The sequence below is a fragment of the Chromohalobacter canadensis genome, from assembly GCF_029544075.1.
Lineage (GTDB): Bacteria > Pseudomonadota > Gammaproteobacteria > Pseudomonadales > Halomonadaceae > Chromohalobacter > Chromohalobacter canadensis_A.
In genome coordinates, this window is the sequence record NZ_JAJQJH010000005.1 from 1 (window position 1) to 57671 (window position 57671).

50 protein-coding genes (1 of these 50 running past the window's edge) are annotated in these 57671 nt (G+C 60.5%); 12 read left to right on the forward strand and 38 right to left on the reverse strand.

All coding sequences use genetic code 11. The annotated features are described in order from the left end of the window. Positions 1 to 139: 139 nt before the first annotated feature. Complete coding sequence (locus LUN51_RS08535) at positions 140 to 1495, reverse strand: exopolysaccharide biosynthesis polyprenyl glycosylphosphotransferase (protein WP_277810924.1); 1356 nt, start codon at positions 1493 to 1495, stop codon at positions 140 to 142. A 406-nt stretch (positions 1496 to 1901) separates the two neighbouring features. On the opposite strand from LUN51_RS08535, the gene LUN51_RS08540 reads away from it, so the two are divergent. Then, positions 1902 to 4031, forward strand: a complete 2130-nt coding sequence (locus tag LUN51_RS08540; RefSeq protein ID WP_277810925.1) for a hypothetical protein — start codon at positions 1902 to 1904, stop codon at positions 4029 to 4031. Positions 4032 to 4134: 103 nt separating this feature from the next. Here LUN51_RS08540 and LUN51_RS08545 read toward each other — a convergent pair whose 3' ends face one another. Together LUN51_RS08545 and LUN51_RS08550 are read right to left on the reverse strand one after the other, a co-directional pair. Next, entirely contained in the window at positions 4135 to 4575 is a 441-nt protein-coding gene (locus LUN51_RS08545) for a low molecular weight protein-tyrosine-phosphatase (protein ID WP_277810926.1), read from the reverse strand. Positions 4576 to 4774: 199 nt separating this feature from the next. Next, positions 4775 to 5749 (reverse strand): glycine betaine ABC transporter substrate-binding protein, encoded by a 975-nt coding sequence (locus tag LUN51_RS08550; RefSeq protein ID WP_277810927.1) that lies wholly within the window; start codon positions 5747 to 5749, stop codon positions 4775 to 4777. Positions 5750 to 6098: 349 nt separating this feature from the next. On the opposite strand from LUN51_RS08550, the gene LUN51_RS08555 reads away from it, so the two are divergent. Further along, positions 6099 to 7028: a glycosyltransferase family 2 protein gene (locus LUN51_RS08555; protein ID WP_277810928.1), complete on the forward strand. Its 930-nt coding sequence runs from the start codon at positions 6099 to 6101 to the stop codon at positions 7026 to 7028. Between the two features lie 100 nt (positions 7029 to 7128). Here LUN51_RS08555 and LUN51_RS08560 read toward each other — a convergent pair whose 3' ends face one another. From LUN51_RS08560 to LUN51_RS08605, 10 genes are all read right to left on the reverse strand, one after another. Then, on the reverse strand, positions 7129 to 8202 hold the full coding sequence (locus LUN51_RS08560) for a glycosyltransferase (RefSeq protein ID WP_277810929.1): 1074 nt from the start codon (positions 8200 to 8202) through the stop codon (positions 7129 to 7131). After that, the gene (locus LUN51_RS08565; protein WP_277810930.1) at positions 8192 to 9331 is read right to left on the reverse strand and encodes a glycosyltransferase family 2 protein; all 1140 of its coding nucleotides are present in this window, start codon (positions 9329 to 9331) and stop codon (positions 8192 to 8194) included. The genes LUN51_RS08560 and LUN51_RS08565 overlap by 11 nt, the downstream gene beginning before the upstream one ends. Before the next feature lie 135 nt (positions 9332 to 9466). Beyond that, on the reverse strand, positions 9467 to 10570 hold the full coding sequence (locus LUN51_RS08570) for a glycosyltransferase family 92 protein (protein WP_277810931.1): 1104 nt from the start codon (positions 10568 to 10570) through the stop codon (positions 9467 to 9469). Positions 10571 to 10618: 48 nt separating this feature from the next. Next, complete coding sequence (locus tag LUN51_RS08575) at positions 10619 to 11476, reverse strand: hypothetical protein (protein WP_277810932.1); 858 nt, start codon at positions 11474 to 11476, stop codon at positions 10619 to 10621. 202 nt (positions 11477 to 11678) lie between these two features. Continuing rightward, complete coding sequence (locus tag LUN51_RS08580; protein ID WP_277810933.1) at positions 11679 to 12830, reverse strand: glycosyltransferase; 1152 nt, start codon at positions 12828 to 12830, stop codon at positions 11679 to 11681. Continuing rightward, entirely contained in the window at positions 12830 to 14188 is a 1359-nt protein-coding gene (locus LUN51_RS08585) for an O-antigen ligase family protein (protein WP_277810934.1), read from the reverse strand. The genes LUN51_RS08580 and LUN51_RS08585 overlap by 1 nt, the downstream gene beginning before the upstream one ends. 155 nt (positions 14189 to 14343) lie before the next feature. Beyond that, positions 14344 to 14586, reverse strand: coding sequence for a sugar transferase (locus LUN51_RS08590; RefSeq protein ID WP_343311318.1), 243 nt, complete (start codon positions 14584 to 14586; stop codon positions 14344 to 14346). Positions 14587 to 14698: 112 nt separating this feature from the next. Next, positions 14699 to 15535, reverse strand: a complete 837-nt coding sequence (gene cysQ, locus LUN51_RS08595; protein ID WP_040243585.1) for a 3'(2'),5'-bisphosphate nucleotidase CysQ — start codon at positions 15533 to 15535, stop codon at positions 14699 to 14701. Positions 15536 to 15606: 71 nt separating this feature from the next. Continuing rightward, complete coding sequence (locus LUN51_RS08600) at positions 15607 to 15894, reverse strand: type II toxin-antitoxin system RelE family toxin (RefSeq protein WP_277810935.1); 288 nt, start codon at positions 15892 to 15894, stop codon at positions 15607 to 15609. Then, positions 15891 to 16187, reverse strand: coding sequence for a Phd-YefM (locus LUN51_RS08605; protein WP_040243589.1), 297 nt, complete (start codon positions 16185 to 16187; stop codon positions 15891 to 15893). The genes LUN51_RS08600 and LUN51_RS08605 overlap by 4 nt, the downstream gene beginning before the upstream one ends. Before the next feature lie 204 nt (positions 16188 to 16391). Here LUN51_RS08605 and LUN51_RS08610 point away from each other — a divergent pair, with 204 nt between their 5' ends. After that, positions 16392 to 17420 carry a CNNM domain-containing protein gene (locus tag LUN51_RS08610; RefSeq protein ID WP_277810936.1) on the forward strand — a complete coding sequence of 343 codons (1029 nt, stop codon included), beginning with the start codon at positions 16392 to 16394 and terminating at the stop codon, positions 17418 to 17420. Here LUN51_RS08610 and LUN51_RS08615 read toward each other — a convergent pair. Continuing rightward, positions 17392 to 18516, reverse strand: a complete 1125-nt coding sequence (locus tag LUN51_RS08615; protein ID WP_277810937.1) for a putative sulfate/molybdate transporter — start codon at positions 18514 to 18516, stop codon at positions 17392 to 17394. The genes LUN51_RS08610 and LUN51_RS08615 overlap by 29 nt on opposite strands. Positions 18517 to 18946: 430 nt before the next feature. Between LUN51_RS08615 and LUN51_RS08620 the strand changes: the two genes are divergently transcribed. After that, positions 18947 to 19612 (forward strand): hypothetical protein, encoded by a 666-nt coding sequence (locus LUN51_RS08620; protein ID WP_277810938.1) that lies wholly within the window; start codon positions 18947 to 18949, stop codon positions 19610 to 19612. Between the two features lie 157 nt (positions 19613 to 19769). On the opposite strand, the gene LUN51_RS08625 is transcribed toward LUN51_RS08620, so the two are convergent. From LUN51_RS08625 to LUN51_RS08695, 15 genes are all read right to left on the reverse strand, one after another. Then, positions 19770 to 19973 carry a cold-shock protein gene (locus tag LUN51_RS08625; protein ID WP_040243594.1) on the reverse strand — a complete coding sequence of 68 codons (204 nt, stop codon included), beginning with the start codon at positions 19971 to 19973 and terminating at the stop codon, positions 19770 to 19772. Between the two features lie 226 nt (positions 19974 to 20199). After that, positions 20200 to 20466: a hypothetical protein gene (locus LUN51_RS08630; RefSeq protein ID WP_245798134.1), complete on the reverse strand. Its 267-nt coding sequence runs from the start codon at positions 20464 to 20466 to the stop codon at positions 20200 to 20202. A gap of 249 nt (positions 20467 to 20715) precedes the next feature. Continuing rightward, positions 20716 to 23220 carry a putative bifunctional diguanylate cyclase/phosphodiesterase gene (locus LUN51_RS08635; protein ID WP_277810939.1) on the reverse strand — a complete coding sequence of 835 codons (2505 nt, stop codon included), beginning with the start codon at positions 23218 to 23220 and terminating at the stop codon, positions 20716 to 20718. Positions 23221 to 23329: 109 nt separating this feature from the next. Continuing rightward, on the reverse strand, positions 23330 to 23842 hold the full coding sequence (locus LUN51_RS08640; RefSeq protein ID WP_277810940.1) for a TadE/TadG family type IV pilus assembly protein: 513 nt from the start codon (positions 23840 to 23842) through the stop codon (positions 23330 to 23332). Continuing rightward, positions 23835 to 25610: a TadG family pilus assembly protein gene (locus LUN51_RS08645; RefSeq protein WP_277810941.1), complete on the reverse strand. Its 1776-nt coding sequence runs from the start codon at positions 25608 to 25610 to the stop codon at positions 23835 to 23837. The genes LUN51_RS08640 and LUN51_RS08645 overlap by 8 nt, the downstream gene beginning before the upstream one ends. Positions 25611 to 25612: 2 nt before the next feature. Further along, a complete protein-coding gene (locus LUN51_RS08650; RefSeq protein WP_277810942.1) occupies positions 25613 to 25975 on the reverse strand; it encodes a DUF3613 domain-containing protein in 363 nt (120 codons plus the stop codon). 38 nt (positions 25976 to 26013) lie between these two features. Next, the gene (locus LUN51_RS08655; RefSeq protein WP_277810943.1) at positions 26014 to 26907 is read right to left on the reverse strand and encodes a tetratricopeptide repeat protein; all 894 of its coding nucleotides are present in this window, start codon (positions 26905 to 26907) and stop codon (positions 26014 to 26016) included. A gap of 2 nt (positions 26908 to 26909) precedes the next feature. Beyond that, on the reverse strand, positions 26910 to 27800 hold the full coding sequence (locus LUN51_RS08660; RefSeq protein ID WP_277810944.1) for a type II secretion system F family protein: 891 nt from the start codon (positions 27798 to 27800) through the stop codon (positions 26910 to 26912). A 13-nt stretch (positions 27801 to 27813) separates the two neighbouring features. Beyond that, positions 27814 to 28707, reverse strand: coding sequence for a type II secretion system F family protein (locus LUN51_RS08665; RefSeq protein WP_277810945.1), 894 nt, complete (start codon positions 28705 to 28707; stop codon positions 27814 to 27816). After that, the gene (locus LUN51_RS08670; protein WP_277810946.1) at positions 28704 to 29930 is read right to left on the reverse strand and encodes a CpaF family protein; all 1227 of its coding nucleotides are present in this window, start codon (positions 29928 to 29930) and stop codon (positions 28704 to 28706) included. Before LUN51_RS08670 ends, LUN51_RS08665 begins: the two co-directional genes overlap by 4 nt. 13 nt (positions 29931 to 29943) lie before the next feature. Next, positions 29944 to 31305 carry a type II and III secretion system protein family protein gene (locus tag LUN51_RS08675; protein WP_277810947.1) on the reverse strand — a complete coding sequence of 454 codons (1362 nt, stop codon included), beginning with the start codon at positions 31303 to 31305 and terminating at the stop codon, positions 29944 to 29946. Between the two features lie 133 nt (positions 31306 to 31438). Then, entirely contained in the window at positions 31439 to 32434 is a 996-nt protein-coding gene (gene cpaB, locus LUN51_RS08680; RefSeq protein WP_277810948.1) for a Flp pilus assembly protein CpaB, read from the reverse strand. Between the two features lie 4 nt (positions 32435 to 32438). Further along, on the reverse strand, positions 32439 to 32708 hold the full coding sequence (locus tag LUN51_RS08685; RefSeq protein WP_277810949.1) for a Flp family type IVb pilin: 270 nt from the start codon (positions 32706 to 32708) through the stop codon (positions 32439 to 32441). Between the two features lie 68 nt (positions 32709 to 32776). Then, the gene (locus LUN51_RS08690; RefSeq protein ID WP_277810950.1) at positions 32777 to 34540 is read right to left on the reverse strand and encodes a ShlB/FhaC/HecB family hemolysin secretion/activation protein; all 1764 of its coding nucleotides are present in this window, start codon (positions 34538 to 34540) and stop codon (positions 32777 to 32779) included. A gap of 120 nt (positions 34541 to 34660) precedes the next feature. After that, positions 34661 to 36028 (reverse strand): collagen-like triple helix repeat-containing protein, encoded by a 1368-nt coding sequence (locus LUN51_RS08695; RefSeq protein ID WP_277810951.1) that lies wholly within the window; start codon positions 36026 to 36028, stop codon positions 34661 to 34663. 515 nt (positions 36029 to 36543) lie between these two features. On the opposite strand from LUN51_RS08695, the gene LUN51_RS08700 reads away from it, so the two are divergent. Beyond that, positions 36544 to 37398 carry an AraC family transcriptional regulator gene (locus tag LUN51_RS08700; protein ID WP_277810952.1) on the forward strand — a complete coding sequence of 285 codons (855 nt, stop codon included), beginning with the start codon at positions 36544 to 36546 and terminating at the stop codon, positions 37396 to 37398. 114 nt (positions 37399 to 37512) lie between these two features. Here the strand turns inward: LUN51_RS08700 and LUN51_RS08705 are convergent, their stop codons facing one another. The 3 genes from LUN51_RS08705 to LUN51_RS08715 all read right to left on the reverse strand — a co-directional run bounded on the left by LUN51_RS08705 (position 37513) and on the right by LUN51_RS08715 (position 40056). After that, on the reverse strand, positions 37513 to 37890 hold the full coding sequence (locus tag LUN51_RS08705) for a histone-like nucleoid-structuring protein, MvaT/MvaU family (protein ID WP_277810953.1): 378 nt from the start codon (positions 37888 to 37890) through the stop codon (positions 37513 to 37515). 179 nt (positions 37891 to 38069) lie between these two features. Then, positions 38070 to 39416: a Na+/H+ antiporter family protein gene (locus LUN51_RS08710; protein WP_277810954.1), complete on the reverse strand. Its 1347-nt coding sequence runs from the start codon at positions 39414 to 39416 to the stop codon at positions 38070 to 38072. 421 nt (positions 39417 to 39837) lie between these two features. Further along, on the reverse strand, positions 39838 to 40056 hold the full coding sequence (locus LUN51_RS08715) for a hypothetical protein (RefSeq protein WP_082021351.1): 219 nt from the start codon (positions 40054 to 40056) through the stop codon (positions 39838 to 39840). A 438-nt stretch (positions 40057 to 40494) separates the two neighbouring features. Here LUN51_RS08715 and LUN51_RS08720 point away from each other — a divergent pair, with 438 nt between their 5' ends. The 5 genes from LUN51_RS08720 to LUN51_RS08740 all read left to right on the forward strand — a co-directional run bounded on the left by LUN51_RS08720 (position 40495) and on the right by LUN51_RS08740 (position 45677). Beyond that, positions 40495 to 41874 carry a hypothetical protein gene (locus tag LUN51_RS08720; protein WP_277810955.1) on the forward strand — a complete coding sequence of 460 codons (1380 nt, stop codon included), beginning with the start codon at positions 40495 to 40497 and terminating at the stop codon, positions 41872 to 41874. A gap of 339 nt (positions 41875 to 42213) precedes the next feature. Continuing rightward, positions 42214 to 43137: a GGDEF domain-containing protein gene (locus tag LUN51_RS08725; RefSeq protein ID WP_277810956.1), complete on the forward strand. Its 924-nt coding sequence runs from the start codon at positions 42214 to 42216 to the stop codon at positions 43135 to 43137. A gap of 221 nt (positions 43138 to 43358) precedes the next feature. After that, positions 43359 to 44009: a hypothetical protein gene (locus tag LUN51_RS08730; RefSeq protein WP_277810957.1), complete on the forward strand. Its 651-nt coding sequence runs from the start codon at positions 43359 to 43361 to the stop codon at positions 44007 to 44009. Then, the gene (locus tag LUN51_RS08735) at positions 44006 to 44746 is read left to right on the forward strand and encodes a DUF3307 domain-containing protein (RefSeq protein ID WP_277810958.1); all 741 of its coding nucleotides are present in this window, start codon (positions 44006 to 44008) and stop codon (positions 44744 to 44746) included. The genes LUN51_RS08730 and LUN51_RS08735 overlap by 4 nt, the downstream gene beginning before the upstream one ends. A gap of 22 nt (positions 44747 to 44768) precedes the next feature. Then, positions 44769 to 45677 carry an N-acetylmuramoyl-L-alanine amidase gene (locus LUN51_RS08740; protein ID WP_277810959.1) on the forward strand — a complete coding sequence of 303 codons (909 nt, stop codon included), beginning with the start codon at positions 44769 to 44771 and terminating at the stop codon, positions 45675 to 45677. On the opposite strand, the gene LUN51_RS08745 is transcribed toward LUN51_RS08740, so the two are convergent. Beyond that, the gene (locus LUN51_RS08745) at positions 45655 to 46212 is read right to left on the reverse strand and encodes a helix-turn-helix domain-containing protein (RefSeq protein WP_246921070.1); all 558 of its coding nucleotides are present in this window, start codon (positions 46210 to 46212) and stop codon (positions 45655 to 45657) included. The genes LUN51_RS08740 and LUN51_RS08745 overlap by 23 nt on opposite strands. Positions 46213 to 46360: 148 nt before the next feature. On the opposite strand from LUN51_RS08745, the gene LUN51_RS08750 reads away from it, so the two are divergent. Then, positions 46361 to 47539, forward strand: a complete 1179-nt coding sequence (locus LUN51_RS08750; protein ID WP_277810960.1) for a benzoate/H(+) symporter BenE family transporter — start codon at positions 46361 to 46363, stop codon at positions 47537 to 47539. Here LUN51_RS08750 and ppc read toward each other — a convergent pair. From ppc to cysM, 5 genes are all read right to left on the reverse strand, one after another. Further along, positions 47536 to 50187, reverse strand: a complete 2652-nt coding sequence (gene ppc, locus LUN51_RS08755) for a phosphoenolpyruvate carboxylase (protein ID WP_277810961.1) — start codon at positions 50185 to 50187, stop codon at positions 47536 to 47538. The genes LUN51_RS08750 and ppc overlap by 4 nt on opposite strands. A 107-nt stretch (positions 50188 to 50294) precedes the next feature. After that, on the reverse strand, positions 50295 to 51137 hold the full coding sequence (gene mazG, locus LUN51_RS08760) for a nucleoside triphosphate pyrophosphohydrolase (protein WP_247620015.1): 843 nt from the start codon (positions 51135 to 51137) through the stop codon (positions 50295 to 50297). Next, positions 51134 to 53386, reverse strand: coding sequence for a GTP diphosphokinase (relA, locus tag LUN51_RS08765; protein ID WP_277810962.1), 2253 nt, complete (start codon positions 53384 to 53386; stop codon positions 51134 to 51136). Before relA ends, mazG begins: the two co-directional genes overlap by 4 nt. Next, positions 53370 to 54797 carry a 23S rRNA (uracil(1939)-C(5))-methyltransferase RlmD gene (gene rlmD, locus LUN51_RS08770; protein ID WP_277810963.1) on the reverse strand — a complete coding sequence of 476 codons (1428 nt, stop codon included), beginning with the start codon at positions 54795 to 54797 and terminating at the stop codon, positions 53370 to 53372. Before rlmD ends, relA begins: the two co-directional genes overlap by 17 nt. 1 nt (position 54798) lies before the next feature. Beyond that, on the reverse strand, positions 54799 to 55695 hold the full coding sequence (gene cysM / locus LUN51_RS08775; RefSeq protein ID WP_277810964.1) for a cysteine synthase CysM: 897 nt from the start codon (positions 55693 to 55695) through the stop codon (positions 54799 to 54801). A gap of 147 nt (positions 55696 to 55842) precedes the next feature. Between cysM and LUN51_RS08780 the strand changes: the two genes are divergently transcribed. After that, a protein-coding gene (locus LUN51_RS08780; RefSeq protein ID WP_277810965.1) for an ATP-binding protein crosses the window boundary here: on the forward strand, positions 55843 to 57671 show its 5' portion. 928 nt of this gene lie beyond the right edge of the window; only the first 1829 of its 2757 coding nucleotides appear in the window; it begins with the start codon at positions 55843 to 55845; the stop codon falls past the right edge of the window.

Consider the following 57671-nt stretch of genomic DNA (forward strand, 5'->3'; position numbering starts at 1 on the left):
CGGCACAGGTGTTTCTGGGGGAATACTCCGGCGCCCTGGATACCGCAGGTGCTGCGCTTATTGGTTGAATTCAGGAATAAAACACCCCCGTACTCAGACAGGGGCGACACACAATGACTCAATTCAACGAGAGCACGCCTCAGCGCGCCCCAAACCCAGTCGTGACCGTCTTCAGGGTGCGCAGTAGAATCAGCACGTCGAGCCACAGCGAGAAATGCTTGATGTAATAGAAGTCGTACTGCAGTTTGACGGTCATGCCATCGACTTCCGCCGCGTAGCCCTGCTCGACCTGAGCCCAGCCTGAAATTCCCGGCTTGACGACATGGCGGTAACTGAAAAACGGCACATCCTTCTCGTACCACTGCGAGAGATTCATGGACTCCGGGCGCGGGCCAATGAAGCTCATGTCCCCTTTGAGCACATTGAGTAGCTGCGGCAGCTCATCCAGGCGGTACTTGCGAATGACCTTGCCCACGGGCGTGATACGTGGATCGTCCTCGCCGGACGTAAACCCCTTTCCCTCGCCTTCGCTATACATACTGCGGAACTTGTAGATACGAAACGGCATCCCGCGATGGCCCATGCGCCATTGCACGAACATCGCCGGGCCGGGACTGTCATGGCGAATGGCCCAGGCCGTGGCCAGCATGATGGGCGCCAGCAGCGGCAACAGCAGCAAGGCACCGCACAAATCCAGGCCGCGCTTGCAAGTGCTATAAAGCGGCGACGGCAACAACGAAGTCAGCTCCGTATCCGCCAGGTGCTCGAGCCTGACGCGTCCGGTACGCGACTCGTCGATCTGCCTGATCTGATACACCGGAATGCCGTTCAGCGTGCACTTGGCCAGAAAGCGCACCCACTCTTGGTTGAATGCGTCGCTACGCAGATCCGCGACGATACCGTCGATACGCTGCGCCCCCAGGCGCGGCACTTCGAGTCGATACAACCCGCTCCCCTCGGTCTCGACCAGGTGACGCGCCTCGCCCAACGGCACCACAGCAAACCGCGGACGCCTAAACCGCTGCACCCACGCGTAGCCGAGGAAAAACCACAGTAGGCTTGCGGCGTAACCGCCCCACAACACGCCCTCATCAAAACGCTCGGCGCCGAGTAACAGTGCCCAAGTCGCCGCGAACACCACACTGACCAGCGGCACGACATACATCGACGCCTGCGTACCGGGAAAACGTGTCATGCGGTGCAAAACGAACAGCGTCACTAGAAACGCCGCACCCACCGCCCATAACGTGATGGCAAGTTCCGGGGCCATGTCACGCCAGAAGCCTCCGCCGTGCATCATCAGTAGCGGCACCATCAAGACCGCCGGCAGCCCCACGACGAAGTGGAACGGCATGCCCATCAGGCACTGCTCGTACCAACGTGAGTGGCGACGCTCATAACGCGTATCGAATGCCTTGCCGCTCGGCACTACCGACTCACTCCCTCCCCACGCCGAACGCTCCAGTTGCTCGAACACTTTATGCTTATTGAACATGATTGACGCCACCTTTCCAGTGTCCCGTATCGCCCGTTCAAAGGCGCATAAAAACCGGGTTTTCGCCAAACAAGTTACGAATTGTTCTTCTATGCAGCTAGACGGTTTTAGTGATTAAGGAACCCTATATTATTCATGCGCAGAAGCGCCAAAATCGTACGTCAAAACCCAGTCGCACTTTACACTTACACCGCCATAGCAAATCGACACCAAAAGGATCCATACAATAAGATTAACGCTACTCATTGCGCACTCTACTTGCGCTCACCATGAACATTGGAAGGTAATTAAAATGATAAAAATACACCTCCAGTAAGGAAAACTCTCACCTCATCACCCAACAAAATTCAAGCTATGCTAGGCAATTATTTCGGAGGGGAAAATGAATACTTCGAGAAGACGACTCTTGGCTCGACTACTCCAGGGTGGCGCTGTACTGACCGCCTCCGGTCTATTGCCGACTCACACGGCCGGCATGGAAAAACACGCGGCAGATATGGAAAAAAGAGACAAAGAGGGAAAAACAACGCAGGAGGGAGCAGAGACGCTGCATGTCGACTCCATCGCCGATATGCAGGCACTGGACGTTGCCCGCCTTCAAGATGGGCAACGTATTCAGGTTGTCGGTTACCATGCGGGGGAAACACTCGGTGGAGGGAGCTTCGTCTGGTACGTCCATGAGCGACGCGAGGCCGACGGCGGCACCTGTTTTCGTGCCCATGACCAAGCCGACGGACGCTTTCTAAGACGCCTCGACGACACGCTCACGCCCGGCATGTTCGGCGCGCGCGGGGATGGCAGCGACCAGTATCTCGCCTTAAGGCAACTTGCCAAATCCGCCAACGCCCAGCAGCGCGATGTCGTCTTTCCCGAGGGTGATTTCGCCTCTTCGGGTACAGGGTTACGCTTCAAGGGCATCCGCGTGAACGGGGCAGGCATCAATCGAACAACCATTCGTTATACCAGCGACACTTACGGTGCACTGGTTGAGGTTGATGATGGCACCACTCTCTCTGGCATGACCCTGGATGGTAATGTCAGCGACGATCCCGAGCGCTGGAGCGTCTCCAACTACGACGCCTTTACCGGCTGTCTACCCCTGGACCTCATTGGCCAAGACGTCACCGTCCACGACGTCATCTGCCGCCGTTCCCCTCTCGCCTGTATCCGCGTTGGAGCACGAAATTTCGTGCTTCGCGATGTCGTTGCTGAGCATGCACGCGGTAACTCTGGGGACGGTTTCTTCATCGCCGACTCCCGCGATGGCCTCGTCGAACGCTGCCAAGCACGTGATTTCACGCGCATCGGCTTCGTCTCCGACACCTATGGCAGTAGCCCGGCGTACATGCTCAGCGAGCGCATCGACTTCATCGACTGCCTCGCCGAAAACGGCCATCACGCTAGCGTCGATTACGGTAACGCCGAATTCAACACCGGTTACTGGGCCGAACATAGCGACGAGGTACGCTTCATCAATTGTCGCTCACGCGATACGACGCATTCTGGCTTCGTCGCCACCACCGGACGCGTCCCGTCGCTGGGTATTGGGCATTTTACGGTGCGTGGCTGCATCGCCGAGACCACCAACATCGGCTTTTACCTCAAAGACCTAAATGTCACACCCGTGCGTCATATTGTCGACGACTGCTTGTCACGCGATGTCGACAGGGGGCTTTGTATCGAAATGGATCTCGCAGCCAGCCATCTCACTGGCCAGCGCTTCACCACGGTGCTACGCGGTGCCCAACGCAGTAGCAGCTCCCTATTGCTCAGAGGCGATGGACATATCGATATCCGCGATATCGACGAAACCTGGCAAACTTTCCATCCGCGCCGCTATGAGAGCATCAGGGCCAGCTACGCGTCGGTCGTTGCCGCAGGTAACTTCAAAGGCGAGCTGCATCTCGCCAACTTCCAGAGTCGATATGGCGACACCGACGAGCCCGCCGCCGTAGGCTTCAAGCTCATCGGCCAATCACACCTGCGCAACTTCACGCTGAGCGCTACGCGGGCACGGCTCTTTCATGTGCCGGCCGAGCACATCAGCCTGCACGACTGCGAGATCCCCTCTGGCTGGGTCAAAGCCTTCAACGCGCTCGACGTAGACGCCTGCCGGCTCGGCGACGGTGTGCCACGCTTCGATATCTTCGACACCACGCAGCATCACCGTTACCGCCACTGCCAGTTCGACTTCACTCCCGGCGGCGGGCATCTCTACCTGCACAACAGCGACAAACGCAATTCACGGCATGTAGTGCGCTTCGAGCGGTGCCGTTTCAAGAAAGACCTCGCCCAGCACGGCTACATGATCACCCTCGATGCCGCGCCCGGGGTCTTCATGGCCAATGAGAGCAACTACCTGACCTTCCGCGACTGCACCTTCGAAAACACCGGCCAGGCCACCGATACCCCTGCGATACGCACCCTCCAGCGTCCACCGCAAGCCTCGCTGACCGGGTACGGCAACCGCAAAAACGACGCCATTGGCACCCTTACCGCCTTCGAACTCGACGACGACCTCATGGCCGACGGCTAACGCAGCGACAAGCTTGCCTCACAAACGCAAACGGCCCCAAAAGGGGCCGTCAGCATTTACGCGTCACTGCACTGTTCAATACGTATAATTTCTCAATACCAACCTACAACTTCCCCGCCCACGCCTCGGCCGCGTTGACCAATTGCCGATGCACGTGCGTGAACGCTTCATCGCTCTTGCCGTAGGGGTCGGAAATCTCAGGGTTGGCCAGCCAACGCCCGAACAGCATGGTCTTGCCGAACGCCGAGGGTAACAGCTCCCCCACCGCGCGGCGTTGGCGTTCCGTCATTACCAAGACCAAGTCCGCTTCGCGCAGCATCGTTTCATCGATCTGGCGTGCCTTATGCGCCTTGAGCGCATTGGCGAGCTCCGGCTTTTCGACCTCCGCCAATGCGCGGGAATGCGTCTCGACGCCCTCTCCCACGCGCGCGCCAAGGCCCGCCGTAGCGATCATCCGATCAGGGTACTGCCGCTGTAACAGCGCCGCCGCCACCGGGCTACGACAGATATTGCCCGTACACACCACCAGAATACGTTTAAACATCAATGCCGAGCCCCATTTCGCTTTGCACAACGCCCTATCGTGACGCCAAAGCGCACCAACCGGAAGATGAAAAGCCTCGCCATCCCAGCATGGGCGCGCTCATGCCCCGGCCACAAACAACAACGGCCCCGAAAGGGGCCGTTCACGTTCAGCGTTTCCATCATGCAAGCTTCAGGAAGCAAACTCCAAGAAGCAAACTTCAGGGAGCGGGCTTCGCCAGATCGCTGATCTTTTCGAGATCGTAGCGCTGCGCGGTCTCGGCGGTGACCACGAAGCCGTTCTTATCTTCCGCAGGCGCTGGCTCGAAGCCCACCAGGTCGCGTTCGGGCAGCAATGCCGACAGGGGTTGTCCGCTCGTGTCGGCGAGCGTGTTCAGCCAACCACCCAAGCTGCCGGTGTATTCCGGGAACAGGTCGATCTCGCCACTTTCGAGCAGGGGCAGATAGGTGGCGCGGTTGCCGATTTCCTGGCGATGCCGGGTGGGGTATCCCGCCTGGTCGAGCGCCTGGCGATACATTTCCGCCAGGATGATGCTCTCGGCGAAGTTACCGGAGCCGACCACGATGGTGGGGCCCTCTTTTTTCGGCGCACTCTCCGAAGGCGCGGACGCTCCATGTTCCTTAAGCCACTCCCGGGCGATGGTTTCCGCCTCCACCCCGTCGAGCGCGAAGCGTCGATTCATCTCGGTAAGTTCCGGGGTCGTCAGGGCGGCGCTGAGCGGATTGAGCACCTCACCGAGCTCGGGGTAGGCGTCGCCGATGGACTGATGGGCCACCGGAATGACGTTTTCCGCCGGCTGGGCGTTACGATCGTCCTCCAGCAGGACGAAGCGGTCAGTGGCAAGATACCCATTGGTGGTGAAGAGCACGCCGATCTGGATGTCTCCGTTCAAGAGCGCCTCTCGCGTGCGCGGCCCACCGGGGTCGGTGACCACGAAGTCGGCGAAGTGCAAGCCGTACTCTTCCTCGAGCGCGGGCAGGCAGTATGGCTCATGAGGACACTCCTCGCCGGAGCCGAACACGAACTGGTTGGCGATGGTTTCCGGCCCGCTCTTGTTGGTCGACTCTTCCTGCTCGGCCTCACTGGCCGACAAGGAAGGCGCTGCCAGAAACAAAGCGGCCAGTGCCGTGCTGAACATCAGGGAGCTGCGCCCGGTCAGTAGCTGGTTGCTCAATTCGATCACCCCATAATATTGAAGTTGTGTGTCAGATTGTCAGGCGTTGTCGAGGCGCCGAGCCCCATCGCCGGCATCGACGTTCGACACGCAATGAACACACACCCTATATAGCTATCGCTGTCGTTACAAAATTCTGGGGGCGTACATCGCCGATGATTCGGGGCTGAGAGGCCCGTCGTAGAGATAAGGCGTCGTGGCGATGAGGCTGGCGGTGCTTGTCCGGAGGCGCTGGCCGGGCCGGCGGAAAAATGGCAGGCGTCATACAAACCGGAGAAGCCGCCATGCTACCATCCGGCTTCACACCGACATCACCGACCCGCTTTCCCTATGACCCCCGCCCTCTACTATGACCGATGTGCCGCTTGTCTCCGTTATCATTCCCATGCATGGGCGCTCCCATTTCATCGAGGCGGCACTGCGCAGCGTCATCGCTCAGACGCATCCCCGGGTCGAGACGATACTGGTCGACGACAACGGCGAAGGCTCCGCAAACCAGTTGGCGACGCACGAGCAGGTCGCCCCCTTTCTGGGGCCCAACGTGCGCTACTCGGCGAACCCCGCCAATGTCGGCGTCTCCGCGACGCGCAACCGGGGCGTCGAGCTGGCCCGGGGCGAGTACGTCACCTTTCTGGACGATGATGATCTGTATTACGAGCACAAGGTCGCTCATCAGTTGCAGCACATGCTGGACCACAAGCTGAACATCAGCATCTGCTCCTTCGACCGGTTCGACACGGACGGCGAGACGCAACCGGCGAGTGCCATCCAGCCACCCCTGACATGCGCCCAGGATGTGCTCTTCGGCGATCCCTCCCCGCATGCGCCCACCATCATGATCGAGCGGGCATTCTTCCAGCGCATAGGCGGCTTCAACGAATCGCTGGCCTACCGCGAAGATCTCATGCTGGTGACACGAGCGCTCAGTCACGGCGCCGCCATCGGCTCGATACCGCAGCCCCTCTTCAATTATCGGGTACACCCTGGCTTCCGGCTCTCCAAGAAGCGGTTCGCATGCGACGAGATCGACCGCATCTACGCGATCATCGACGAAGAAGAAGCCGAACTTCGTCGCCAGTTGCCCCCTGCGGAACGGGAACGGTTGCTGTCGGTGCGTCGCTACAAGCAGCTCGAGGTCCTGTTCAAGAACGGCTGCCGCATCCCCTTCGCGCTGCTCGCCGACACCGTGAAGTACGCCTTCAAGACCGGGGACCACAAGCAGTTGTTGCGTGGCATCTCGAAATACGTGCGCGCAGCCCTAGGGCGCAACAAGCATTAGACGCCGTAAAATCAAAAAAGCCCCGGTTCGGGGCTTTTTCGATCATGACCTACTGGGACTCATGGCGACGCATCGCGCCTCATCGCGCGTTATAAGAAACTCATGGCAGCGCCTCGTAGCGTTCGGCGATGGCGCTAGGTGAGAAGCCCCGGTAATGGCTCGGGTCGATACGTGGCGGTGCCGCGACGGCGCTGGCGATCTTCTCGGCCAGGGCGGCTTCGTCGTCGCAGGCCACCAGATAATTCGCCAGCTCCCCCGTCAGGATATCCCGCGGCCCCGAGGGGCAATCGGTACTCACCACCGGCGTGCCGCAGATCAGCGACTCCGCGATCACACGGCCGAAGCCCTCGTAGTCGGAGGCCAGTACCAGCAGGTCGGCGTGGCGAATGTAGGGATAAGGATTGGCCTTCTGGCCGAGGAACATCACGCGCGACTCGAGCCCCAGCTCACGGACCAGCGCCTGGGCGTTTTCCAATTCCCCCTCGCCGACGAAGACCAGCTTCTGGGCGATGCCGCTCGCCTTGTAGGCGCGCAGCAGGCGGTCGTAGCGCTTCTGCCGCAGCCCCAGGCGCCCCACGCTAACGATATAGTCGCTCACCTCGACGTCCTGGTACATGCGACGCTCGATGTCATCCGCGTCGATGATGTTGTGAATCACCTCGCCATGAGCCGGCGTCGCTCCGTGGGCATCCAGCGATGCCAGGATACCGTGGGAAATGGCGATGACCCGCCGGCCGCCGTAGAGCTTGCGGATCTTGCGTACCGCCTTGGCCCGTGAGCCACGCTTGCCCAGTAAGGCCTCCGTGGGGTCGGTGCGAATGCACAGCCACGCCCGCGCCGCCAGCGAGGACTCGGTGACGACCCGGTGCGCGTAATACAGGTTCGCGATGATGACGTCGTAGCTTCTCGCCTCGTCACGCAACCAGGCATCGAGTTTCTCGGCGTGCAAGCGAAAGCGCCGCAGCTTTTGCCAGGCGTTCGCATACTGGAAGGGAAGCGTCTTGACCGTCACGCCTTCGGGTATGTCATGCCATACCTTGTCGCTGAGCACGGCGATGGTGACGTCATGGCCGCGCCCTGCCAGCGCCCTGGCCAGGTTCAGGATCGAGATCGGCGCACCGCCACCACCCAGGTGGTCGGATACGAATAGAAACGACGTGTGGTCACCGCTCACCGGCCAGCCCCTTCGCCATGGCTTCCGTTCCTTCATGCTTCGGCCCCGGCATCATAGGGATATGACTTTCGTCTTGCACCAGCCCCTCCGTGCCCACTTCTTCGAGCTTGTTCAAACGTGGCTGCCAATTCGTGGTGATACCCAAGAAATGCAAAAAATACGAGGATGGACTGACGCAAGTATCTGGCTTGTTGCGCCTCATCCGGCCGCCCAGAAAAATGGAAGATCGCTTCCATGTGGCGTGCTGCGAGATGACATCCACCTTGTCTTCCTTGCAAACGAACTTTCTCGCCGTCGTCTTGAGCTCCGGAAAGCGGTACACAAAATCCTTGTGGGTATAATTCTCACTTGCCGGCTTCACGAACGGCACATTATAGCTATTGAAATAGACCACCCCTTTGCCAGCCAGTTCAGACGCAAGCTTCTCTTTATTGGATATCAAGAGCTCGTCGATATCGAAATTATAAAGAATCCCACGTCTTGCATAGCGAGTCAGGCAGTGATTCAACGCTCCAGCCTGAGCGAATTTATTATGGGTCTTCCCCGGCGGTCCGTACGGGAAATCCCAATCCACGACGTGCGCTCGCCCTTTCAAGGCCTCTTTCAACTCGCCTCGATTGCGACTGCCGTTGTCATAGACGAACACATCATCGATATCAAAATTCTCTCTGTAATGATCCACCCACTCAGAGACCCATGACACCTTGTTGTCCTTGGATATCGCGGCTAAGACCTTCCTGCCTTGCGCTCCACGCTCCCCAACATCCACCGTCACCGAGAACTCGTTAAATTGCAATTCGACAGCCATGGCGCCATGCCAAGAATGACGCACAGGCAGCCTTGCCTTCAAAACCGACTGCTTGAGTTCCGAGTGGTCACGCCATTTATACGGGACCTTTTTACCATCGACAACCAGCCTCATCCCATCAAGGCGAGACGCAAGGTTAAGGAGTGGTGGCCCAAGGCCGACCAAGACATCTTCTTTGGCTGGATCCGTGAAGAGGTCATAAAAAACGGTTTTCTTATCAAAAAACCGTAATTCCTCTTCGGAAACACGATCTTTACCGTTTGGGGCTCTTTCTATATCAACCCTATTAGGTATAACAACCGGCTGAATCATCACGCTCATCAAGAAATCCCAGCATTCCTATAAAATCAAACAATTCTAATGCATGACATAATATATTGCGCCTTCAATCCGAGCAATGCCACGGATACATCCTCGACGCCGGGTCTGCTTTCGGGTACACAAGAGAGTAACGCTTCATGCTGTTGTCTTGTTTCTGCTTCCCACGCGCGCCGTCTGCGGCGTCATGACATGCGCGTCATCATACACGAGGCCTTCCACCGACTCTTCCTTGAACCGCTGAATCCCGGGCTCCTGCTTGTTGCTGATGCCCATGAAGTGCAGGAAGTACCCACCCTCCAACAGTAGTTTCTCCGGCTTGTTGCGACGCAGCTTGTTCACGAGCGGGACCCGCCACCACGACCAGGTGTTGTGGTAGGAAATCACATCGACGGCATCCGCCCGGCACACGAACTTGCGCGCGGTCTCCTTCACCTTCGGCGAGCGGTAAAGGAAGTCCGCGTGCGTGAATCGCGCCTTGCCGGGGTCCCGGTACGGCACGAGAAAGCTGTTGAAATAGACGAGGCCTTTCTTCCGCAAACGCACATCGATAGCCGCACGATCCGCGGTCAGCAACTCGTCGATATCGAAATTGAACAGCACGCCATGTTTGGCGAAACGGTGCAGGCAGTGATTGAGCGCCCCGACCTGGGCGAACATGTTCACCGTCTTGCCAGATGGGCCGAAGGGAAAGTTCCAGCGAATGACATGGGCCTTGCCCGCCAGGGACTGCTCCAGCTCGACGACGTTGTCGCTGCCGTTGTCGTAAAGGTAGACATCCTCGACGCCGTAGCGGCTTTTGTAGAAGTCGACCCAATACGTTATCCACCCGATATCGTTGTTCTTCGAGATGGCAGCCAGCACACGCTTACGCTCTGGTAGATCGAGGGCCGTCAACTTGAACGTCTGTGTGAAATCCGGAAACGCGAACGCGACATCGTACTCGTCGCCCTCGGGAATGGACGCCTTCAGGATCGACAGCTTGTACTCGCCATACTCGTGAAGTTGAAACCGGGTGGCGGTGCCATTGACGCGAAGCACGAGCCGCTGCAGGTAGCTTTCCAGGTTCAGCGCCGGTGGTCCCACGGCCACCAGGCAACCGGCCTGCTTATCGACGAACACGTCGTAAAAGACCGTCTTGGCATCGAAAAAGGGCTTCTCGTCCTCTTCCAGGCTACTGCGGAGGCTCGAGAGTCTTTCCAAGGCCATGCTCTCAGGGAGGGTTATCGTATTGATCTGCATGTTTCGACTCGATATTCAGTAACCGGCAGTGTTAATCGACTCATATCGCTAGGAAACCGTTGTTTCAGGGGTACAGTTGGCAAGGCTCTCCTTCACTAGCTCCAAGGCATGCTTGCCGCGGGCGCCCTGGGTCACGCGCTGCCACCACTCTCGATGCACGGCCTTGACGAGTACCGGCACGGAAGGCAAGCCGATATGCTGCGCCATGGCCAAGCGATGCAGGCCCCGGTTGATCTTGAGAAGCCGCCCTTCACGTGTGACAGCCACGCCCAGCATGTCTTTCCCACGTGTGGAGTCGAAGCCTCGCACGGCCATGTCGTCCATAAAACTCAGGTAGACGCGCAGGAAGGTCAGTATGCGGGCCTCGCTATCCAGCAGGATACCTTGCTGATGCGACGACCAGGGCTTGCCGGCCTTCAAGCGTGCCATGTACTTGGCGAAGGCTTCCGACTGCGAGAGATCGTCACGATGGGCATCGATATCCGCAATGAAACGCGCTCGAGAACCCTGGCGCAGATCGCCGCGCCGTAGATCCCACTCACCATCCCAAATGAACGCCGAGGAATTCGGGCGATACTTATGGGGCCAGCCTTGCCAGTGAGTAGCGCGAACCAAGTCATTCGGGTTCACGTGCAAGATCAACTGATCGCCAAGCGTTAATTCAACGGCACGGCGCGGTAAACCAATATGCTCGACCCAAGCGGCACCCGGCAGATTATATTGCCACAAGCGAAGCAAACCACACTCTACGGGCACGCCCAGGGATTGAGCGACCTCCCTCACCGTTTTTGCCAAGCGCGCCCGCTGTACCGGCCAGTACATGCGGGGGTCTTCCAAGGGGGCGAAGGCGGGGTCGCCTGCGGGCGGGGTGGGCAACCGATGCTCACCAAGTAGCAAAGACTTCATGCCCCACCTCCCAGCCTAACCGTGAGAAAAGAAGATGCGCTTCGCTTATGCCGTCGCGGCAAACGGCAGATAAGATACGGTTGCCCATGTTCCATGCGTCGTGCCTCGTTATATGCATCATGCTGTCTTAATAGTTAGCATGATAGCAATTAACGCATGAGGAGCGTAGTAATAATGTCTTATATAATGTCGAAAAAAACGCTTAATCCGCATCGGGTCTATGCATGAAGCGTGCGGCCACCGTCTCGGGCTTGAAGTCATCCAGCCACGACTCCTGCACCGGCGGCGTCTCCCCCTCCAACGCGGCTTGCAAGCCGCGCGCCAGGCTTTCCTCGTCATGGGGAACGACACTGTCCTCGAGCCCGCCCTTGAGAATGCTGCGAATGCCGCCGGGGCAATCCACGCTCAGCACCGGCGTACCGCAGGCCAGTGCCTCGAACAGCACGATGCCCATACCCTCGAAACGCGAGCTGAGCACGAACAGTCGCGCGTGATGCATCCACGGGTACGGGTTCTGCCGCTGCCCCGCGAAGACCACCCGCTCGGCGATACCCAGCTCCCCCGCCAGGGCCTCGAGGCGCTCGCGCTCCCGGCCGTCCCCGACCAGCACCAGCGGCAAGGTTACGCCCGAGCGCGCATAGGCGCGCAGCAGCAAGGCGTGATCCTTGGCGGGCACCAAGCGTGCCACGTTGACGATATACGGCCCCGCCGGTAGATCCGGCTCGGACTCCTGCATGGCCTCGCGTATCGCCGGAATCGGGCACGGATTGGGGATGACCCGTAAGCTAGCAGGCTCGAATCGCCAAAAGGGCATCGCCTTTTTGACGCTTTCCGCCACGCCCTGGGAGACCGCTACCAATTCCCGCCCCTGATACAGGCAGCGCGCGAACAAGCGCCGGCGCCAGCAAGGCCCCTTGGCATGGAAGATGTTTTCCAGCACGTAGCAGGCGCGCTCATCGCGAAACGTCCACACGAGTTCGAAGGTGCCGATCCCCCGAAAGACGATGCGATCCACTCGACCATAGCGACGCTCAAAGCGCTTGAGCCACAGACGGAACACCACGCCGCCCATCAGCCCCGTACCCAGGAACAGTGCCCGCTTAAGAAGGGGGTTCAGCAACCAGCGCGCCACTAACTCCGCGAGCAACCCGACGACGGTCAGCCGGGTCCAGCGGTTCAGCGCTAGCTGATGCTGTCGCACGCCGGTGTGGGAAGAGGTCAACGGATCCTCCACTCGCCGCAGCGCCACCAAATGACTCTCGTGCCCCGCCTCGGCAAACGCATCGGCCAGATTGACCGCCACCCGTTCCATGCCCCCCATCTTCAGGGAGCGCACGACCACTAATGTGCGCATTACGTGCTCCGTCGCGCCGGCCAGGCCAGCACCCGCCGGCCGCTTTCCAACTGCCAGCGCCAAATATGCGTGACCAGCCCCCCCACGATGAGGTTATGCACGTACACCCCCGTCCAAAACGAGTTATAGGATTCGAACTGATTGACGATCATCCAATACACGAAGAACGCCGCCCCGAACAGCGCCATGTCGTTCGGCATGACACCCGTGCGCCACGCCAGCCAGGTGCCCCGGCCGATCCAGAACGCCAGCGCCGCGATGACACCGAGCCCCAGCAAGCCATATGCCACCCAGACTTCCAGGAAAAAGTTGTGCAGATGGCCGAAGTTCGCCTTCACAGACTCCGGTAACCAGGACGTATGGTCGATCACCAGGCCACGCCCTTCGCCGCCCCAACCGACCAGAGGGCGCTCGGCGATCCATTCGCCCGCGGCCACCCAGGTATGAATACGAATGCCGATGCTGCTATAGGGCACCGACTCCAGATCGCCCTGCAGCAACTCCGCCACGACGCCGGACTCCGTTTCCAAGCGCTCGCTCAGCGTGTCCCCGAAGAATACGCCCCCCAGCATGATGAGCACCAGCCCCACGGCGAGGCCGCCCAAGAGGGGGCGCACCATGCGCCGGCCAAGGCCTCGCGCATTAGCCCACAACAGCACAAGCAACACGGCCACAGAGAGGGAAGCGGCCAGAGCCAGCCATACCGCGCGCGTCTGCCCGATGGCAATGGCAACCACGCAAATGCCCAGCGCCAGCGCCCAGCCCACGCAGCGCCACGGCACCCAGCGCGTGCCGCTTGTCATGATACGGCGGCCAAAGATCGCAAGCCCCAGCAAGGCCACCCCAAACAGCATCGAGCCGTGTTGGTTATTGCGTATGCCAAAGCCGGTTCTCATGCCTTCCAAGCCTTTGCGCCATTCATCGAGGCCACCGACCACGAAAGAGGCAACGAGGTAGCCGATAACCGCCAATCCCCATACCAGCAGCGTGTTGCGAGAGCTTCCGCCCAGCCACCAGGCAACGCCAATGAAGATGAACAGCTTGGCCAGACGGTCGACCTCCGGGTTACTCGACACCCACTCGGGATGATGGAGATACCCCAGCCCCCATGACAGCACCTGCACGGCAACCGACAGCAGCAGCAGCCACAAGGGCGCGGTTCCGCGTATGCCCTTCCCCCATGTCAGGACGGCAATCAACCCCAATAACGCCGTAGCGGTCCCCGCCAGACTGCCAACACCAGGCCACAGCACGCGCAACAGTCCATACAGCAACAGGGTCGCAACCCCCACGACCACAAGAACACCGGGAGACCGCCGCCCGATACAGCTAGGCTCCCACAGGCGAAAACGCAACATTCCACCCCCCAAAACAGCCGACCAAGCCCCGTGACGCGCCATGCCATGCCATGACATGACCACATCATGTGGGCCTTCCATGAAAAAGCCGCTGACAAAGTCAGCGGCTCGTGAATATACCAATGTGCCCGTCAGCCTGCATGCAACACGACGCTTCAATACGCATTCTTGTGTATGAAGTCATGCAGGATCGCCAAGCCGATGATGCGCAGATCTAGCCACAGCGACCAGTTGTCGATGTACCACAAATCGTGCTCGACCCGCTTTTCCATTTTCTCGATGGAAGCCGTCCCGCCACGAAAGCCATTAACCTGAGCCCACCCGGTGATCCCCGGCTTAATCTTGTGGAGCTTCATGTACGACTCGACCAGCTCCTTGCTCGTGGTCTTGTGCTTCAGGGCGTGCGGCCTGGAAAAGTCGCGCCATTCCGCTTATGAACATAAAAATGCCCAGACATGTCCCCAAACGCTTCAACGCCTGATGCCAAGGCGCCATAGCTTCTGCCCCTCGTCAGGCGACGCTCTCGCGCAGGGCGTTTTCCCAGCGTTGGTCGCGCTGACCGCAGACGATGAAGAATGGGTTGAGCACGCTGTCTTGCTGGTTGCAGCGCAGCGGTTCAAGGGTCTCGACATTGAGCACTTGGCCACCGGCGGCGGTGACGACGGCCTGGGCGGCGGCGGTGTCCCATTCAGAGGTGGGGGCGAGGCGCGGATAGAGATCGGCATTGCCTTCGGCGACTAGGCACAGCTTCAACGAGCTGCCCATGGAGACGCATTCATGCGCGGGCAGGCGCTGGCAGAAGGCTTCGAAGATTTCGGCGCCATGGCGGCGGCTGCCGATGATCTTCCAGGGTTCGGCCTGGGGATCGGGCAATGCGCGGGCGTGAATCGGTTGGTCGTCACCGCCGTTCTCGCGCTTACAGGCGCCCTGCCCGTGCTGGCCCCACCAGGTCGCGGGGCCGCTTTCGAGCGCGGGCGCGTGGACGATGCCGAACACCGGCACGCCGTCTTCCACCAGGGCGACATTGAGCGTGAACTCACCATTGTGGCTGATGAATTCCTTGGTGCCATCCAGTGGGTCGATCAACCAGTAACGCTGCCATGTTTGGCGAGTCTCGTAGCGGATCTCGGCGGATTCTTCGGAGAGAATCGGCACCTTGGGGGTAATGGCTTCCAGCAGTCCGACCAGGGCGTGGTGCGAGGCCATGTCCGCCTCGGTGAGCGGGCTGGCGTCGGCCTTTTCTTCGATGGCGAAGTCGCGACGGTAGATCGCCATGATCTCCTGGCCGGCGACGTGAACGCCCTCGATAAGGCGATTGCGCGTGGAATCGGTAATAAAATCGGTCATATTGATTCGGGTATCCGGAATAGCGGGTTGAGACGGTTGCAGGTCGGCACGGTTGCTGGGCGGAGAGGATATCAAATCCGTCGGTCAGCGAGTTTATAAACCTCTTCATCTCGCCGCGCCCCGACCGCCACGATCAGCACTTGGATGGCCTCTCCATCCACCTTGTACACGATGCGCGTATTGCCAGTACGAATTCTCCGGCAACCTGCTAGCGTCCCTCGCAGCGGCTTCCCGAGCTTTTCTGGCTCGCCATCGCGGATTCGCGCTTCAATGACATCCAGAATACGTGTTGCAGCGGCCGAGCCCAGTCGCGTCAGGTCTTGCTGTACGTCTGGGTGGTAAATGACGCGCCAAGTCACGACTCACTCGACCGATCAAAGAGCGCACGCATGTCGTCATGGGCGATGGCCTGATCGGCTTGATAGCTGGCTAGCCGGTCCCGAGCTACTGCTTCGATACGCAGGTCTTCGAGTTCATCGACGAGATCCTGGTAGGCCTGGACGTTCATCAGCACCGCTGCCGGCTGGTTGTCCTTGAAGATCACCAGCCGTTCAGTCTGTCTGGAAGAGATTTCCTTGAGCCGGGTGCTGAAGTTGCGTGCCATGGCGGTTGCAGAGACCGCCTCTTCGGGTCGTTCTAGTAACGTCGCCATATCAGGCCTCCACTAACCACACAATTCACCGCATTATTGTGTGTATAATAATCATATTTAGCCATGGCGGCAAACGCAGTCAGCTCTCCGCTCTCCCCCATACCGTCCTCTCCTTATGGATCGTTGAAAAACGCCTCACGCATGGATTGACAGCCTTCTTCGGGACTGGATAAATGAGCGCTCCATTCTCAACCAAGAGTCTTCATGGTCCTCCTTGCGGCCTTTGCCCTGCTTTCCATCGGGTTTTCATTTCTGTGTTCCATCCTCGAGGCGGCGCTGCTGTCGCTGACCCCGAGTTACATTGCGCAGTTGAAGGATGATCGCCCGAAGCTGCATGCTTCCCTTTCCAGGTTGAAGTCCAACATCGACCGTCCGCTGGCGGCGATCCTCACGCTTAATACCATCGCGCATACCGTGGGCGCGACGGGCGTGGGCGCGCAGGTGGCGGTGGTCTTCGGCGATTCCCACGTGGCGATTGCCTCGGCGGTGATGACGCTGGCGATCCTGGTCGTTTCGGAGATCATTCCCAAGACCATCGGTGCGAGCTACTGGCGTGCCCTCGCCCCGCTGCTGCCGCCGATTCTGCGGGTGATGATCTTTGTTCTGACGCCGTTCATCTGGCTTTCCGAGCGGATCACCAACCGTATCGGCAAGTCGGAGCACGATGTCGACATGCGTGGGGAGATCAAGGCGCTGGCGCGCATCGGCCTGGACGAGAAGGCGCTGGATAGCGACGAAACGCGGGCTATCGTCAATATCCTCAATCTGCACGAGATCCGCGTGAAAAGCGTGATGACGCCGCGCACGGTGTGCGTTTCAGTGCCGCCGGATCTCAGCGTCGCGGAGTTCGACGAACAGTTCGGCAAGATGCAGTTCACGCGCTTTCCGGTGATGGACGGCGGTGAACAGGCGATTGGCTACATCCATAAGGCGGATACTTATCACGCCGAGGATGAGCAGACCATGAAGGCACTAATGCACCCTATCGAGGCGCTGCACGAGACGGATAACGTCGAGCATGTCTTCACCGCAATGCTCAAGGACCACGGCCACATGCGCGTGGTGTACGACGAGCATGGCACCTGGGTGGGCTTGATCACGCTGGAGGATGTCATCGAGACGATCCTCGGCCAAGACATCGTCGATGAGACGGACAACGTCGAGAACCTGCGCCGCTACGCCAAGCAGCGCTGGGTGAAGCGCCTCAAGCGTGACGATGGCGACACCAACTGATCCGCACGCCTTCGGCGATGCCGCCGGCGATGAGCCCCCAGAAAGGATCCAGCGCGACCGTCACCGCGGCGGTCGCGGCGATCACCGGCCAGCATGAGGGCTTGCTGTCGAACAGTCGCTTGGTGATGGCAAGCTGCCAAGCGGCGACGAGCAGCAAGGCGCCCAATCCCGCACTGGGAATACCCGCAAGCAACCCCAGCCCCCACTGCGGTGGCAAACATGCCACGGCCAGCAATAAGCCTCCCAGTAGTAGTGGCGCGGTACCGGTGCGTGCGCCGAAGCGGTAATGTGCGGCCAGGCCTCCGGCGCCGTGACACATCGGCAAGGCCCCCATCGGCGTGAGGACGAGATTCGCTAGTCCAGTGGAGATCGACAAACGCGCTGGCGTGACATGCGTGGCGCGCTCTCCGAAGTAATCGCCGGCGACGAGCGTGGTCAATACGATGGCGTTGGTGACGGTCAATGAGAGTTGCGGCAACACCAGCATCGACATGGCACGTTCGATGCTTTGCATGTCCGGCCAGCTCGCCAGCGCGGGAAACCACGCGGTGCCGGTGTCGATGAGTGGCGCGCTCGCGGCCTGAAAATGCCCCAGCCCCCAGGCCGTCAATAACGCGAGCACCACGGAGGGCCAGCGCGGAAAGCGCATCGCTATCAACAGCACGCTGAGCGTGGCAATGCCTATCCAGGCTTGCTCGGCCATCAGCGTGAGGCTGGTCAAGGCCAACAGCGCCCCCAACCCCAGTTGCAGCCCGGCCAATACGGATTGCGGGATCAAGCGGTTGAGGCGCGCGATCCAGCCGGTCAGCCCCAGGATCAATAAAACCACGCCGATCGTTGCCCCGGCGATGGCCAGTTCCAGCGGCGACATGCCCGCCGTCAATATGACGGCCGCCACGGCCTTCATGGGCTGCACGGGGATGGGCAGACGATAGTACAACGCCGTGCCTAGATAAAAGACGGCAAATCCCAGCACTACCGGCACGGGCGCTAGCCCACCGATGGCGATGCTCCCCAGCATCAACGGCAGCAAGGTGCCGAGATCGCCCAGCGCCCCGTTGACCTCGCGCAGATTGGAGGCAAAGGCTGTGTTCATAACACTTTTTAACCCGACTCCATTTATTACGTTAAGATGCAGCCTTCTTGCGTGTTCTTACATCTCATTAACAATACTAAATATCGGTGTTAAATACGTTACGAATTTTCTTTTGCTCTGAGTGCATGAAAGCGCTTAGCCTCATAGCACCACCTGACCCGAACGACACAGGCCGGCATATAAGGCGGCCACAAAGGTCGCAGTCATCGTTTGTGACGAGCGATCCCGAGTTAGGCGCCCGCCAGGACGCGGTTCGTGGTCAGGAAGACCAGCGCCACCTATTCAGCGTAGCCAGCACCACCTATTCAGCGTAGTCAGTGGCTTTTTGCTAGACTCGCTACAGTCGAACGCTGCCGGACGATACTGTCAGGCAGCGTTTTTCTTTTTCCAAGCAATACCGTTTGCTTACCATCTATAAGGAGAGCAAGGAATGCTCGAGTGGCTCAACAATAATAGCGGTGCGCTGAGCGCGATCGCGAGTTTCTGCACCTTGGGCGTGTGGCTGTTCTACGCGCAGCTCCTTTACCTGGGCTTTGCGCGACAGCGGCGGCCGCGCATCCTCATCAACCGTGGCCGCAGCAAGTCGCCGGATGGCATGTGCCTGATCAGCAACATGAGCTCTGAGGCGATCTTCGTCACGAATGTTATGGGGGTATTGCACACATCCAAAAACACATATAACTGCGACTTGACCGATTACACGCGGTCTGACGATAGCGGAGAGGGCCGTGGCGAGCAGCATGCCACGCGCCAAGGTCCACTCGCCTCGGGTGACTACCATCAGGTGTGCTCGTTCAGAGAAATCATCGATCACGTCACCGACGGGAACGCGCTGGATATCGACCGGAACACGCTGACCCTCGAAGGTGAAAAGTTGAGGATGCTGGAGATCCGACTGATCGCGATCTATGGTAGCGAGAATCGCCCGCTGGGCGCGTACCGGAGCTTCATGCTCGAGAAGAGCGAGCTCGATCCTAACGAGGAGGATAATGATTGCCTGATCGTGCCAACTTCGTTCGATACGCAGCGCCTATCGCGTCGCTGGCATCAAAAGCGTATTCGTCGGTGGCTGGAAGCACTGCCGAGCAGCCGTTGATCGCCCCCCCACCATGGCCGAATAGCCCGGAGCGAATGGGCGGCGCAAAGCGTATGGATAGCAGAAAGCGTTTAGGGTTGCTTGCCCCAAACGCAACAGGGCCCGCCGAGGCGGGCCCTGTTATGCGAAGCTTTGCAGCTTCGAATCAAACGCGAAGTTACTCGGGCTTGATGTTAGACGCCTGAAGGCCTTTCTTGCCCTGAGTGACGTCAAAAGAGACCTTTTGACCGTCCTGCAGAGACTTGAAGCCTTCAGCCTGAATTTCGGAGAAGTGGGCAAAGAGGTCGTCGCCGCCGTCGTCCGGAGAAATAAAGCCGAAACCTTTAGCGTCGTTGAACCACTTAACTGTACCAGTTGCCATTTTCGATATCCTTTACACGCATTGCGCTTTCAATTGCCGGGTATTTACCCGAGTTGCAGTGGGTAAAACAAATTAGCGATACACCAGGCTCTCGAAGACATCGATTACTACTGACGGTATGCCACTTGCTAACCTACTGAACGCACTTTGGACCTTTATGGGGTCGCTGTCAACACTTTCTCGTCGTATCTTCACAGCGCGCCAGTGGCGCGCCCCGAGCGATATGTCACTGCGCCCCGCGTGACGAGTGACCTAGCTCGACGATGGTGCGCATCAGCGTGGCGACGCTTTGGCTGGATTGACCGTATTCCTGCATCAATGCCCGAAGGCGTTCCTCGAACGGTGGCTCTTGGGGCGCGGCATCTTCATTGCTTGCCCCGCCGCCATCGAGCTCCTTGAGAGCCGTGGCGAAGGCGTCATCGAGTTCACGAAACTTGCGGAGCTTTTCACGCTCATCCATATGGCGTGACGAGGCTTGACGATTGTTTTTCATGGAAATATTGAAATCACGATATAACGGTTCAAAAGCGTAATAGCACGGCTTCGGTAAGGTGTACCGGAGACGCTCACGTACGGCAACGAGTCACGCGGATAGGTAACGCGGGAAAAACGGTCTCTCTGAATAGGCGATGTCTGAATCGCTTAGCGTTGACTCGGCCCAGCACTATAGATGATGCCAAATCTGCGAAGTTCAATCCCTGCGATTTTTATATGCTCAGCGCTCACCGGGCTACCGCACAATCTAGCGCGTGCGCGCGGAACGCGCTGGCAACGTTTCTTGACGCTGTGACAGCCGCCACAGGAAAGATTCGACGGGTCTAGGTCGCCCTAGCAGGTAGCCCTGACCAATGGGACAACCCAACCCGCGCAAGACATCCATCTGTTCCTGAGTTTCTATCCCTTCGGCAACGACAGTCAAGCCTAGTCCCCGCGCCAGATCGATAATGCCTTTAACCAGCAATTGGCTGCGCTCATCCTCGGCGATGGTGTCGATATAGACTTTATCGAGCTTAACCTTGGTGAACGGCAATTCCTTTAAAAAACGCAGCGAAGTATAGCCGGCTCCGAAGTCATCCAATACCAGCCCAAAGCCGTGCAGACGCAAGGTGCGCATGACTTGACGCACTTGGCTAAGGTCCTGCGTGGCGACGTGCTCGGTGACCTCGAGCTCGATACATTGCGGGGGAACGCCGTAATACTGGCAGCGTTCCAGCAGCCAGTCGGTGAATCGGTGGTCGTCGAAATGCCGTATCGACAGATTGACCGCCCATACCAGGCTCTGCGTATGCGGCAGTTCGTGACGCGCCAACCAGGCGAGCATGGTGTCGAACACTTTTTCGTCTAGCGGCACGATCTGGTGGCTAGCTTCGGCCACAGGAATGAATTCACTGGGCGAGATAGTGCCGAAGGTGTCGTGCTGCCAACGAATCAAGGCCTCGGCGCCCGCCAGTTGCCGATTAGCGAGACGATATTGGGGTTGTAGATACAGCTCGAAGAACGGCGCCTCCTGCTCCAGGGCATCGGCCAACGTCTCCGCCAGGAAACGCCGACGCTCGGATGTCTTGAGCAGGTCGAGCTCGAATAGCTGCGGCTCGGCCCCGGCGCTGGCTAGCACCTGATCAGCGGCATCCTGTGCGGCTTGTAACAGCGCCATGGGCGTCCTGCCGTGCTCGGGCGATACGGCAACCCCAATGCGTGGTTCGAGCCGATGCGGCACACCATGAACCTCGATAGGCGAGTGGAGCATTTCCTGATAACGCGCAGCCATGTCCAGGGGGTTTTGCGCTCCGGAGGCCATGACCACGAAGACATCGTCCGAGAGACGCGCCGGATAGCACACGCCGCCGCAGGTATTGCGCAGGCGCTCGGCGATGCCCTGAGCCGCCAGGTCGGCGCATTCGACCCCGAACTGAGCGCGCAGATGGCGCAAGGCATCGAACGCTAGATAATAAAGCGAGACGGCGTAGGCATCGTCCATAAAGCGTTGCAAGTGTCGTTCGAGGAGTACGCGCCCCGGCAGATCGGTCACACGGTCGTTGCGCAGAGTTTGGCGCTTCAGACGCTGCTTGCGCTCGCGCCACCACGCCAGCCAGATGGCAAGGCCCGCCATGACCAGCGCGGCCGACGCCAGGGCGAAGACCCACCAGGTCCATTGATGTTGGGAAACGACCGCGTCGGGCACTTCGAGCCAGTTCACGCCTTCTCGCGCGCTTTCCGTGAGCTGGTCCCGAGCGCTATACAGCACGCTGGGAGTCGCGGAGACTAAGCGCGTGCCTCCTAGTGCCAGCTCATTTTTCAGTACTGCTCCACTTTGCGCCCGTGCGCCTTGGGGCATGAGCAAGGCATCGATCAGGCTATCGGCCATATGCGAGGGTACCGGGAAGACACCGCCCAGACAGCCGTGATTGAGCCACTCGCGCTGGTAACACCAGAATTGCCAGCCCTCTGCGGCCAAGGCTTGAACGCGCGCCAGGTTATCCTGCGTGAAGGGCGCCGAGAGGTAGGCTTGCAGCGGTTCACCTTGTTGTTGGCGACGTGCGCGAAAACGTGTCAGCACGCTTTCATCGGGCGAAGCCAACGCCAGCCAGGCATCGCTGAGCCGGGGCGAATTCACCCGGCGTGCGCTGGCCGCTAACGCGTCGCGGCTCTCATTCTGGGCGTACCACAGCGCCAGCGGGCCTTCCTGAGGGCGACGTGCCTCCAGTGCCCAGCGCATGCTGCGTTCGGCATAGGTGTCGAGCCCGATATGCACGATCTCCTGCGCATTCAACCAGTCGCGAAGCTCACCGTCGCGTACGTCATAGGCCACGACGGTCGCATTTTCAGGCGAGCTGGAAGCGTTCTCGGGCGAGTTGGAAGCGTTCTCAGACGAGATAAAAAGATGGCGATAGGCCCGCACGGCGGCATCATGCATGAGTAGCACGTAGCCGAGCTCGGCCTGGCGATGTGTCATGGTCTCGCGCCAGCGTCGCAGCATCGTCTCGCGTGGGAAGCGGTCGGCGCCGAGCACCTCGATGCTGAGATTGTCCTTGCCCACGCGGCGGGTGAGCGACTCGCGTACATCGCTCAGCAGGGCGGCGTCACTTTGCAGTGCAAGCTGGCTGGGCACCACGATCATGGCGCTGGACGCGGTCGCAGGCGGCACCGACGCATCATCCTCGGCCGCCCCTGCCCTATCCAGAGGCAAGATAGCCAATACAAGGAGATACCATAGCCAAGGCCCGACCTTGTTGATGCCCTTTCCCATGCGTTCGGCCTCCTGCCGTCGAGATGAAACCCGCCATCCTTTTCCCCGAATTACTACTTAGCGTAGACGTCGGTGACGTCTCTGATGTCACCGACGTCTCTAATGTCATTCAGTCGAGGAAGATGCTGGCAGTCGTTTTCAAGGGATCTGGCGTGCCTGGGATACTGATGCCAAATAGATTCAAGACAGGAAGCGGAAAATCAGCTTGCAAGCATATGGTTAACATTCCTTCATCGAATGTGGGAGCGGCGTCCTCGCAAAACCGGGTGTTGAAGCGAGCGAGCCAGCCCCTGCCATCTTGTCTTCCATCTTCTCCTGCGTCACCTCCCTCCGTTTGAATTAAGCCTAGCTCAGTGAGTCGATCTTCAAGCTTTTCAACGCGGTCGTCCTCGCTTCCATCTACCAGCGTCGTGCTAATCGTCGCGGCCTGGCGAGCGGTCTCGCTTGCCAGGTTCTGCAAGCCACTTTGAATCAGAAACACGAAGGCGTAGCCGATCAAGGCATAGAGAACCAAGAAGAACACCGGGAAGACGATGGCGAACTCGATGGCTGCGACACCGTTTTGACGACTGCGTGGCGTGTACTTGAAGCGACTCGATTTATTCAGCGCTTCCTTAGGCATCGGGATCTCCCACACGGATCAGTTCGACTTTGCCGTACCCGACACCGAGCACTTCGGCGTCCACGCCATTGAGGCTCAGTCCCAGACCATTCAGAAGCGGATCGATAAGGGGCGCCAGCACGGTATCGAGCACATCGTCGAGCCCCACCGTCAGCGCCGACAGCAAGTCGCCGACGGAACCTAGCGTCTCGTTAACCAGATCTTCGATGCCTTGACCTAGGCAGCCAAGAAGGCCACTACACTGCTCGTCTCCATCGTCGAGCAGTGATAACTCGATATTCGACTTTGCAAGCAACGGTCCCAGCAGCCCCGAGACACCGCCGATACCCTCGCCAAAACGCAGCGTCGTGTTCGTGGGCCAAGCCTCCAGCGTGTCATTAGGAGGATCGCCGGAGGCAACGGTTTGGTTCTCCTGGTTCTGCTCAAGACGCAGTGTCAGTAGATCGGCGAACTTCAACAAACTGAGTTCGACGTCAAAGGTACTCGTCAACAGCGCCGACCGAGCGCCGACGCCCACGTCGTATTGCTGATCGCCCTGGGGGACGACGAATTCGATACCGCCTCTCGCCGAGGCGGCATCGAGATCCAGACCCACATCCAGCCTTACCAGGCCGATCACGTCGACCGCGGTTTCTAGATCTAGCTCCAGCTGTGCCGTTTTCGCTTCGCTACGCCATTCATTGCATTCACTGCCTGCGTACGCCTCGCACCCTACCGGCCCCACGGCAATTTGCGGCGGCTCGATAATATTGAGATCAAAGGTCAATACGGCCAACTCGCCGATGTTGGCATCCAGGTTGTCGATGTGAATGCCGCTTTGCTGGTTCGCTGCCAGCAATGCGCCGCTGAGCAAATTGCCGACTCCGATACCGGCGAACAAGGCGCTCTCCCGCTGGGGGGATTCGAGATCCACCGCCAAAAGGTCCCCCAGAGGAACGGAGACATCCCGCGCATTCCCGGAGAGCCCACCGGTGAAATTATTCAGCGCGGATATCACGTCTCTCAGGCCGATGGCGCCATTGACGGATTGCATGCCCACGAGCGCGTCGTCATTGCCGCCACTGCGCAGGATGTTGAGGCTGGCTTGTGCCAATTCACTGACCGTAACCGTCGCATTGAGGACTTCATCGATACTGGCGGCGGATAAGTCGACGCCGACGCCCGGTAACTCGCGCGCCAGCTCCAGCAGGGTCACCTGGGTTTGCGCCAGGCCTTCGTAGCCCACCAGATCGAGGTCTAGATTCTTCGCTCCCAGCGCCGAGAGCACGGGCTCCAACAAGGCCTTGTCACCGTCGACGGACAGAAGCTGCGTGCCCAACGCCATGGCAGCAACCGGGGTACGTCGTGCCACGGCCGAGGCGCTCAGCGTGCTTGTCTCCTCGACTTCCGAATTGGAGAACAGCCGTTCGATATTGGCGATCAGGCTAGTCGGTACCGTCTCGCTCACCGTCACTCTGACGGCATCGCTGCTCGCCTCATCACTGGCGGTGAAGACGTTGACCCCTTTTTCATTAATCCCGACCGTGCCGCGTTGCAGCATCGTGAGCGATGCGTCGTCGCCTTCGTCTGGCGGTTTGGCCAAGGCCGCCGCGGCTTCCATGGCGGCGGTATCGGCTTGCTTCTGAAGCTTGGCTTTTTCGTAATAAAGCCGCCCGACATCCAACGCCAGTACCAGGCACAGAATCACCAGCCCCAGCACGCCCATGGCGAGCAGGCCGATGGCGCCGCGCTGGGTGCCGCACGAAACAGGCGATGCGTTACGCATCATGGTCACTCGTTACCAAACTCTTGGGTGTCGATGTACTGCTCGGGGATCTCGTGCGCGAAGCTTTCCACGTAGCGCTGCCAGATGGCCGATTGCACGGGGCCTGCAAGTTCCTGACGGTGAGATGAGGCGCCGCGTCCGCTGCGCTGCCATTCCAGCAGGCGTTGCGTCGCCTGGCCGGGATGCCCCGACAGATCGTGCGTACGCGTCGTTTCGACGTTGCGAGTATCTTGCTGGGCGTGAGCGTGTTGGCCGCTCGCCAGCACGACCAGCGCCAAACCGACGAGCGCACTCATGGCGAGACGGCCGAGACACTTGCCCTGATCGCGGCCTCGTGCATCTGGGGTCATCAATGTGGTGATGGGCATTTAAGTCTCCTGTCGGTCGACGTCGGCGCGAGACGCCGTCATTGCCGGATGATTTCGAGCTCGCCAGAGTCGGCTGGCATTTCCATAGGGGTATGGGTGATCGCCGACGCGCCAGCGCCGCTGGGTGTGGATGCCGAGGTGGTATCAATAGTGGAATTCGATGAGGTAGCCGTCTGTTCGACCTTCGCCAGGCGGGTCTGGCGCAACAACGCCATGTCTTCCTGATCGATTCCGTACCGCTGGGCGACGCCTTCCGCTTGCCGGTCGTTGTTCTGGGCATAGAGCGCCATGACCAGGTTGCGCGCGGCACGCGAGTAGCCGGGGCTCAGTTCCAGAGCGGTGAGGAATTCGTCTTCCGCTCGCCGGGGCTGGCCTTCCAACAGGCGCAGATAGCCCAGGTCATTGCGAATGGCAGCGTCGATGGGACGCGCCTCGCGCGCACGCCGCATCGAATCCAACGCGGTTTCCAACTCTCCCCGCGCGGCCTGGTTGCGTGCGATGCCACGCCAGGCGTCGGCGGCCAGGCAGGTGTCGGTGAGCGTGTCGTAGACCTCGTCGGCCCTGTCGCGCTTGCCCGTCTTGCGCAGCGCTTCGCCGCGCAGCAGGCGCGGTTCGGCCAACGAGCGATCTGCGTCCAGCGACAGATCATCGAGATGCGCCAGCGCGGCACGCGGCTTGTCATCATTGAGCATCTGGCGGATCAGCGAGATCTGCATGCCGGTGGTGGCCGTCATTTCCTCGCCGCAGGCGCCACGCCGGGTATCGCCCTCGTCCTGCTGGGGCGCTGCCAAGCGACTCGATGCGCTCTGTGCACCTTGGGGCTGAGTCCAGGCGGTATTCGGCGTCGACGAGCTGGCGCATCCGCCCAGTGCGGTCAGGCAGACGATGCCAACGAGGGCCTGCCATCCTCCAGACGACATTGCATGCGACATCATTAACCTCCCAGAGTCGCCAGCGCACCGGCGAGATTGAGTACCGCGGGCCCGGCCAGCACGATCAGCAGGGCCGGAAACAGAAACACCATCATGACCAGCGACATCTTGCCCGAGAGCCGAGTGACGGCTTCTTGCAGGCGCGTACGGCGCCGATCGCGCAACAAATCGCTCAGCGTGCGCAGCGATTCCCGCGCGCCGCCCCCACTGGACGAGACTTGTGCCAGCAACTTGAGAAGGTCGCCTAGGCCCTCACTGGCCTGAACATCGGCGACTTCTTCCAGGGCGTCCTCGCGGACTTGGCCGGCTTCGATCTTGTGGGTCACGCTGCGCAGTTCGCGCACGCTTTCCGGTGCGGTGCCTTGCAGGTTGTGGATCAGGCCTTGCAGTACGCTTTCCAGCGTCATGCCAGCCTCCCAAAGCATCCGCGTAACCTGCAGCACCAGGGCGACTTCCTCGTCCAGGGCACGAGTCCGCCGGCGGCGGCGATTCTTGATCCACGCCCAGCACAGCACGCCGGTCAGCGCGCTCGCAGCGATGCCCAGCAACAGGCTGCCCCAGATGCCCCGACCCTGCTCCCAGCCCCATGCGGCGCCCACCAGCCAGGCGCAGGCCGCCAGCGTGCCAAGCACGCCCAGCAGTTGTGCCTGGGCCCGCGAGCCGATGAAGCCCGCCTGACGCAGGACGATGGCTATCTCGGCGCTGCGCGCATGTCGGCGCCGATGCATGCGCCACGCACTGCCACTGCGCAGCAAGAACGACTCGGTCTGGCGCCAGGCATCCGGCGCCTGCGGGGGTTGGCGTTCCAGGCTGCGCTGCGCCACGACCCAACAAACTCCGGCGGCAATCATCAATGTTGCGCCACTGGCCAGTAACAGCAGAATTGCGCCCATGCGCCCTCCTTACTTAAATCGACTTGAGCATTCGCCACATCACGAAGCAGCCGCTCAATTCGAGCCCCAGTGCGAGCCATAGCGCCGCGCGACCGTCCGCTCTGTGCCACATGGTGCTCAGGAAATCGGGATTGGTGAGCAGGATGTAGCCGCCGATCAACACCGGGATGACGGCCAGTACCATGGCGGTAAAGCGAGTTTCACCAGTGAGCGCCTTGAGCTCGCGGCGTCCGCGCTCTTGCTGGCGCAAAAGCGTGACGAAGCTGCTCAGGATGTCGCGCAGGCTGCCGCCATGGCGTTGATTGACCTCCAGCGCGGTCGCCAGCAGCGCCAATTCGTTGAGCTTGAGCAGCGTGCTCTCGCGAACCAGTCCTTCGTGCAGTTCGAGCCCTAGTTCGCGACGCGCCCAGACCCGTTCGAGCATGTTGCGAAGCGGCGGCGCGCTGCGCGCGATCTGACGCTTGAAGGCGCTTTCCGGACTGGCGCCGACGGAGAGCTCGCGCAGCAGTTGTTCGAGATACCCCGGCAACTGGGCCCGCAGACGCGAACGCAGGCGCCTCGCCCGCCAACTCAATAGCAGGTTGCCGCCCAACAGCACGCCCGCCAGTAAGTAGAGGCTCCAGCGTTGATCGAGCAGTATCAGCATCACCGCGAGTACGCCCAGCACCAGGGCGACGGTGATCACCAGGCGGCGCGGCGTCAGCTGAATGCCGGCACGCAATAGGTAGTCGAGCGACCAATCGAGCAACGACTCGCTGGGCGCGATGCGTCGCCGCTGGCGGCGTGGCGTACTCGCCTCGCGCGGCATCGACGCTGCCCGCGCACTGGTCCATACCAACCCAGCGGCGGCCAGCAGCAAGACCATCGCGATCCACCACCACAGACTCGTGCTTGACCAAAACGTCATGCCTGTACCCTCGCGCTGGCGAGTTGGGTCCAGGGCGCTTCGTGGCGGTGATACAACGTCTCGAGTTGGATAGTGTCGCTATCGAACCCGACGACGCGTTGGACTTCGAGCACATGGCGGTGGCCGTTGACGTCACGCGTGACGTGCACCACCAGATCCAGCGCCGTGGCGATGATGCGGTTGATCAGGGTGTCCGAGCCTTGGAAGCCCGACAGGCGCACCATCATCTGCAGGCGCACCAGGGCATCCGCCGCCGCGTTGGCGTGTACCGTGCTCATCGAGCCCAGGTGGCCGGTGTTCATGGCCTGCAGCACATCGAGGACTTCATCGCCGCGACTCTCGCCGAGAATCACCCGGTCGGGGCGCATGCGAAGAGAGTTGCGCACCAATTGCCGCGCGCTGATCTCGCCTTCGCCCTCGCTGTTGGCCGGACGCGTCTCGAGACGCACGATATGGTTGTTGCGCAGTTGAAGCTCGGCGGCGTCCTCGATGGTGACGACGCGCTCGTGCGGCGGGATCGATTGGCTCAGGGCGTTAAGCAACGTGGTCTTGCCCGAGCCGGTGGCGCCACTGATGAGGATGTTGCGACGCCGCTCCACGGCTTGCTCCAGCTCGCTGAGCAGCGCGGCGGGCAAGGCGTCGCGTTCGACCAGCGCCAGTGCGCTCATGGCGTCATGGCGAAACTTGCGGATCGAGACACAGGGGCCGTCCAGCGCCAACGGCGGAATGATGGCGTTGACGCGCGAGCCATCTTCCAGGCGCGCATCCACCATGGGGCTGGATTCATCGAGCCGCCGCCCCAGCGGGGCCAGCATGCGGCGCACTACGCGCAACACATGCGCATCGTTGAGAAACTGCTGGGAAACGCGCTCGAGTTTGCCCTCGCGTTCGGCGAAGACGTGACGCGGCCCGTTGATGAGAATGTCGGTGATGCCGTCATCGCGTAACAACGGCTGCAGCGGGCCGTAGCCGGTCATTTCGTGATACAGCGATTGCAGTACCGTTTGCATGGCGTCGTCGGGGATGAACTCGCCGCGCTCGGCCAACCAGTCGCGCACGCTATCCTCCAGGCGCGTGAAAAGCACGCTGGGTTCGGCGTCGAGCTCCATGCCTTCGTCTTCGAAGCGCTCGATGACGCTGCGGTGCAGCTCCGACTTGAAGGCCGGGTCGTCGGGGTCGGCGACGACGTGCAGGTGACGTTGTCCAAAACGTGGCAGTGCCATGGTTTTCCTCCACTCAGTCGCCGAAGCCGACGTTCCCTAGACGCTCGAGGCTTTCGGCGTCCTGCGGGTCGAACAGCAGTTCCAGATACGAGGGGTCGTAGCGTCGCAATGCCTCACCAGGCAGGTCCGGACGCGGTGAATCTGCGGCCATGGGCGAGACGAGGTGCGGCGTGACGACCATCACCAGTTCCTTGTTCTCGGTCTCGAAACGCGTGGAGCGGAAAAACGCCCCGATGATCGGCAGGTCGCCAAGGCCGGGGAGCTTGTCCACGGTCTGCCTGGTGCTGTTGCTGACCAGCCCGCTGATGATCAGGCTCTCGCCGTCGCCGAGCTGCACGCTGGTATCGGTGCGCCGCACGTTGAGCGCGGGCACGGCGACGCCGCTGGCTTGCACGCCTTGGGTGAAGTCGAGCTCGCTGACCTCGGGCGCGACCTTGAGCATGATGCTGTCGTTATCCAGCACGGTGGGCGTGAGCTGCAGGCGCACGCCGAATTGCTTGAAGTCGATGCGCACGTCGCCATCGTCGTTGCTGATCGGGAAGGGAAATTCGCCGCCGGCGAGGAAGGAGGCGCTTTGCCCCGAGAGAGTGACCAGGCTGGGCTCGGCGAGGGTGTAGGCGAAGCCGTTGCTACGTAAGGCGCTGATCACGCCGAGCATGCTGTCGTCGGCATTACCGGCCACGATGTTGTAGCCGCCCTCGCCGGTCTGGAAACCGGAGCCGGTGAGGAAGGAAAAGCCCTCGCTGAAGCTGTCGCCCACGGCCTCGGCGCCGCCCAGCGCACCGCTGCTACCGACGCCGGCCAAGGTGTTGCCGCCGTTGTTCTTGCCGAAGAAAAAGCCGGCGGATTGCAGCTTGCTACGATTGACCTCGACCACGCGAATATCGGTCTGCACCTGAACCGGGCCACTTTGGCGCGTGGCGTCGACCACGTTCTGATCGCCGAGGCGACTGCGGGCCTGATCGTGACGCGCCAGAGATTCGCTCTCGCCCGAAAGCGTCGGCGTATCGGTGCCGTCGGCCAGCGTGTATTCGGATTCCATACCCCGCGCGCCGCGTGGACGCACCGTAACAAGGTAATCCTGAGGCTCGTCACGGCCGTTGCGCCACACGCTTAGCGAGGTCGTTCCCGATTCCAGCCCGGTGACCATGATTTGACGGGCATCCAACACCTGGGCGCTGGCAATATCGCCATCGCCTAGTGCCGTACGCGCCACAGGCCGGTCGAACGTCAGACGCTGCTGGTCGCTGATATCCAGGCGCAGCGTGCGTTCGCCTTGCTGGGCGATGCCCGAAGACGATAAAAGCAGCATCAAGGCGCCCAATAACCCGTACATTGAGCGCCGTCCAACGGTCGAGGTGACGGTCTCGGACATGGTGGTTTCCTTCTTCCCTGCGTTGGAGAAACACTGCCTACATATCGCGCAGCATTTCCGTGGCGCGGCGGTTATCGTTTTTATGCTTGCGGCCGCGCTTATCGTTGTCGTATCGACGGCTTTAAAGCCTTTTCTAGCGCTGCGTTTCGGTCACACGCCGCTCCCCTCCGACGAATTGCACGACGCGATGGCCACTTGCTTCTTCGTTTGTGCGACGCGGTGCCTCTGGCTGTTGGGTATCGTCGGCGGCGGCGATATCGGCATAGGTGATGGCCGGCGCGAGTTCGTCTTCGCCGTCGCTGGGCGTCTCGCTGGGCCGTTCACTCGTGCTCCGCGACAGGCCCACCACCATGCCGCCGCCATCCGGCGCTGTGACGAGATCGGCCATTAGCCGGTCGATTCGCTCACGACTACCGACCACCGCCAGCCGCAGGCGGCCGGTGCTTTCGGCCAGCAGCAGTTTGGGCGCTTGTGCCTCGGGCACCGCGACGACGGCGGTACGCGCCCCGCGTCGGTCGCTGTTCTCGTCGTCGTCATCGGCTCCACCTTGCAGATTTTGGCCATAACCGAGCACCAGCACGTCGTCGAGCAAGCGACGCGCCAAGGTCTGACGTCGGTCGCCGGACTGCGCGGCCTGGGCCTGAAACAGCACGTCGACCCGGTCACCGGGTTCAATGAAGCCGCCACCACCGATGACATCGTCGACGCCGATAGCCAGGGCGCGGTATCCCGCCGGCACCTGACTGGCCAGCACGCTGCCCAGGGCAAAATCGTCCTCGCGGATCACCTCGCCGGCCTCCACCGGACGCGTCAGCACACGCCCTTCCAGGGCCTCGCGCTCGGCGAAGCTTTGTGGCAAGGCATTGGGGAAATCGACCACTGCCAGCATCGGCGCTTGCGTGGCGGCGTCCGTCACGACGTCGCTGCCAAGTTCGGTGCCTTCGCTCAAATCACGCGTGGCCACGACTGCCGGATGCTGTCTCGCCGGCGTCTCGGTGGCCGACTCGACCGCGGACTCGGTCACCGGTGGCGCCGCCGCCTGCTGGGTCAAGCGCCAGCCAGTGAAGCCCAGCCCCAGGGCTAGGATCACCAGCAGTACCGCGACGATCTTGAGGGTTTTGGGGGACATTTTTTTAATCGCCCCCACTTTCACCATCTGTGCTATCGCTCAAAACTCCTGAAATCTTTTCAAAAACGCCTCCGAATATGTCTTCCAATCCATCGGTACCAGTGAAAACCGCAATAATTACCACCGCTACGACGCCGGCAATAATCGCGTATTCGATCGCCGTGGCGCCCTGCTGGTGCTTGAAACGCGCCTGGTTAAGTGGCTTAGCGGCGTGACTGCGTGCCGCGATGCGTTGCGTGAGGTTGGTGAACTTATCGATCAGTGAGATACGCATGATGTTTCCCCGCGTGTTGTGATAAGTGATGCCTTCCTTCTTCCCTTTTCTGCCTTCCCTTTCAGCTACTAGCCGCCATCGAACTGCCAGGAGACGCGTGCGTTGATGCGCCCGTCGCGGTTATCGGTATCCAGGTCTTCCTCGGCGATGGGACGCGCGTATTCCACGCCCAGGCGGTAGTAACGGCTGTCGGTGAATTCGAGCCCGAAGGCTGCCGAGGCGAGGTTGTATTCGATGTCGTTGTCGTGGAAACGCGTGCGCGCACCGTCCACGACCAGGTAGGGTTCGAGCCGGCTGACCCAGCCCCAGGGCACGGCTTGTAGAAAACGCAGCTCTATCTCGCCGGCATAGCCGTAGTCCCCTTCGGCCTGGCCATCGGGATAACCGCGCCCGAAGCGCATACCGCCGTAGTTGCCGCGTTCGGGGACGGGTAGGCTGTCTTCCGCCCAGAAGCCGTCCGCGCGGGTGGTGAGACGCCAACGCTCGCCTAGTGCTTCTACCCAACGCCCCTGTAGCCCCAGGCGCGTGTAACGCAGCGGGGCGTCGTCACTTTGGGAGGTGCCCAGCGTCTCGATATTCAACTCGTTCTTGCTGCCGCCGACTTCGATCCCCTGACGCACGTCGCCACTGATCTCCCAGAGACGGCCATCGCTGACCCGGCGATAACGCGTGTTGAGCTCGGCGGTGCCGTAGCGCAGCGTTTCATTGGCGCGCAGCAGTTCATCGTTGTCGCTGGTATAGCGATATTGGGTGTCTTCATCGAGGTATTCGAGGGCGCCGCCGACTTCCCATAGTGTCTTGCGGGACAATTCGATGGGGTATTCGAGTCCGGCGCGATAGCGGTAGCGTTCCTTGCTTTCCCGCGCTTCGATGGGCACGCCGAGTAACTGTGTGTCGGTGGCATCGTCACCGTCGAAATGCGTCGCCGAGAGCTTGAGACGCAGGCCGTCGCTACCGAGTGCCTGGCTGTATTCAGCGGCGAGGTATTCGTCATCGCCTTCCACGGGGAGCAAGCCGGCCAACGAGAGGCGTTCGGCATGCCGTGTGTTGCCCTGGGTGGCGATATTGGCCAACGCCTGGGTATCGTCCTCGTCGTCGTAATCGACGGAAAGGCCGGCGTCGACGCGCTTTATATCGCGGGCCTCGACACGCACGGTGGTGGCACCATTGACGGTGCGCGGTAGCGGTACGTTGACCGAGAGGCTGGCGCCGGGGATCCGCTCGATCAAGGCGGTGTAACGCTCGAAACGCTCTCGCCGCAGGGGACGTTCCTCGGCCATGCGCTCGATCAGGCGCTGGACGCGTGCGGCCACGGCATCGTTGTCGATATCCAGCTCGGCCCGGGCGATGTAGCCCTCGACCACGACGACTTGGACATTGCCGTTGGCGAAGTTGTCCGCCGGCAGGTAGGCATAGGAGATCGGGTAGCCGGCTTTCTGGTAACGCGCGGTGATGCGCTTCACGGCTTGGTTGATTTGGCCGACGGTGACCGTCTCGCCTACCAAGGGCTCGAGTGGCGCGGCCAGTTCATCGAGCTCGAACACCGAGCCGCCCCGGATATTGATATGCCGGACATTGACGCGGGCATTCTCCGATACGCCCGGTGCCGAGGCGGGTTGCTGTACGTTGAGGTCCAGCGTGCGCTGGCGTTCCTGCTGCTCTTGTTGCTCGCGCGTGGCGGTCGGCGAGCGCTCATCGATGAACGAAGGGACGACATCGTCGGCCATGAGCGAACCACTGTGACCAACCAAGGCGATGGCGAGGCAGCCCAGTAGCGATTCAGACAGCGGGCGACGGCGTTCGTCATGATGAAGACGCAACAATGACGGCATATTGTGGCTTCCCTGTGGTGTCTCTTGTCGGAGCCGCTCGTTATGTTCAGTGGCGACTCTCGTCACGGTGCGGGGCACCTTGCCTACGTTTGCTTTTAGTGCTGATAGCAGTGCCGGAAATTAACGGTTGCCCAACAAGCCCCCGCCTAGCAGGTTGCCGAGCAGGCCTTTGCGCTCGCGGGCTTGATCGCTATCGCCATTCCCCGACTCGGTGCTGCCGCTCAAGCCCCCGGTCACACCGGAGACGGAGTCGGTCACACCGCCGACCAAGCCGCCGACGAGACCTTTGTTACCGCTGTCGTCGCCGTCGCTCGAACCGCCACCGGTCAAGCCGCCGGTAGTATCAGTCAGACCACCGACGAGCCCGCCGACCAGGCCTTGGCTATTGCCGTCTTCTCCGCCACCTGTGACGCCGCCAAGCAGACCGCCTTCGCCGCCAGTCAAGCCGCTGAGCAGGCCGCCGCTTTCACCGTCGGCATTGCCGCCCGTCACGCCACCGAGCAAACCGCCTTCGCCGCCGGTGAGGCCGCTCAGCAGACCACCGTTGCTACCTTCACCATTAGTGGCCACGCCACCCAGGTCAGCCACGGCATTGCCGACGCCTTGAAGGGTTCCGCCAAGGCCGCCTAGTGCTTCGGAACGCTCGCCGACACGGCCGCCAAGCTGAGTGACCACACCACCGACCGATGTCAGTAGACCGTCAACGGGTTGGCCGACGCCAAGCCCATCGCCCAGCGTTTGCGTGGTGCCTTCGAGATTGGTGACCAATGGCCGTACAACGCCCGTGACTTCAGTGGTTAGCCCGCTGAGATGACCATCTTCCGCCGTCAAGGAAGACGTCAGCGAGCCCGCCGTCGAGGTCACCGCAACTCCCAGTTGATTGACCGTGTCGCCGGCGCCCGAGACCAGATTGGTTTTATCGTCGAGCTGACCGACGACCGGCAGGGTGTTCAAGCCAGTCACGATAGTGCTAGCCGACGAGACCGCTTCACCGACTTCTCCCACGGTCGATGTCGCGCCACCTAGCGTGGTACCCAGCGCATTATCGTTTTCGCTCAGATTGCCGAGCCCATCACGTAACCCCGTGCTCAGACTATTGACGCCTTCCCCGACATCGACAACGGCATTGCCGGCGCCATCGGTGACGAAACCCGCTCCGCCGACATCGGACTGCGAGATGGCCTCCCCCGCGCCGATGACGGTATCGCCGACGCCCGTCGTGGAATCGCCAGTATCGGAAACGACGTCTTCGACCGCAGTCGAGTCGTCACCGTCGCCCCCGTTATTACCGTCGCCGCCGCCGCCGTTATTACCATCGCCACCGCCGTTATTACCCCCATTGTTGTCGCCCATATCGGGACCGCTTCCACCACCACCGTCCATGGGCTGAGACTCGGATGAACTGCCACTGCAGCCGCTCAGGACCAGTGCCAGTACGATCGTGGTCATTGCCGGTACCTTGAGTTCCCCAAGCATCTCGACCTCCATTAATTATCGTTTACTGCCTATGGTTTTACGTATAGTGGTCGGCGAATCCGCTTTCTTTTACGCTCTTCCAACAGCCACCTCATCCCTTACGGCGTGTAAAAACCCCGCATCAACCACGCAGCCTATCTCTAAAAAATCAACAAAAATCTGGTTTCTATTCTATATTCTTTCTTTATACGCGGATAACGATAGACACCTTAACTCACTGTTTATTGTACAAATATTCAAAATAAAAAGTAAAAATGACATGGAAATCCTGCCTTTACACATAAAAAGGCCAGGATCAACGTCACGTAACATGTCGCCAATACCACACATAAATTATAGGTTACATAAATAAATATTCTAAAATACGTATCCTCTTTTCTTGGTTTTCGTACTATCATTTACCTGTTTCGCATATTAGGGATCTCATCCTTTCCGGCTTTGCAATTCCGGTCATCTTCTCAACATTTACAGACTTCGTCGGCGATGACTTACAAATAAGTCCGCCAAAAAACCAAGGGGAACCATGTATGGCAGCGTATGAGACATCGTTATCAACCAGCCTCAATGCCATGCGAGCTGCCGAGATATGGCTGCATGAGCGGTCAGGCGATAGCCCTTCAATCCGTGATCTCGCTAAGTACCTAGGGTATTCGGAGGCGCAGATACGACGTAATTTCAACCGCTGCTTCGGTATCTCGCCCGGCCGTTACCGCGACTCGCTACGGCTGGAACGCGCGGCCCTGCTGCTATGTCGTACGCCGATGCAGGTACTGGATGTCGCCATTAGTTGCGGGTATCGCAGTCATGCCATCTTCACGCGCGCTTTCCATGGCTACTTCGGCGTTTCGCCCAGCGACTATCGACGCCGCTTCCATGATCGCTTGCGCGACGAGATTCCTCGTCGTGCACCTGAGACGCTGACAATTGAAATGCGAAAAGAAGCTCGCTGTTTCTTGACTCGCCATTACGGCGATGTGTCGATGAGGGAGCAACCCGCCTTGTGGCGCTACTACGCACAACGATGGCGGCATCACTTGAAGGGGTGCGAGGTCGCGCGCACCTGGATATATCACGATGACCCTAATATCACCCCCGCGGGCAGGGTACGTATCGACTTCGGCTTCAAGGTCGAAGGCAACTGCATGGCTCCACCGGCGATGGGATTCCGGCAGGTTCACCTTTCTGCCCAACGACAGGTCAAGATGTGTGTAACGGGGCGGGAGAATATCGTCGGCGCGCTTGCTTACCTACTTTATGAGTGGTTACCGACACATAATGAATGGTTGAGTGGCGAGCCAGTCATGGTGACGTGGTGGGAAACCTCATCACCGCATGCGCGGGAGAGGTTCGAACTGGGCGTACCGCTTTTGACGATTCATTAGCCCAGTACATGGCAAATAAAAAAGGCTGATGCTCGAGCATCAGCCTTTTCCGTACAATGTACCTGAGGAGGACTCAACCACTTTCGCTGGAAAGCGCTTGTCCTCAAAGGACGCTTAGTCCTCGACGCGTACCAACCAAGACTCGACGGTATCGTTGCCGTGTTGGTCTTTCCACGCCTTGAGCGTCTTCTGGTTACCGCCCCGAGTTTCCACCACTTCACCGGTGTTGGGGTTCTTGTAGATCTTCAGCTTGCGCTTGCGGCGCCCGCCGGTGCTCGCCTGAGACGACGACGCAGAGCGAGAAGCAGGCTTCGGATCAAGCAGTTCGATAACGGCAGCAGGCGTCTTATCGTACTCTTTCATCAAGGTTTCGAGCTTTTCCTTGAATTCCAGCTCAGATGTCAGGCGCTGGTCCTGTTCCAGCTGCTGCAACTCTTCGCTGAGTTGCTTTAGCAGCTGTTCCTTTTTCATGTACTCGCTCAACAGAGACATTCTTTACCTCTAGACAGTTGGGATGTGTCCATATTATCGCCATTTATTCGCTTATTGCCAAGCCCCATCTTATTTTTTATTTACCTATCGCAACCTTCGCCTTTCCGAGTTGCCGTTAATTCGCTTTCAAGCAAGCGGATCGACATTAGCATGTCTCACTTTCAAAGCAATGCCCCCATTTAAAGCCACATTGCCGCCAGCCAGCCGAAGACGATGAGCGGGATGTTGTAATGTAAAAAGGTGGGGACGACCGAGTCCCAGATGTGGTCATGTTGGCGATCGACGTTGAGTCCCGAGGTCGGCCCCAGCGTCGAATCAGAGGCCGGCGAGCCAGCATCGCCCAGCGCGGCGGCGGTACCCACCAGGGCCACCGTCGCCATGGGTGAGAAGCCGAACTGTATGGCGAGCGGTACGTAGATCGCGGCAATAATGGGAATCGTCGAAAACGACGAGCCAATCCCCAGCGTAATAAACAAACCAACTAACAGCATGATCAACGCGGCAAGCCCTTGATGGTCGCCGATAATGGCGAAGGCGTTTTCGACCAGTGTGTCGATCTCGCCCGTCGCTTGCATGACCGAGGCAAACCCCGCCGCCGTAATCATGATGAAGCCAATAAGTGCCATCATGCGCATGCCGCTGGTGAAGAGGTCATCGGCTTCACGCCATTTGAAGATGCCGCCCAGCGACAATAGGGCGAAGCCAACGAGCCCGCCCATAATCATCGAGCCGCTATACAATTGAATCGATAAGGCGGAGACGATGGCCACGACGGCCATTACCAATCCACGAGTATGGAGACTGACCTCACTGGAACGATGCGGGATGTTACTCGTCACGACATCGCGCGCTTCATAATCACGCGGTTTGCGGTAGGAATAAAAAATAGCCACCAGAAGTCCCAGTGCCATGCCGGCAACGGGAATGCCCATGGCTAGCGGTACCATGCCACGCGTTACCTCGAGCCCCACGGCCTCGCCCGCCGAGTTGATATTGGCCAACAGAATATCGTTGAGGAAGATCGCCCCGAAGCCGACCGGTAACAACATATAAGGCGCCGTTAGGCCGAAGGTCAGCACGCAGGCCACCATGCGTCGATCCAGACGCAGGGGATTCATGATCTTGAGCAGCGGCGGGACCAGAATGGGAATGAAGGCAATATGCACGGGAATCAGGTTCTGCGAGGAAATCGCTACTAATAGCAACGCCACGAGCAGGATGTATTTCACCACCGACTGGCGTTTATATGACGCTTCGTGGCCGAGCAGACGAATCAACCGCTGAGCCAATAAGTCGGGAAGTCCTGAGCGTGAAATCGCCACTGCGAACGCCCCTAGCGTTGCGTAGGCCAACGCTACCTTGGCGCCGCCTCCCACGCCATCGTTAAACGCGGCCAGCGTATCCTCGAGTCCCAGACCGCCGACCAAACCGCCCACCAAGGCGCCCACGATAAGCGCAAACACTACCGATACTCGCGCCAATGCGAGCCCCACCATGACCAGAACGGCCAAAATAACCGCATTCATTGCCGTGTTCCCGTTGAGTGTGTGTATCAAAAGTGCGAAATACTAACAGAAGTGACTATTAGAAGCGGCCATCAGAAGCGGCCATCAAAAAGTGACCATGTAAACGTCACATCCGTGACGCGACATTGTCACAGAGACTGGGTACAACAGGCAGTGGCGATGCATGGCTCAGCAGGCCATTGCTCGTCAGACAAGGGACACTGTCGTTAAGCGCGTTAAGGAAGCATGCTGAGCTAGGAGGCTCACGGGAACCGGTAAAGTGCCGGTGCGTCAGGAAGACGCCAAGGGAGCGCGGAATCTTACGCCATGGTCGGGATAACCGACCATGGCGTTTTTATGATGCTGGAAACGGTCACCACGAAACGATCACACGGGAGCTGTTATAACGAGCTTTAGATGGCCGCCCACAATACATCGCGCTTCAGCAGTTGCCTTTCTTGGCTTGTCCGGGCGGACAGAAATCACCGCCATGCCCATGTTCATGTCGCTCATCGTGGTCATGGTGTCCATCACCGACTTCAACAACGGGCTCGGGGTCGATACGCGCGGGCGTGTAACTGCACGCCGACACGCTTGCTCCGATACCGCCTACTAGAATCGCCATTAGCCAGACTTGGCGCATCTCGTTCTCCTTGTCCATGTTGTCTGCTTGCTTCCTCACCACACTCGCCCTTCTGTTCATCAGGCGTGGGTTGGTGAGGCATTATCGTCAATCGAGCGCTCAGCGTCATCTCACGATCGTTTGCCCCCCTGCGAAATGCTTTTAGGGCCCTTCATAAGCGCTCATACGGGGAATCCCCTGCCATTCCATAACACCTATTTATGTAACGGCAAGATTTAGGTATGATGCTGCTCATAACGAAAATAAAGGCAATCAAGGGAACGCCTGAATCATATCCAACGCATGGCTCGCGAAGCATGGGAACCGTCCTCGTTTTCTGGGGCGCGTCTTCGTGCATGGCATGGCGTTGTGTGCTCATCTAGAGCAAGCGATTCAGCGTTTCCCTGGCGTCAGTTCGCAAGGGCTACCCAGCCCATCCGACGACTCACGACCCTAAGCAGGAAACGGAGAAAAAAAGTGGCACAACTATCATTCAAGGCAGCCGGCCTCGCCATGGGCGTTACCGGCACACTGGCTTTTGCTGCGCCGGCATTGGCACAACAAGACACCGAGGCCATGCAGCGCCAGTTGGATGCACTACGCGCGCAAGTCGAGCGTATGGAGCAGCAACTCGACGCTCAGCAGTCGACCACGACCGCCGACAGCAGCCAGGATACCGCGCAAACGCGTGACCTCGCCGAGGAAAACCGCTCACTGATCGAGTCGATCCAGAACTCGCAGTTCAGCGGTACCCTTCAGATGAAAGGCGTTTATAACGACTGGGACCAGGTCGACAAGGACACTGGCGGCGACATGAACTTCGGTAAGTTCACCCTCGGCGTCGACGGTCAGCACGGCGACTTCTTATATTCGTTCGAATATCGCTTCTACGATGGCTACCAGTTCCTCAAGAAGGGCTGGATGGGCTATCAGGCCAGCGACAACGACACCGTCAAGGTGGGCCTGGTCCAGACGCCGTTCGGCAACATGGATTACGGCTACCTGGGTTGGTATGGCAACCTGCCGTATCTCGCCGGCTTCAATGACAACCAGAACGCCGGTATCAAGTGGGATCATAGCCAGGGCGCCTGGGATACCTCGCTGGCCTTTTTCAAGAGCGACCAGTTGGGTGATAGCAACGAGCATTACGGCGCCAACGCCATCGGCGGCACCTCCGACGCCGTTGGTGTAAATAGCCAAGGCGTTCTAGATGAAGACGATCCCAATGCTGCGCGTGGCAACCAGGGTAATACCGAAGAAAATCAGCTCGCCGGCCGTGTCGCCTACACCTTCGGTCAGGGCACCGACTACACCACCGAGATCAACTTCTCGGCCAAGGGCGGTCAACTCTACAATAACCAGACCAATGAAAGCGGCAGCAATTGGCAGGCCGCCGTGGGCTTGAACGGCAGCTACGGCTCCTGGCTCACACAACTGCAGGCGACCGCCTACGAATATGATGCCGAGAACCCCGGCACCTCGGAAAGCGGTATTTCCGACGATGTGATTCAGGTCGGTGCATTCAATTTCAATTACCTGATTCCCGCCGAAGGCCAGATGTATTCCGCCAGCGTGGGCTACAGCATGAACGTCAACTGGGGTGACATCGATAACCTCTACTTCTATAACGACTTCAGCTATATCAGCCCGAACGGCGACTATACGCCAGCCGAGGGCGGCTTCGGCGAGAATGTCGATGACCCGATGCTCAACGACCTGGGCATGAAAGTCACAGCCGGCCCGTATTACGCCTGGTTCAGTGTTGTTTCCAACAAGAACGCACTCGGCTACTTCGGCTCGCCGACCGACGGCAACTGGCACACCAGTCTGCAGACCAACTTCGGTCTCAACTTCTAAGACCTTTACTTGACTAGCTGACGTTTTGCCCCGCTCCCCAGGAGCGGGGCTTTTTATGTTATGCGCTCTGCTCCACGCCACGTCGGGCCGAGCATGGTGCGCATGCCTTGTCTCGTGCCCGCCCCGCGCCTTCCTTCTGTACCACACGATTGAACCGATACTTTAAAAGTAAAACATAACTTCAATATCACATTTGATATACCGCTAATGATCAAACACGTGTTCAAAATGACCTAAATCAACTCATGAAATTTAATTTTAATTTACTTATAAGATACCTTTATTTACATTGAGTAGCTGTCTAGACTGACCGCTTCATAAAAAAACGGCATAGAACTAATGTCTATAATATCGACGCAGGGAAAACAACCACTTACCTTCAAGAGACAGTGGGTACGCCTGAGTGTGCTGGCGTGCGTGACCACCGGCTTGCTTGGCTGGGGTATCGGTGAGTCCCACTGGCCTTGGTACATACAGGCTATTGCGCTGCTATTGCTGATATCACTGACAGCAGGCTGGGTGTTACTGAGAATCGAAAGGGACCTTTTACACCCCATGCGGCGGCTCGCGGAGCATGCGCGTCGACTGCATGAAGGTGACAATACCCACCTCATGATGACGACCTACCTCACCGAACGCCGCGATGAAGTCGGCGAGCTGGCACGCCAGTTTCAACACTTGGTCGAGGACCTCAAGGCACACAATGCCCAGTTGCTGGAACAATCGCTCATCGATCCGCTCACGAAACTGGGCAATCGCCGCATGCTGGAAAATCGTCTCGATGTCGCCCTACCGCTGACGCGGCGTCTCGACTGTACGGTGTCAGTGCTGATGATGGACGTCGACCATTTCAAACCTTATAACGACTACTACGGTCATCCAGCCGGCGACGAGTGTCTGGTGCAGATCTCTGGCGTATTGCGCGATACTTTCCGTCGTGAAACGGATATCGTCGTTCGCTTGGGAGGTGAGGAGTTTCTCGTCTTACTCATCGACACCCCTAGTCAAGAGGCCTGGCGCTTGGCCGATGCCATGCGTGGCATGATTCAGGCGATGGGCATCCCGCACGCGTACTCTCCCAGTGCTGAGGTCGTCACCGTCAGCGTGGGTGTCATCACGAGCCCGCCTGGGGTCAGCGCGGATATCGATAGAATGGTCGCCTGCGCCGATGAAGCCCTGTATGCCTGCAAGGCCCAGGGCCGCAATACTACCCAGGCGCGTATGCTCTCGCCCCCCTCCGAGGTGCTTGAGCCCCATACCTGATAGCGCCCGGCCAGAACCGCTAGGGCAACAAGCACTTTAACCATCCCCTTCGTTCTACCGACACGTTGGTACTTGCGGGGTTGGCATGCCTAAAATACTGTATATAATTACAGCCAAAAGATATTACGCCTAGCTCCATAATCCGGTTATTTTGCGATCAGCTAGACTTATCGATTTATTATACTATTATTGCCATGTATCGTATTAAAAGGCGATAAAGCATGAGTGAAACTCCCCTCGGCGTACTGACCGGCGACATTGTCGGGTCACGCCGCATCAATGACCACACGCGGCTCGATCAAGCGCTCGAGAGCACATTAGGGCTCCTCGAATCGCAATACGGAGCACGCGTGGACCGCTACCGAGGCGATGGCTTTCAAGTCGCCTTGCGCTCGCCCGCGCAAGCCATGACGGCCGCCGTACTGGCCCGTGCTGCGTTAATACGGCACTCCCCTTCTCGACGCGAGACCTGGGACGCACGCATCGCAGTGGCCGTCGGCCTGGGGCACTTACCCGAAACGGAGCGTTTCGCCTCGGCCAATGGCGAGGTTTACGTGCGCTCTGGCCAAGCCTTGGATGCCTTGAGCGGGGGCGATACGCGCTTTGCACTGTCATTGCCCGAGCCTAATGACGCCTTGGCCCTATTGACGCGTTTCGCCGATGCCATCATCCAGGGCTGGACCCATAACGCCGCCGAAGTGATGTACTGGCGACTGCAGCATGCCGAAACCCAACAGGCCTTGGCCAAACGCCTCGGACGTGCGCAGTCGACTATCCATCAACGTTTGCACGCCGCGCGTTGGCCGCTGATCGAGGAATATCTCACGCATGTCAGTCAGCGCATCACGGCCATCATGGAGGCTCCACGATGATCGGTTCTCCCTTGACCACGCTATTGATGTTGCTGATCGCGCACCTGGCCGGTGACTTTCTGCTCCAGAGCGCTGCTTGGGTTCGCGACAAGAACGCTCGTCGCCAGCGTTCCCGTGCCCTTTACTTGCACGCCGGCGTGCATGGCGCGTTGGCCTGGCTGGTATTCATCTACTCTCAACCCCTTGCCATCGCTTTGCTGGGGGCGGTTTTCATCGCCGTCACACATCTCGTCATCGATGCTTTCAAGAGCCACGCCCCGGCCGAGCACGTGCGTTACTTCGTCGCCGACCAGGCCCTGCATGTCGCCGTGCTCGTCATCGTATGGGCATGGTTGGTCGGTGACGGCGCTTGGCTCGGCCACGCTGTCGCGTGGCTATTGCATCCTCGGACCCTGCTGGTGGCCTTGGCGTATCTAATCGTCATGCGGCCATTCTCGATTCTCATCGCCCTGATCATGCGTCGTTGGAGCCATGGCGTGGACAACAGCGGTACGCTCGCCGACGCGGGCGCGCGTATCGGCATGCTCGAGCGGTTTCTGGTACTGACCTTCGTGCTGGCCGACCAGCTTGTGCCCATCGGCTTCCTGCTGGCCGCTAAGTCGGTATTGCGCTTCGGCGATCTGCGCGAGGACCGCGACCGCAAGCTCACCGAATACGTCCTGCTGGGCACCATGCTGAGCTTCTCGTTGACGCTCACCCTGGGCATACTGATCGTCCACTGGTATGCCGCCTTGTAACGTCAACGCCGGAGACGCCGCCATGCCAACGCCACGCTTACATTCGTCCCAAGCGCGATGGCGGCTCCCCCTGCCCTGCCTACCGATGCCCTGCCTACCGATGACCTGGCTTATCGTTGTCTGCTTGCTCGCGCTGACGGCGTGCAGTGGTACGCCGATGTTGGAGTCACGAGACGGCTATCGAGTCGATCACCGTTATCAGTCCAGCGCCCAGAGCAGCCGCGTGCGCCATTTAGTGCTGCATTACACCGACAGCGATGCACAGCGTTCGCTACGCACGTTGACCGGGCCACGCGTGAGCTCACACTATTTAGTGACACGCGAGGCGACGCCGAGAATTTATCAACTAGTCGATGAATCGCGACGCGCCTGGCATGCCGGTGCTAGCGCCTGGGGTTCGCGTTCAAACCTCAATGACACTTCCATCGGCATCGAGATCGTCAACCGAGGGCCACGCGACACGCCCCGTGGACGTACCTGGACACCCTACCCCGCGCGACAGATCGACACGCTCATTGCCCTGGCGCGCGATATAATCGAGCGCCACGATATCGACCCGGTGGATGTCGTGGGACACGCCGATATTGCCCCACAGCGCAAGATCGACCCCGGCCCGCGCTTCCCTTGGTATCGCCTGTATCGCGCGGGCATCGGAGCCTGGCCGGAGACGGAGCGCGTCATGGCCTACCAGAGGCGCTTCATGACATCGCCGCCCTCGCTCATCCAATGGCAGCGCGCACTGGCGGTGTACGGCTATCCCGTCCGTGTCACCGGCCGCTTCGACGCGCTAACGCGAGATACCTTGCGCGCCTTTCAGATGCACTTCCGCCCCACACGCCATGACGGCTATCCGGATGCGCACAGCGCCGCCATCCTCTGGGCGCTGCTGGAGAAATACCGGCCCGAGGCTAAACCTGCGGGTAATGAATGATGTCGTGAAAGCGCACCGCATGATCGCCAGGGTTGCGATAGCCATGCTCGCGGTCGGCGGCAAAACGGCGTGCCTCGCCAGTGCCGAGCGTGTCCCACGTCCCATCGAGGCCCAAATCCAGCACGCCTTCGAGTACCACGACGTGCTCGACCACGCCACGCTCGTGGGGCGATGACTCGCTACACGCGCCCGGTGCCAGCTCGATCAAGAACATCTCGAAGCGCAGGGCCGGGTCGAAGGCGAAGAGCGGGGTCACCGTCATGCCGGCAGCGGCGTCTTCCAGTACCGCCGTGGCGGCGTTGTTCGGGGGGCCACCCTCAACCGAAGCCTGTTCGAAGAACAGCGAGAACGACACTCGGAATCCACCTGAGATTTTCCATAACGTCGCCACGGTGGGGCTCGACTCACCACGTTCGATCTGCCCCAGCATCGCCTTGCTGACCCCCGTGGCGCGAGATGCCCGATCCAGGCTCCAGCCTTGCGCGGCGCGCAGCGTCTTGAGTGTCGCGGCAATGTGCGGTGTCGGTTCCTGCATATCCCTGCTCTCCAATGACCTTCCCTGAAATGACTACACCGTGGATCAATGCACTGCAGATTAATTGTACGTCAACGTCGGCGCTGCTATCGTGCGTTATAACGCACAACACGCCAAAATCAGCCGACCGCCTGGGCAAGGAGCCACCATGCGTCAGCCTTTTTTCCTACGCGATCTTTCCGTCTCGGCTATCGTGGCGGGGTTCGTGGCCGTGCTGGTGAGCTACGCCAGTTCAGCGGTGATCGTCTTTCAGGCCGCCGAGGCCGCTGGCGCCAGTCCCGCGCAGATCGGCGGCTGGCTAAGCACCCTGGGGCTGGGCATGGGCGTCACTTCGCTGGGGTTGTCGCTTTACTATCGCGTGCCAGTGCTGACTGCCTGGTCGACCCCCGGCGCGGCGTTACTAGCGACGAGTCTGGGTGACTACACACTTGCCGAGGCCATTGGCGTATTCCTGTTCTCGGGCGCGCTGATGGTGATATGCGGAGTCACGGGGATCTTCGCGCGGCTCATGGAGCGCATTCCGCACGCCCTTGCCGCTGCCATGCTAGGCGGGGTGTTGCTGCGCTTCGGGCTAGAAGCCTTCGCTTCCCTCGAGGATAATCTCACCCTGGTGGGCGCCATGTGCATCGCTTATCTGCTAGGGCGACGCTATTGCCCCCGCTACGCGGTGCTCGGTGTCCTCCTGGCGGGGTTGGCCGTCGCCGGGCTGCAAGGCGGCATCGACACGACACGTGTCACGCTGGCCATCGACATGCCCGAACCCATCGCGCCGAGCTTCACGCTGTCATCGCTGATCGGCGTGGGCATTCCGCTGTTCGTGGTCAGCATGGCGTCTCAGAACGCGCCAGGCGTGGCGACCCTGCGAGCGGCCGGTTATACGCCACCGCTGTCGCCGCTGATCGCCTGCACCGGGTTGGCGACGCTGATATTGGCGCCACTGGGCGGCTTCTCGATCTGCCTGGCGGCGATCACCGCCGCCATCTGCATGGGACCCGAGGCGCATCCCGACCCTGGACGGCGCTACATGGCCGCCGCTTGCGCGGGGGCGTTCTACTTGCTAGCGGGCGTCTTCGGCGGCTCCATCGGCACGTTGTTTGCCGCCCTGCCCGGCCCTTTGGTATTGGCCATCGCGGGGCTGGCGCTATTGACCACCATCGGCGGTAGCCTGCATAACGCCCTGTACGACGCAACCCAGCGCGATGCGGCGCTGGTCACCTTTCTCATCACCGCCTCGGGGGTGACGCTACTAGGTGTCGGCGCCGCGTTCTGGGGCCTCGTCGGCGGAATGCTGACCCGGGCGCTGCTCACGCCCGCCAAGCGTGATTAGCCGGTATTGCGCAGTCCGGCGGCAATCCCCGCCATGGTCACCATCAGCGCCCGTGACAGCTCGGGGCTGATCGCGCCGTCGGCATCACGGTTACGCTGCAAGAGTTCCGCCTGTAGGCCATGCAAGGGATCGATATAGGGGTTTCGGACCTCGATGGCTTGGCGAATCAACGGCGTGTGCTCGAGCAGTTCATCTTGATCGAGGATATCCAGCAGCGCCGTTTCCAGATGTGACAAGCGCTGGCGCAGCGATTTGCCCAAGGCTTGCAGCGCCGGCTCGTCGACCAGGCGGCGCTCATAATAGGCGGCAATGTCGGGGTCGGCCTTGGCCAGCAGCATCTCGAGCATATCCAGATAGGTGCCGAAGAACGGCCAACGTGCGCGCATGTCGCGCAAGCGCTCGCGGCCGTCTGGTTCGGCGAGACGCGTGGCGAAGGCTTCGCCACTGCCCAGCCAGGCCGGCAGCATCAGCCGGGTCTGGGTCCAGGCAAAGATCCAGGGAATCGCGCGCAACGATTCTACGCCGCCCTCCTGGCGACGCTTCGCGGGACGCGACCCCAGCGGCAGACGGCCGAGCGCACTTTCCGGCGTCACCGAGCGGAAATACGGCACGAAATCGGGATCCTCGCGCACCACGCCGACATAGGCACGATGCGCGATATCGGACAGCCGGTCCATTTCCTCGCGCCACACCGGTTCGGGATCGGGCGGCGGCAGCAGCGTGGCTTCGAGCACCGCACAGGCATAGATTTCCATGGAACGCAGGGCGATATCCGGCTGACCGAACTTGAAGCGGATCATTTCACCCTGCTCGGTGACACGCAGGCTGCCATTCACCGAGCCCGGCGGCTGCGAGAGAATCGCCGCATGCGCCGGACCGCCGCCACGCCCCACGGTACCGCCACGCCCATGGAATAGCGTCAACGCGACGCCGTGCTCGCGGCAGATGCCGACCAATTGCTCCTGGGCGCGGTACTGTGCCCAGGCAGCAGCCAACTGGCCGGCGTCCTTGGCCGAGTCCGAATAGCCGATCATGACTTCCTGGCCATCGCCGGCCATGCGTCGATAACCGGGCAACGACAACAATCGCGCGATGACATCACCAGCGCGATTGAGGTCGTCGAGGGTCTCGAACAGCGGCGCGATAGGGAGATGCATGTCGCCACCGACTTCCTTCATCAACAGCGCTACCGCCAGCACATCGGACGGCTGCCCCGCCATGGAGATGACATAAGTACCCAGCGCCTCGCGGTGTTCGCGGGCGATGACCCGGAAGGTGTCAATGACCTCGCGGGTTTCCGCCGAGCAGTCCCAGCGCCGGGGGATCAACGGACGTGGCGATTCCAGTTCTTCGAGCAGGAACGCCTGTCGCTGCTCTTCATCCCACTCGCGGTAACGGCCCAGGCCCAGGCATTCACTGAGCTCGTCGAAGACCTGGGCATGACGGCTGGATTCCTGGCGGATATCCAGTTTGGTCAGCGAGACACCGAACACCGCCACGCGCCGCAGGGTATCCAGCAGGCTACCATTGGCGATGGTATCCAGGCCCATGTCGCACAACGAGCGATAGCAGGACAACAGCGGCGCATAGAGCTGATCGCGCGTTTCGATGATCGGGATATCGGTGTCGAAGGGGCGCCCGTCGAGACGCGCCTTGGCCCAATCGCGCGTCGCCTCTACCCGTGCCAACAAACGCTTGAGCAAGGCGCGATACGGCTCGGGGTCACTGCCAACCTCGGCACGCAACGCGCCGTTGGCCTTCCACATCGAGAGTTCCGACTTGAGACGCAACAGGTCACGCGCGTAGAGATCGGCGGCCATCCAGCGGCCCAGCAGCAGGACCTCCTCGGTGACCCGCCCGGTGACGTTGGGATTGCCGTCGCGGTCGCCGCCCATCCACGATGCGAAACGCAACGGCGCGGCGTCCAGCGGTAAGCGTTCACCGGCGGAGGCCAACAAGAGATCGTCGAGCTCGCGGTGGAAATCGGGCACCGCCTGCCACAGTGAATTCTCGATCACCGCGAAGCCCCATTTGGCTTCGTCCACCGGGGTCGGCCGTTCGTGGCGAATCTCGTCGGTGTGCCAGGCTTGGCCGATCAATTCCTCGAGCCGCCCGCGGGCGCGGTCGGCGATTTCCTCACGTTCGGTAGCGCCTTCCATGGTGCTCAGGCACTCGTCTATGGCGTCGTACTTGCGGATGAGAGTGCGCCGGATGACCTCGGTGGGATGCGCAGTCAGCACCAGTTCTACGCGCATGGCGGCCAGTGTTTCGACCAGCTTGCGCGGCGCATGCCCGGCGCTTCGAATGCGCCCGAACAGCTCGCCGAGATCGGGCTGGGTGCCGGGCTTGTAGTCTTCGACACGACGAAAACGCGCGCGGTAATGCTGCTCGGCGATATTGGAGAAATTGAGAAACTGGTTGAAGGCACGCGTCACCGGCAGCAAATCTTGCTCGGGCAGCGCGCGCAGATATTCGATCAATTCACGGCGGCCTTCGCTGTCTTCCTGGCGCCCTTGCTTGGCCAGGCTGCGAATGGTCTCGATCTTATCGACGAAGCCATCGCCCAGGTCATCGGCGATGGTGCGCCCTAGGCTATCGCCGAGGATGCGGACGTTGTCGCGCAGCGATTCATGCAAGTCGTGACTCATGATGCCCTCCGTGGTGGATGTGCCGGTCACCGCAGTGACCGACATGGCAAGTTGTTGTCTTGACTACATTACCCGGGCACGCCGACACCCACAACGGATGTTCTCTCTCAGCACACAGAGGTTTCGCGGCGCTTGGCGGCTTGCCAGTGACGCTCCATTTCGTCGAGGGAGGAGGCCTCGAGGGAATCGCCCCGCTCCGCCAGCGCACTTTCGACATGACGAAAGCGGCGCTCGAACTTGCCATTGGCTTCGCGCAGCGCGCGCTCGGGATCGACATCGAAGCGCCTTGCCAGGTTGGTGACGGCGAACAGCAGGTCGCCGATTTCCTCGCGTACATGATCGGCATCTTGATGATCCGCGGCTTCCTCGACCTCTGCCAATTCCTCGCGGATCTTGTCGTACACGCCTTGAGCGTCGGGCCAGTCGAAGCCGATCCGCGCGGCACGCTTGGAAAGCTTAGCGCCACGCGACAAGGCGGGCAGCGTTCGCGGCACGTCATCGAGCACCGACACCGCCTGACGCGTCTCGCGCTCCTGTGCCTTGAGCGCTTCCCAACGCGTCTTGACGCCAGCCGTCTCCACTTCATCGGCCGACACACCGACCGGACGCCGCGATTCGAGCGTTCCCTCGGGGAAAACATGCGGATGGCGCGCCACCATCTTGGCGGTCAGCACATCGACGACATCGTGAAAATCGAAGCGCCCTTCTTCTCGCGCGAACTGGCTGTAATACACCACCTGGAAGAGCAGGTCGCCCAACTCGCCGGGCAGCTCGTCGAAGGCACGCCGCTCGATGGCATCGGCCACCTCGTAGGCCTCTTCCAGAGTGTGAGGGACGATGCTATCCCAGTCCTGCTTGACGTCCCAGGGACAACCTTGCTCGCTGTCCCGCAACACCGCCATCAACCTCAAAAGATCGTCGAGCCCGTAACGCGCGGATGCCTCACTCATGCCGTCTTGCCTCCTCCACTGCGCAGCCGCTTGACGTCGATGACGTTGGGGAGCTGCTGAATTCGCGAAAAGATGCGCTCCAAGGCCTCGAGGCCATCGACTTCCAGGGTGATCTTCATACGCGCCAGGTTATCGTGCTTATCGGTCAGCGTATTGACCGACAGCACATTGATGCGATCACTGGTGAGAATATGCGTGACATCGCGCAGCAATCCCGAACGGTCCCAGGCTTCGATCTCGATATCCACCGGGTACTGAGCGCTGGCATTGCCCCACTCGACATCGACGATGCGGCGCGGCTCCTCGGCACGTAATTGCAGGATATTGGGGCAATCCTGGCGATGGATGGTCACACCACGCCCTTGGGTGATATAGCCGACGATCTGATCGCCGGGTACCGGGTGGCAGCAATTGGCCATCGAGGTCTTGAGATTACCGACGCCCAGCACGGTGATGTCGTCCACCGCCGCTTTGGACGAGCGACCGGGCTTGGCCAACAGGCGATCGAGCTGCTCCTGATCGTCGGTATCGCCGAAAAGTTGCTGCGCCTGGTGCAACACCTGTCCGATGCGCAGGTCACCGCCGCCGATAGCGGCATACATGTCGTCGACCGTCTGGTAATTGACGGCTTGCGCCAAGGCGTCGAAATCTACGCCCTCGATGTCCAAGCGCCGAAACGCCTTCTCGAACAGGGTGCGACCTTCCTCGATGTTCTGACTGCGCGCCTGGTACTTGAACCATGCCTGGATCTTGGCCCGCGCCCGCGAGGTCTTGACGAAACCCAGGTTGGGATTGAGCCAGTCGCGGCTCGGCCCGCCCTTGGTGGCGGTGAGAATCTCGACCTGCTGCCCGGTCTCGAGCTGATACGTCAACGGTACGATGCGGCCATCGACCTTGGCGCCCCGACACAGATGACCAACCTCGGTATGCACGCGGTAGGCGAAGTCGATGGGCGTGGCGATCTTGGGCATGTCGATGACATGGCCATCCGGGGTGAAGACGTAGATACGATCCGGCGCCACGTCGCTGGAAAGGCCCTCGCGCAGGTCGCCCAGCTCGCCGACTTCCTCCTGCCATTCGAGCACCTGGCGCAGCCAGGCGATCTTCTCCTCGTAGCTACGGCTTTTCGAGTCGACATCGTGCCCCTTGTAACGCCAGTGGGCACAGACACCGAGCTCGGCCTCCTCATGCATGGAGAAGGTACGGATCTGGATCTCCAGCACCTTGTTCTCGGGGCCGATCACCGCCGTGTGCAGCGATTGGTAGCCATTGCGCTTGGGGTTGGCGATGTAATCGTCGAATTCATGCGGCACGTGATGCCAGCTCGAATGCACGATGCCCAGCGCGGTGTAGCAGTCGGCGACTTCCGGCACCAGAATGCGCACCGCGCGCACGTCGTAGACCTGCGAGAAGTCGATGTGCTTGCGCTGCATTTTGCGCCAGATCGAGTAGATATGCTTGGCACGGCCGTCGACATCGTATTGCTTGATGCCTTGCTGATCGAGCAGTCCCTTGATGGTTTCCACCACGTCATGGATATAGCGGTCGCGGTCGAGGCGTTTCTCGGCCAGCTGCTTGGCGATGGCCTTATAGTCGCTCTCTTGCAGATAGCGGAACGACAGGTCCTCGAGCTCCCACTTGAGCTGCCCGATACCCAGGCGGTGTGCCAGCGGCGCGTAGATATCGAAGACCTCGCGCGCCACCCGCAGACGCTTGTCGCGCGGCGCGTCGCGCACCATGCGCAGCGCACAGGTACGTTCGGCAATCTTGATCAAGGCCACGCGTACGTCGTCGACCATCGCCACCAGCATCTTGCGCAGGTTTTCCTGCTGATTGTGCTGCGATAACCCCTGACGCGGCGCCTGCAGTTGGCTGATCGCTGCCATGTGCAACACGCCGTCGATCAGCGAAGCCACTTCCGCGCCGAAGCGCTTCTCGATGGCCTCCAGCGTGATCAACCCCTCGCGTACCACGCGGTACAGTACCGCCGCCTCGAGAATCGACTGATCGAGCTTAAGTTCGCCGAGAATATCGGCCATTTCCAGACCGGTGCGGAAGCTAGAGGCCGGTTCGGCCCAGTTGTGGTGAGGTTTCTCGGCGTTATAGGCCAGATGCCGAGCAAGTTCGCAGGCCTGGCGCATCTCCTCGGTATCGCGCAGCACGACATCATCCTGGAGGCGCTTCAACCACAATGCGATATCGACCTCGCCGCCCGGCGTCAACGGTTGGTCTTCACGGACCTTGACCATGATCTTCCCTTTCTGCGGACATGGACCGACCGCGCGATGACGCGCGGGTCAGTAACAGCATGGACTCCAAATGCGCGGTGTGCGGGAACATATCGACGACCGCGGCACGTTCGATGCGGTAGCCACCTTGCACAAGATGTGCCGTATCCCGCGCCAGCGCGGCGGGATCGCACGAGATATACAGCACTTTTTCCACCGGATGCTCGACAAGCCCCCGACACAGCGCCTCGGCACCGCCACGCGGCGGATCGAGCACGACCCAATCGACATCGTCGACATCGGGCATGCGTGTGGCTAGATCGGCCTGATGTGCCTCGACATGGTGCAAACCGGCGCCACGCGCGTTGTCGGCAAGGCGCTCGACCATCGCCGGACTGCCTTCGATGCCGCTGATCGCGGCCACATGGGGCGATAGCGCCAGGGTGAAGTTGCCCACACCGGCGAACAGATCGAGCACCCGCTCGTGCCCTCGTGGTGCAAGCCAGCGTAGCGCCGTACGCACCAACTGGGCATTGACCTCGGCGTTGATCTGCAGGAAATCGCCCGGCGCACACCCCAGTTGCAGGGTGGTATCGTCCAATGCCAGCGTGACGTGCAGCGTCTCGCCAAACGGCGCATGCAGCCAGCGCCGCGTGGGCGACTCGCGCCCCACCTGCCAGATCAGCATGATGTCGCGTTCGGCGGCGAAACGTTGCCAGCGGGTTTCGTCCCCGGGGACATCGCGCAACTGACGTATCACCACACAGGCGCCTTCGGCCGTGGCGAGCAGTTCGATGTGACCGACGCGTCGCGGCGCCTCCAGCGTGGTCAGGCATTCGCGCAGCGGGGCGATCAAGTCCGCCAGTATGGGCTCGAGCACCATGCAGTGATCGATGTCGACCAAGTGTTCACTGCCCCGGGCGCGAAACCCGAGATGCGGCGTTCCCTCGGCATCGCATTTGACGCCCAGGCGCGCACGACGCCGATAGCCCAGCCCCTCGCCGACCAAGCGTTGCATCGCGGGGAGGTCGAGCCCCTGACGCGTGAACAATTCTTCGAGCGTACGCTGCTTATGGGTGCGCTGCTCCTCGAGTGCCAAGTGCTGCAAGTCACAACCGCCGCAACGCCCGTAATACATGCAAGGCGGTGTCACCCGCTGTGGGGAAGGTTCGAGACACTCGACGACATGCGCCTCGTCGAAGCGCTTGCGCTGACGATGCACAGCGATGCGCACACGCTCGCCGGGGAGCGCCTGATCGACGAACACCGTCTTGCCATGCGGGTCGCGTGCCACGCCGCGCCCATCATGCGCCAAGCGCTCGATGGTCAACGTATCTGCCGCCTCGCCACGGGGTGGCGCATGTGCCCCGCTTTCCCGACGCACTCGACCCGTGGCGGCGCGCGGTGGGCGCCGTTTGCCCAGCATCGCCATCTTAGCGCTCCGGGGCGAAAAGGCCGGTGGACAGGTAACGGTCGCCACGATCGCAGACGATGAACACGATCACCGCGTTTTCCACCTGCTCGGCGATCCGCAACGCTCCCGCCAGCGCGCCGCCGGAGGAGACCCCCGCCAGAATGCCTTCTTCGCGGGCGAGCAACCGCATATGCTCCTCGGCTTCCTGCTGGCCGATATCCAACGTGACGTCGACCCGCGAGGCATCGAAAATGCGCGGCAAGTACTCATGCGGCCAGCGTCGAATGCCGGCGATACTGGCGCCATCGGCGGGTTGCAGGCCGACAATCTGAATGTCGTCGCGGCGTTCCTTGAGATACTGCGAGACACCCATGATGGTGCCGGTGGTGCCCATCGAGCTGACGAAATGGGTGATTTCCCCACCGGTCTGCTCCCAGAGCTCCGGCCCGGTGGTGCGGTAATGCGACAAGGGATTATCGGTATTGGCGAACTGGTTGAGCGGCTTACCCTCGCCACGTGCGATCATCTCGTCAGCCAGGTCGCGTGCACCTTCCATGCCCGCGTCCTTGCTGACCTCGATCAACGTCGCGCCATAAGCGGCCATCGCCTGCTTGCGCTCGCTGGAAGCGCTCTCGGGCATGATCAAGGTCATGCGATACCCCTTGATCGTCGCCGCCATGGCAAGCGCGATGCCGGTGTTGCCCGAGGTCGCCTCGATCAAGGTGTCGCCGGGACTGATCTCACCGCGCGCCTCGGCTTCTCCGAGCATCGAGAGTGCCGGACGGTCCTTGACCGAGCCTGCCGGGTTGTTGCCCTCGAGCTTGGCCAATAACGTGTTGTTACGCCCTGCGTGCAGCCGGGTCAAACGGACCAACGGCGTGTGGCCAACCACATCCGCGAGAGTGGGAAATTGCATGGTTCATCCTTTGCGATACGCGTCGCTTCGGAACGCATTCGTCGGTTATTCGATGCGTCCAATTATATCCGGGACGGCCCGTCGGCGACAGGCGAACCCGCTGAGTGTGGCATACTGCCGATGGGGAACACGAAGGGAGCGGTCGGAATGTCACTAAGGCTGCGCTTGCTGCTTTTATTGCTGGGTTTGCCACTGAGCGTGGGAATCGCCTATGGGACGTATGACATCTATGCCGAACGGCAGGAGGCGCGTGAGGCGCTCATCACACGCATCGCCGATGTCACCACGACGCTGGCGCCGGCCTTCACGCTGGCACTCGATGAAGCGCGTGACGAACATCTTCGCCAGCTAGCCCAACGCCTGCTGGATATCGATGAGGTCGACGCCGTCAGCATTCGCGACGGCGATGGCGAGGCCGTGCTCAGCCTCGGCGAAACGCAGCACGCCCCCGACCATCCGATGCCGGCCCAGAGTACATTGCAGGAGCACGCGCAACGCTGGCGCTGGCTGCAACCCTTGGGCACGGTCAACACGGACCAGGATGCGGCGGATGCGACCACGGCTTACTGGCTCGATGTCGATCTGGGTACTACGGCGCTGACGCTAGCCTTTTATCGCCAGCTAGCCGGCCACGGCATGGCCGGATTGGTGCTAGGCCTGCTGCTGTTCCTGCTTGCCTACCCGCTGAGCCGCCGTCTGACCAGGCCGTTGCAACAGCAGGTCGACCTGCTCGAACGCCTCAACGGCGGCGATTACAGCGCCCGTCTTTCGCCTCGTGGCGCGCGTGAACTGACCACACTGGGGCACCAGATCAATGCCCTGGGCGATCACATGATGCGCCTGCGCGAGGATACCCAGGCACAAATCGACCAGACGACCTTCGACCTGCGCGAGTCGATGGAAACCATCGAGGTCAAGAACATCGAACTCGACATGGCCCACCGCCGCGCGTTGGAAGCCAACCGCATCAAGTCCCAGTTTCTAGCCAACATAAGCCATGAAATTCGCACGCCACTCAACGGCATAATCGGGTTTTGCCAACTTCTCGGACGCAGCGCCCTGGACAGTCGCCAGCGCGAATGGCTCGAACAGGTACAAACCGCCTCGGATAACCTGCTTTCGCTGATCAGCGATGTGCTGGATTTCTCCAAGATCGAGGCCGGTAAGCTCGAGCTGGAAACCGTGCCGGTGGACATGGTGGCCTTGGTCGACGAAGTGCTTGGCCTACAGGCTCCCAACGCGCAGCGCAAGAGCCTGCACCTGCTGGGCCTGGTCTACGATGATGTGCCCGACCAACTGCTCGGCGATCCATTGCGCATCAAGCAGGTGCTCACCAACCTGGTCAACAACGCCGTCAAGTTTACCGAGCGCGGCGAGATCATCGTCCGTGTCATGCTCGATGACCTCAATGCCACCAGCACCAAGCTGCGCATCAGCGTCCGTGACACCGGGATCGGCCTCGACCTGGCGAGTCGTGAGCGACTTTTTCAGGCCTTCAGCCAAGGCGATGCCAGCCGCTCGCGCAAATACGGCGGCACCGGGTTGGGGCTGATGATCAGCAAGCGCTTGGTGGAGCAGATGGGCGGTGAGATCGACGTGGAAAGCGAAAGCGGCGAAGGCACGACCTTCACGTTTTCGTTGACGCTGATCGCCACGCAACAGCGCGAGCGCCTTCCCGAATTGAACCTGGGTGGCTATCGCGTCGGCTTGTTCGAAGCCCACTCCGCGAGTCGGCGAGCCTTCACGCATCTGCTCGAGCGCTGGGATGCCCGCGTCGTGTCGCTGCCCTCGCGGGACGCCTGCACGAACTCACCGCCAGAGATCGATCTATTGGTGCTGGGGCTGACCCAGGACGACCTGCGCCCCAGAGAACTCACTGCCTGGCATGAGGTGTTGGATCATTGCGCATGCCCGGGACTACTGCTGGTTAATGCCGATCCCTTCGAGCTTCCCGACCTGACGCTTCCCCACGGCGG

Excerpts from the sequence above, each read along its gene's own strand:
- LUN51_RS08725 (WP_277810956.1), top strand. The coding sequence starts at position 42,214 with ATGTCTATAATATCGACGCAGGGAAAACAACCACTTACCTTCAAGAGA.
- LUN51_RS08580 (WP_277810933.1), bottom strand. The coding sequence starts at position 12,830 with ATGCGCACATTAGTGGTCGTGCGCTCCCTGAAGATGGGGGGCATGGAA.
- cysQ (WP_040243585.1), bottom strand. The coding sequence starts at position 15,535 with ATGACCGATTTTATTACCGATTCCACGCGCAATCGCCTTATCGAGGGC.
- LUN51_RS08660 (WP_277810944.1), bottom strand. The coding sequence starts at position 27,800 with ATGGGCGCAATTCTGCTGTTACTGGCCAGTGGCGCAACATTGATGATT.
- LUN51_RS08740 (WP_277810959.1), top strand. The coding sequence starts at position 44,769 with ATGCCAACGCCACGCTTACATTCGTCCCAAGCGCGATGGCGGCTCCCC.
- LUN51_RS08625 (WP_040243594.1), bottom strand. The coding sequence starts at position 19,973 with ATGGCAACTGGTACAGTTAAGTGGTTCAACGACGCTAAAGGTTTCGGC.
- LUN51_RS08650 (WP_277810942.1), bottom strand. The coding sequence starts at position 25,975 with ATGCCCATCACCACATTGATGACCCCAGATGCACGAGGCCGCGATCAG.
- LUN51_RS08615 (WP_277810937.1), bottom strand. The coding sequence starts at position 18,516 with ATGAACACAGCCTTTGCCTCCAATCTGCGCGAGGTCAACGGGGCGCTG.
- rlmD (WP_277810963.1), bottom strand. The coding sequence starts at position 54,797 with ATGGCGATGCTGGGCAAACGGCGCCCACCGCGCGCCGCCACGGGTCGA.
- LUN51_RS08695 (WP_277810951.1), bottom strand. The coding sequence starts at position 36,028 with ATGGAGGTCGAGATGCTTGGGGAACTCAAGGTACCGGCAATGACCACG.
- LUN51_RS08750 (WP_277810960.1), top strand. The coding sequence starts at position 46,361 with ATGCGTCAGCCTTTTTTCCTACGCGATCTTTCCGTCTCGGCTATCGTG.
- LUN51_RS08705 (WP_277810953.1), bottom strand. The coding sequence starts at position 37,890 with ATGTCTCTGTTGAGCGAGTACATGAAAAAGGAACAGCTGCTAAAGCAA.
- relA (WP_277810962.1), bottom strand. The coding sequence starts at position 53,386 with ATGGTCAAGGTCCGTGAAGACCAACCGTTGACGCCGGGCGGCGAGGTC.
- LUN51_RS08635 (WP_277810939.1), bottom strand. The coding sequence starts at position 23,220 with ATGGGAAAGGGCATCAACAAGGTCGGGCCTTGGCTATGGTATCTCCTT.
- LUN51_RS08535 (WP_277810924.1), bottom strand. The coding sequence starts at position 1,495 with ATGTTCAATAAGCATAAAGTGTTCGAGCAACTGGAGCGTTCGGCGTGG.
- mazG (WP_247620015.1), bottom strand. The coding sequence starts at position 51,137 with ATGAGTGAGGCATCCGCGCGTTACGGGCTCGACGATCTTTTGAGGTTG.
- LUN51_RS08575 (WP_277810932.1), bottom strand. The coding sequence starts at position 11,476 with ATGAAGTCTTTGCTACTTGGTGAGCATCGGTTGCCCACCCCGCCCGCA.
- cysM (WP_277810964.1), bottom strand. The coding sequence starts at position 55,695 with ATGCAATTTCCCACTCTCGCGGATGTGGTTGGCCACACGCCGTTGGTC.
- LUN51_RS08675 (WP_277810947.1), bottom strand. The coding sequence starts at position 31,305 with ATGTCCGAGACCGTCACCTCGACCGTTGGACGGCGCTCAATGTACGGG.
- LUN51_RS08715 (WP_082021351.1), bottom strand. The coding sequence starts at position 40,056 with ATGGACAAGGAGAACGAGATGCGCCAAGTCTGGCTAATGGCGATTCTA.
- LUN51_RS08640 (WP_277810940.1), bottom strand. The coding sequence starts at position 23,842 with ATGCCTAAGGAAGCGCTGAATAAATCGAGTCGCTTCAAGTACACGCCA.
- LUN51_RS08630 (WP_245798134.1), bottom strand. The coding sequence starts at position 20,466 with ATGAAAAACAATCGTCAAGCCTCGTCACGCCATATGGATGAGCGTGAA.
- LUN51_RS08710 (WP_277810954.1), bottom strand. The coding sequence starts at position 39,416 with ATGAATGCGGTTATTTTGGCCGTTCTGGTCATGGTGGGGCTCGCATTG.
- LUN51_RS08655 (WP_277810943.1), bottom strand. The coding sequence starts at position 26,907 with ATGTCGCATGCAATGTCGTCTGGAGGATGGCAGGCCCTCGTTGGCATC.
- LUN51_RS08690 (WP_277810950.1), bottom strand. The coding sequence starts at position 34,540 with ATGCCGTCATTGTTGCGTCTTCATCATGACGAACGCCGTCGCCCGCTG.
- LUN51_RS08555 (WP_277810928.1), top strand. The coding sequence starts at position 6,099 with ATGACCGATGTGCCGCTTGTCTCCGTTATCATTCCCATGCATGGGCGC.
- LUN51_RS08605 (WP_040243589.1), bottom strand. The coding sequence starts at position 16,187 with ATGGCGACGTTACTAGAACGACCCGAAGAGGCGGTCTCTGCAACCGCC.
- LUN51_RS08745 (WP_246921070.1), bottom strand. The coding sequence starts at position 46,212 with ATGCAGGAACCGACACCGCACATTGCCGCGACACTCAAGACGCTGCGC.
- LUN51_RS08620 (WP_277810938.1), top strand. The coding sequence starts at position 18,947 with ATGCTCGAGTGGCTCAACAATAATAGCGGTGCGCTGAGCGCGATCGCG.
- LUN51_RS08545 (WP_277810926.1), bottom strand. The coding sequence starts at position 4,575 with ATGTTTAAACGTATTCTGGTGGTGTGTACGGGCAATATCTGTCGTAGC.
- LUN51_RS08570 (WP_277810931.1), bottom strand. The coding sequence starts at position 10,570 with ATGCAGATCAATACGATAACCCTCCCTGAGAGCATGGCCTTGGAAAGA.
- LUN51_RS08665 (WP_277810945.1), bottom strand. The coding sequence starts at position 28,707 with ATGACGTTTTGGTCAAGCACGAGTCTGTGGTGGTGGATCGCGATGGTC.
- LUN51_RS08565 (WP_277810930.1), bottom strand. The coding sequence starts at position 9,331 with ATGAGCGTGATGATTCAGCCGGTTGTTATACCTAATAGGGTTGATATA.
- LUN51_RS08730 (WP_277810957.1), top strand. The coding sequence starts at position 43,359 with ATGAGTGAAACTCCCCTCGGCGTACTGACCGGCGACATTGTCGGGTCA.
- LUN51_RS08610 (WP_277810936.1), top strand. The coding sequence starts at position 16,392 with ATGGTCCTCCTTGCGGCCTTTGCCCTGCTTTCCATCGGGTTTTCATTT.
- LUN51_RS08645 (WP_277810941.1), bottom strand. The coding sequence starts at position 25,610 with ATGATGCGTAACGCATCGCCTGTTTCGTGCGGCACCCAGCGCGGCGCC.
- cpaB (WP_277810948.1), bottom strand. The coding sequence starts at position 32,434 with ATGTCCCCCAAAACCCTCAAGATCGTCGCGGTACTGCTGGTGATCCTA.
- LUN51_RS08685 (WP_277810949.1), bottom strand. The coding sequence starts at position 32,708 with ATGCGTATCTCACTGATCGATAAGTTCACCAACCTCACGCAACGCATC.
- LUN51_RS08700 (WP_277810952.1), top strand. The coding sequence starts at position 36,544 with ATGGCAGCGTATGAGACATCGTTATCAACCAGCCTCAATGCCATGCGA.
- ppc (WP_277810961.1), bottom strand. The coding sequence starts at position 50,187 with ATGAGTCACGACTTGCATGAATCGCTGCGCGACAACGTCCGCATCCTC.
- LUN51_RS08735 (WP_277810958.1), top strand. The coding sequence starts at position 44,006 with ATGATCGGTTCTCCCTTGACCACGCTATTGATGTTGCTGATCGCGCAC.
- LUN51_RS08585 (WP_277810934.1), bottom strand. The coding sequence starts at position 14,188 with ATGTTGCGTTTTCGCCTGTGGGAGCCTAGCTGTATCGGGCGGCGGTCT.
- LUN51_RS08670 (WP_277810946.1), bottom strand. The coding sequence starts at position 29,930 with ATGGCACTGCCACGTTTTGGACAACGTCACCTGCACGTCGTCGCCGAC.